Raw genomic sequence first — 57,671 nt, 5'->3', positions numbered from 1 at the left:
GAGGATACCCATCAAGTTGCCTTGATTCAGAATCGGAGAACAGAGAATTGAACGAGGCTGAGTCTGAAGAATGTAAGGATCAACCGTAAACAGCCCTTCATTTGCGGCATCTCGTAACACGACATTCTCACGGGTTCGCTGCACATAGTTGATGATAGAAAGGGGGATCTGGGCTGCGTTTAAAAGTTGAGCCTGCACTACAATGGCAGGATCGCGATCGATTTGTCCTTCTGCTTCAATCCGCAATTCGTTCCCGTCGGTCAGCAGCAAAGCTCCTTTTTGAGCACCTGCATTCTCGATCGCAAGTTGCAGCAACTTTTCCAGCAGTTGATCCAGCACAATCTCGCCAGAAATCGCTTGAGCAGCTTGAATTACTGTATCTAAATCAAGGGCTTGACCGAGCGAGCGACCGCTGGTTTTGCTCGATCGAGAAATACTGGTGGTCGCGTCAGAAATCGTGCGATCGCGCAGCTGAGGATAGTAGGTATCAAGTTGTGCAACTTTTACAGTTGCACCCCAGCGAAGATAAAGATGCCGCGCTTCTAGAAAATAAGGCTGAGCCAGTTTCTCTTTATTCAGACTGAGAAAGAATTTTGCGGCTAACTCATTTGCCAAAGCCGCTTCGTGGGTATAGTCCTGGGCTTTTGCACCAGCAATTGCACGATCGTAGAACTCGACAGCTTCCGCATACTTCCCTTTGATCCGAAACCACTCCGCTTCAACTAAGTCATAGCGATGCTGATAATTTTCTGGGCAGAACTTTGCCCAGCGTTTTGCCTTACGTTGATGCCTTGCCACTTGCCGCAAGTATTTGCGTTGAGCGGCTTTAGAACGTGTCGAGCAGAGTGCCAAACAAGCGAGAGAGCTGTAGAAAAATCGGCTCGCATAAGCCGGGGTAACCGGTGCAGATTCTTGCAGAGGTTCTGCAAGTTTGGCGGATTGAAACGCGCCCATATAGTCCCCAGAATAGTAAAGCCAGATCGATCGCGCGATGTACGTGTAAAACGTCGGAATCCCAAGCCGATTCTCGATAAAAACAGGCAGCATTTCATCTTCATTAAACGCAGCTCCGATCAGTCGATCCGGCGCGGCTGCTCCCCCTTGCAAGTTCAACACAAGTTGATGCCAGGGCTGGGTTTGATAGACGATCGCTTCTTGCTTAAATCGCAAAAATTGCGCGATATATTCTTGAAATCCAGCCGCCACATCTGAGAGCGGTTCCCCGACAAGCAACCGATGAATGCAGTAAACCTGAGCCGCGATCGACGCAAACTCCTGATTGCCCAGTTCTAGTCCTTCTTGGTGAGTACTCAGCAAGACAGGCAGAGATAGACGGAGTGGCTCTTTCCAGTGGCGAATGCAGGATTCATACGCCACAATTGTCATCGTGCGATAAATACGATCATTGAAGCGAGATAATATTCGCAAGCTGACCTGGCTAAAGCGGTAAGCCCCATCGATATCTTCTAACCCTGCCCGTAACATCACCCCGTAGGCAAGCCCCTGCACAGAAGAGGAGCTAGAACTACCGTGACGCACCACCAAATTCACCACGCGCAGTGCCAGAATTGCCACGAGCAGAGGGGCGACATTAATCGACGCTAACGCAGCAGACCCTAACAGTTGTACAGCTGCGAGCTTGTACGGATCAGTCATCGGCGGCAGCGCTTCGAGTTGCGCCAGGGAATGCCTGCCCACAATCCAAAAGCGCGTGTGGAGCAATTCTAACCCCACTCTCAACCGACTGGGATTGCGGGGCAAGGGTTCGCCCAAGCGTTTCATTGCACTGACGATCGTATCCAACGCAGCTTGTAAATTATTTTGAGCCGTGTAGGCAGCGGCTCTGGCTTGATAGGCTTTGACGCAATCTAAAACAGTTTTGGCATGATGGATGATTTGCTCGACGAGTCGCTCTGTTTCGGTAAAATCTCCATTTAAATAAGCAGATTCTGCCGCTTCTTCATGCAGCGCTAACATCAATTCATATTGCCGTTTCCAGCTTGCGGGACCTAACAGATCAATCCCCGTCAGCAAATAGCGAATCGCAGTTTCGTAGGCGGCAGAATCTTTGGCTTTTTTGCCTGCTGTGAGATTCAGCGCGGCGAGTTGATCCCGTTGTATTGGATCAGAGATCAAGTTAATACCAATATTCAGTTGATTGACGATGTCAAAGATTCGATCTTCTCGCTTCTCTGGGTCAGTATGAGCAAGAAGCAATTGCCCAATAGCTCGGTGAATTGCCTGTTTTTCAGCTTCTGGAATCAGAGAATAGGCCGCTTGCTGAACGCGATCGTGCAGGAACTTAAACACGATCACTAGATCGTCTGAAACTTGTTCTAAATTGGCAAATTTATAGTTTTCTCCAAGCGGCAAAATCAATCCCTCTTGCACCCCTTGCCGCAGGTCATGAGCTAACATCGCTGGAGAAGATTCAGAAATGATCGCAAGCGTTCTAGAATCAAATTGATTCCCAATACAAGCAGCCAGTTTGAGAGCACGCTGAGTCCGCTCACTCAGTTTTTGCAGCTTACCCGTCATCAACTGCACAATGTTGTCTGGGACTTGTGCAGCACGAAGCTGCACAAGATCCCATTGCCAGCACCCTTGTTGCTCATCGAAGTTCAGCAATCCATCTTCATACAGTGATTTGAGAAACTCATTGATAAAGAAAGGATTTCCACCCGTCACTTGTAGAACAACTTCTGCGAGAGGAGCCGCCTGTTCAGAAGAACGATTAAACGTATCCGTAACCAGTTGGGTAATCGTCGTCAGATCGAGCGGAGAAAGCTCAATGCGGCTCGCAATCACATTAGCTTTCTGCATCTCGTTGAGCGCTACGGTTAACGGATGAACCGCATTCACTTCATTACTGCGATACGCCCCGACCAGAAACAAGAATTGACTATCAGGAGCCGTCATCAGTAAACTAATCAGCTTGAGAGATGCAGAATCCGCCCACTGCAAATCATCTAAAAAAATTGCAAGCGGATGTTCTGACTGCGTAAAAACTTTGATGAACTTCTGAAAAACTAAATTAAAGCGATTCTGTGCCTCTCTAGGTCCAAGTTCTGGCGGGAGTATCTGTTTGCCGATAATCAGTTCAACATCGGGGATGACATCAATCACAATCTGCCCATTGTTTCCCAAGGCGTTCAGGAGCTGTAATCGCCAGCGATCGATTTGTTCAATGCTTTCGGTCAGCAGTTGGCGAATCAGGTCTTGAAATGCCTGAATCAAAGCTGAATAAGGAACGCTGCGCTGAAACTGATCGTACTTACCTGAAATAAAATACCCTTTCTTCCGAGTAATGGGTTTATGAATTTCGTAGACCAGCGCAGATTTGCCAATGCCAGAATATCCCGAAACGAGCATCAGCTCACTTTTGTGGTGCGCACTGGTGACAACTCGATCGAATCCTGCCAGCAAGATTGAAACTTCTGACTCGCGACCATAGAGCTTTTGAGGAATGTGAAACTTCCCAGATGCATCTTGCTGTCCTAATACAAACGGCGCAATCGGCTGACCTTGCCGCACTTGCTCTAAGCAGTGCTGTAAGTCGGCTTTAATGCCATACGCACTCTGATAGCGATCTTCAGCATTCTTTGCTAGTAGCTTTAAGATGATCTGAGACACCATGACCGGAATCTCAGGTCGAATCAGATGGGGCGGTTCAGGTTGCTTTGCCAGATGACAATGAATTAATTCCATTGCATCGGTCACCGCAAACGGTGGAATACCCGTGAGTAATTCGTACAAAGTCGCGCCCAAAGAGTAGAAATCGGTACGATAGTCCAGCGCTCGATTCATCCGCCCTGTTTGTTCCGGGGACAGATAGGGCAAGGTTCCTTCTAGAACATTGGGGCTGCGAATCGAGGGATTTTCGCGTGAAAGCACTGTGGCATTTCCAAAATCAATCAGCTTCACTTGTTTAGAAGCCAAATTCAGCACAATGTTTGCGGGACTGATATCTTTGTGAATCACATTCGCTGCATGAACCTGGCCGAGAATTTCAGTCAGCGCGATCGCCAATTCCAAAAACTCGACCAGATTAAAGCGCCGCTTCTGCATCACTTGATGCAGCGATTCACCACCAAAATCTTCGAGAACCAGAGCTAACCCATTCTGATGTGGGATCAGATCATAAGCTGCTGCAACACCTGATCCCTTCAGTTGTGTAATGATGTCGTATTCCAGACGATATCGACCCAGTTCTTCTAAACTCGGATATTCCGCCTGCATCACTTTCAAGATCAGGGGTTGCTGATCATCACTTCTCTGCCCTCGGTAGACTAGAGAACGACTGCCTTCGTAGAGTGTTGAAAGCACTTCATAACCCGAGATCATGATCATAGTAGCTTCCGTTAGAACAGAAATTGGGTTCGTAAAACAGTCCCGAAAACAGTCGGATTGTCCTTAAAGTTATTCGCGTTAAAGGTCGCAAAAAACGTCGGCACGATCATAATATTACGATTAATCGGATAAGCATAAGTTGCTTCTACATCGAATTCAGTCCCCCCATCTCCGTTACCTGCGACAAAGAATTGACGACCCGACACAATATCGAACGGCACAACCAACGAAAGCGTACCTAATGCACCTCTGCGTCCTAAATCGGGCAGTGCAACCCCTAACTGAAATGCCTGGACCTTGACCGAGCCACTCTGAACTAGCGGATTCACCGGATCAAGATTCGATCGACTATATGAATAGCGACCAAACAGGGCAAACTTCGGAGAGATTGTCCAATCGAAGTTAAACACAAAGTTGTCGGCATCAATGTCCTCTAACCCTCCGCCAAATCCATCATCAACAACGCCTCGAATCGAATTCGTTAAGAAAAACGGAAAACTGGGCTGGAAAGGCGAGGAGGTAGGAGGAGGCGCTTGACTGTGAGAGCGCGTGTACAAGAAGCGGAACGTTGCTTGAGGAGTCGGAGAATAGGCAAGCTCTGCCAGAACTGAGTAAGAGCCTTTGAAGATGCCGCGTTGCGGGTTCGGCGCACCGTCTCCACCAAAGTACTGGAGAGAAGCATCATTGCGATTGAGATAACCCGCTTGAAAAACCAGCTTCGGATTGATCTTCCAATTCACAATTGCGCCCGCACCCGATAATCCTCCATTTGCGAGCGTACTCTGATAGGAATTAAGACCGCTGGCTGCATTGACGACATTCGTATAAGGATTCATATCAAAATGTCGGAAGGGGAGAATGCGCGGTCCAACGATTGCACTCACTGAGTCGCTGATCGGAAACTGATACTTTAGTTCAAATAACCCGATGCTATTGGGTGCAAGGGGGTTAACAGGATTAGAGTCTGCATATGGCACTCCAAACGTACTCGAAAAGCCCGCTGAGCTATACACACTAGCAGGCGGACTGCCATTTCCGGCTGCTAGTACAGTCGTTAACAAATCGCGCCCTGTAAAGGAGGACGACAAAATCAGATATGTTGATTGGCTTAACGTCGCTGAGGGTGAGCGCGTGGTCGTTGTCACGACTGGTTCGAGCCTTCCGGTTGTAGGATTTGGCGCTCTCAAAGCAAAGCGAGCTGCCGGGAGAGCATTGGGGATCGGAATCCCTTCTGCTTTCACATCGCCACTTGCAAAAGCTTGACTGAGATTGAACGAACTCAGCACATTTAGGCGCGTCGTTGGAGAAAAGAGTTGAGCTTGCAGAGTATTCGTCCGAGCTTCTAAGCTATCGACTCGCCCTCGCAGGGTGGCGAGTTCTGCTGCAAATTGCTCTTGCATCTTTTGCAGTGCAATGAGATCGTCTTTCTTGACGAGATCTGCGGTTCCTGCTGCGATTAGCTCATTGACTCGATCGAGACAGGCATTGATCCCAGCTGCAAATTCGTAGCGAGTTAAAGCACGATTGCCCCGATAAGTACGGTCAGGATAACCTGCAATGCAGCCATAGCGCTCCACTAGCGATTGTAGTGCCTGAAATGCCCAATCGGTCGGTTTGACATCTGAAAGCTGAGAGACCGACGTCACTTGATCAACTTCCTCATCTAACTGCGTAAAGGATGAATTCGAGGAGGGATCGTTTTGTTCAGGACTCAAAGGTGCTGCTAGTCCCCGAGGTTCTGCTAGTCCCCGAGGTGCAGATAGCAACACGCTCACGATGATGACAGATGTAAATTTGCCTGCTTTAAACAGCACGCTACTGATTGCCGTGCTAATTATCATTATGACGGATAGTCCTCACACTAAATACTGTTATGCTGGCAATCTCACTGCCACTTGACTTAGATTACAGCTTTATCCGTGAGGAAAGCAATTGTTTAAATTCTGTATTGCATTACTTCTTTCATCTTCATAGAGGTAGAATTTATCCTAAGTGATTCTGTAGGTCTTGCGAACAGATAAACTACTCTAGATCTGTAATCCAAAATACAAATTACACGTTTAGGAGTAGATCTACTTTGGCTGCGTAGTCGTTGAGAGAAACCCTTTACATATAGAAATAATTATGGATCAGCTATCGACTGAAATAGAAGCTTTATATCAAGAAATTAGTCGGTTAAAACAAGAAAACGCTGACCTAGAGATTTTGCTAGAAAATACAACAGAACACTCGACCCAAATTGAAACCGAGCTGCATGAGAAGAACGAAGAAATGCAGGAATATTTGCGCCACGTTCACGATGTGACAAACGCTTCTGCAGCAGTTGAGAATGGCACTTTTCAGATCGGGATGTTAGACAAAGTAGCACAGCGAGGAGATGAATTGGGACAGCTTGCCCGTGTCTTTCAAAGTATGACCATGCAGATTAAACAGCGGGAGGAAAAGCTGAAACAACAAGTCGAAGAATTGAAGATTGAAATTGATCAATCTAGACTAGCGCAGCAGGTTTCTCAGATTACTCAGACTGAATATTTTCAAGAATTAAAGCAGAAAGTAAAACAACTCAGAAGCTCAAAACAGTCCTGATGCGCCTGATTTTTCTCAAGATAACCCAGCCTATTTCTATTTATTGGATGAGAGAAATGATGTTATGATTTTCCCAACATTAAACGCTAAGGTCAGTAGCAATTGAGGGCTACATAGCATGATTGAAATTCTTGGAGATTTTAATGATCATCTGCCCATGAGTCGGGAATACTTGACGATCGTTTTGTCACCTAGTTCAGCCCCGCTACAACAACGTTGGCATAACAATGGATTATCGGCTGATTTTATGGCAGATTACTTTGCCGCATTTTTTCCGCGCAATCAAGATACGGTTTCAAAAATCAACAGCAAAGTTGAAGTTAAAAGTGCGGTCAGTTTCATTGCAAACGAATTGTTAGAAAACGCAATGAAGTTCAACGATTGCAAAGCCGAATACCCAATTAGTATTACGCTACAATTACATGCCGACAGTCTGATCTTTGTCGCAAAGAACAGCCTTCCTGTCGAATCTGTCGAGGGCTTTCAAGCATTTATCCAAGAAATTCTAGCGGTTGATCCTGCAGAACTTTTAGTCCGCCAGCTAGAAAAAAACGCTGAGGAGGACAATCTAACCAGTTCTGGCTTAGGACTGTTAACAATGTTAAGCGACTATCTAGCAAAAGTAGGCTGGAAATTTGAAACAGTTCAAGAAAACCCGACTATCACTGCAGTCACGACCATGGTTTACTTGATGATGTAATGGACTTCATCCAACAATGTCAGCAGACAGGGAATCCAGAGAGATGGAAATTACGAGTGAGAAATATAGTATCGAGTACGATGAGACGACGAATACAGTTGCCTGTCGCGGAGCATTGCGCCTAGCCGGTATGGAAGATTACGCGCCGATCGTTCAGCTTCTCGATCAAGTCCTGCAATATCAGCCTGCCCAACTGATGCTGAACTTACAAGAACTTGAATTTTTAAATAGTTCTGGGATCAATGTTTTATCAAAATTTGTCTTAAAGGTTCGAGGTCAAGAAAACATGCGGCTCATTGTTCAGGGTTCGACAGCAATTCCCTGGCAAGAACGATCGCTGAAAAATTTGCAGCGCTTAATGCCACAGTTAGAGCTAACTTGGGACTAGCGCGTACATCAGTTTACCTTTTCTTCAGCAATCGACTATCCCGTATGCAAGTCCTCTTCTGCTGGCTTTGCTAGACCATCATTCTACCCACTCCATCTAATGCTCTAATGCTTCTCAATCATGCGAATTGGATCTTACTGACCGTTTTGCTCTCTTCTCTCTTTACACTAGTTCCTTATCTTATCGATGTGGTTAAAGCAGCGAGGCAACTTCCTCGAATTACAGTTCCTCAAGTAGAAATTTTCTCTAAAACTGAATCCTCTAAAATTTCGGTGATTATTCCAGCGTTTAACGAGGAAGCAAATATTGAAGATTGTATTAAATCAGTTGTGTTTAGTACTCAGCTTTCGGCAGCACAATTAGAGATTTGGATTATCGATGATCAATCGACCGATCGCACTCCAGAAATTCTCCACAGCTTACAGACCCAGCTAGCAGATCCAAGATTAAACATTCTCACCGGACGACCTAGACCGACTGAGCAGTTCTGGACAGGGAAAAACTGGGCATGTCAGCAAGGAGCAGAAGTCGCAAGTGGAGATTTTCTGCTCTTTATTGATGCTGATGTTCGCTTGAAGCCTCATGCAATTTTGGCGGCAGTGCAAACCGCGATCGCACAATCACTTGACTTTCTCACCTGTATTCCAACTGTAGTCTGCGGCTCATTAGTGGAGTGGTTAGTTCAACCGCTGATGTTTATTAATTTGATGATCAGCTTCAACTTTGGAGGAGTCAAAGACCCAACAACAAAAACGACTTACGCCTTGGGTCCATTTCTCTTATTTCGTCGGTCTGCTTACGATGCCATTGGAATGCACAAAGCTGTGGCTGAGTGTGCAGCTGAAGATGTTGCCCTAGCTCGTCGGATCAAACACAAAGGATTTAAGCTTCGACACTATTTAGGAGACAACCTTGCTTCCTTACGCATGTATCGTAACTGGAGTGCGCTTTGGGAAGGCTGGACAAAGATTTTATATGTTGGCTCACAACGTAGTGTCCCACTGATGCTGCTTTTGGTCATTGTTATGTTGCTAGTTTACACAATCCCTTGGATAGGATTCGCGATCGCAATCGCTCAAGCCTCCCAGCGCCCGCTTCTTGCCAGCTGGATAGGGGTTGGTATCGCAGGACTAGCTATTCTCGTGCAATATCAGATCAGACAGCAGGGATCATCTGCTCTAGGGACATCAACAAAGTACTGGTGGTTACAAGGTATAGGTGGTTTACTGATCTCAGTCTTTGCGATCGCATCTATCATTAAAGCTGAAACGGGCTGGGGCTGGACTTGGCGAGGACGAAAGTTACAGTTAATCAAAAAATAGACTTCTTAGCACATGAGGATTAGGAATCTCGATTATGGCAAAGATTATTTCTGTTCATTCCTATCGTGGTGGGACTGGAAAATCAAATTTAACCTCGAACATTGCTGCAATCATTGCTCGGCATGGCTATCGAGTAGGCATTGTCGATACAGATATTCAGTCTCCTGGAATTCACGTCCTATTTGGCTTCGATGAAACCAGGATCAATCTCGCATTGAATGACTATATTTGGGGAAATACTGCAATCGAGAATACTGCTTACGATGTGACCTCAGTTCTCAACAACAAAGGCACAGAGAACAGCAAGCTTTATCTTGTTCCGTCCAGCGTCAAAGTGAATGATATCGCTCGTGTTTTACGAGAGGGTTATAACGTTGAGATGCTCAATCAAGGCTTTCAGAATTTAATTGAAAAGCTAGACTTAGACTATCTTCTAATCGATACTCACCCTGGTTTGAATGAAGAAACGTTACTGTCGATCGCGATGTCAGACATTTTTGTACTCATTCTGCGTCCTGACCAGCAAGACTATCAAGGCAGTGCCGTCACACTAGATGTTGCTCAGAGGCTAGAAGTTCCTAAAATGCTTTTGGTGGTTAACAAAGTTCCCCAAACTCTTAATTTGGTTCAACTTCGAGAAAAAGTCAGAGAAGCTTACTCCACAGAAGTTGCAGGTATGCTGCCTCACTCAGAAGAGTTGATGACTCTAGCAAGTAATGGCGTTTTTGCGCTTCAATATCCAGAACATGAATTATCTTTGGTGCTGGAAGAGATTGCGACAAAAGTCATCCGTTAGCGTACTAGTAGGCTTGCGGTGGTGTTGAACCTAATTAATTCGGTAAACCCCCAGCTCGGCTGGGGGACTCCCAAAGTTTGACAGTTCCGGGAATCTAAGAAAGAGTCTCCTTGCACGAACACAGTGATTCGTGCAAGGAGACTCAAAATGAAAGATATCGGAAGTTTAAGTCATACGAAGTGGGAGTGCAAATATCATGGGGTATTCATCCCCAAGTATCGAAAAAAAGCGTTGTACTACGAGCTACGGCAGTATTTAGGCGAGTTGTTCCGAGAGTTGGCAGCGCAGAAGGAATGTCGGATCGAGGAAGGACATGTGATGAGTGATCATGTGCATATGCTGATCTCGATTCCGCCGAAGTACTCGGTGTCGGAAGTGATGGGATACATCACAGGCAAGAGTGCGATTAACATTGCGAGAACGTATCAGGGGCGGCGGAAGAACTTTACGGGACAACATTTTTGGGCAAGGGGGCACTATGTTTCGACAGTGGGATGGGATGAGGCGTTAGTGCGCCAGTACATCCGGGATCAAGAGAAGGAAGATCAGCGGGTGGATCAATTGAATTTCTTCAACGAGTAGCCCGAATGCCTCCTTCAGGAGGGGCTGAACTGCCGCTTTGAGCGTCTGCACATACGTTAAAGCCTTCGGCTCTGCCGGAGGTTTATTACTACCGCAAACGTTCTCAATCCTGGATCTACAACTGTAATATATAGTATTACAGTGATTTGGTTCGGGTGAGTGCGTTGAGAAACTTAGAGTAATCATCGTGGAGATCAAAAGAGTGAAGCCCGAAGTGTTTCGACATTTCTTCACAGACTTTCACTCCCCGAATACTATTCCCGCGCGCATCTAGGCGAGGTGAGAACACTGCAATTCCCAAAAGTTTCGGGACAACTGCGACAATACCACCTCCTACACCGCTCTTTGCAGGAAGCCCTACTCGATATGCCCACTCTCCTGAATAATCGTACATCCCGCAGGTATACATCACACTGAGCACATCTTTAATATATTCAGAGTCTACAGCACGTTCACCGGTGATAGGGTTCACACCATTGTTTGCTAGTGTCGCACCCATGATCGCTAAATCGCGGCAAGTGACCAGAACAGAGCACTGCTTGAAGTACAAATCCAGCATGTCTTCAAGGTTAGCTTCTACCATGCCAAAGTTAAGCATCAGGTGAGCAATCGCTCGGTTGCGATGTCCGGTCGTTCGCTCTGAGGTGTAGACAGACATATCAACCTGAACCTCATGCCCGATATAGCGACGAAACATCTCTAGGACACGGTTGAGTTTATCCGTTGGATTCTCGCCTTTGACTAAACCCGCAGTCGCGATCGCACCAGCATTCACCATGGGATTATAAGGTCGTCCAGACTGTTCATCTAAAATAATCGCATTGAACGAATCGCCTGTAGGTTCAACACCTACTCGACCTAATACAAACTCCCGCCCACAGTCTTCTAGGGTAAGCCCATGCACGAAGGGTTTTGAAGCAGATTGAATGGTAAAAGACTTATGAGTATCACCGACCTCGAAAATTTGCCCATCAACCGTTACAACACAGATGCCAAACAATTCTGGATCCACTTTGGCAAGCTCTGGAATATAGTTAGCAGCCTCGCCCTCTGTGACAGACTTATACTTTGTATGCAGGTCATTCAAGAACCCCTGAAGGGGCGAAGCAACTGCTTTAAAGGGCTGAATCAATGAGTCAAGCTCATCAAAAGCCTTCTGTTTATCGTTATCTTCGGTCACTGCTAAACCACCTTTCTCGTGAGATGTAAGTTGTGTGTTGCCAAAAGCCAATGAACTAATTGTGTCAACACGTAATCCAATCAAAGTGAAATACTAGGAAAAACGAGAGCATTAACTTGTACTGCATGAAAAGAAGAATGATGAGGGTTGTCAGCCAGGGATGAATTGTTTAATCTATCTACGAATTATGTAAGCGATGGAGAGTGAATGCTGAAGTAAGCTAGGTAATAATTTGTGCTGTGGCTTGTCTAAGCTGATCTGTATAAGGATGATGAGGATATTCCAGACAGAAAATACCGCTACTTGCTAATTGAATCATTTCCTCACAAACTGGAAAGACACCTGCAACGGGAACCTGAAATGTAGTTGAAATTTGTTCCTTCACATCTTCGGGATTATAGGACGGTAAGACTTTATTAATCACGAGGACGGTTTTTGGCGCATCGAGTTTACGGGCAACCTGAAGCGTAACAGCGGTGCCCTGAAAGTCTTGGCGATCGGGGCGGAGAATGATCACTAATACGTCAGAAATTGCTACGGAGAGTAAGGTTTCTTTATTTAAACCAGGGTGTGTGTCAATAAAGAGGTAACTTAACTGAAGTTCTTTACACAGAGTGCGTAATCCATCGTTCAGCAGGGTAACGCTGTATCCTTCGTTTAAGATGCGAGCGATTTCACCTGCTTTGATGCTTGATGGAATTAAGTAAACCGAACCATTGGATTGAGCGATCCCAGGAGGGGTGACATCGTAGGAAGCTTCGGCAATGGTGCATCGCTCCCAAAGATAATCATTCAACGATCGCTGAATTGCCTGCTCATCCATGCCAAACAGAACGTGAATCCCAGGCGATTGAATATCGGTGTCCACGATCGCAACTCGATTTCCCTGAGATGCCGCAAGGACTGCAAGATTGGCCGTGAGATTCGATTTTCCTGTGCCTCCCCGAAATGAATGAACAGAAATAACCTTGACCATGCGCATTCTCCTTTGGATGCATCTGCTCACGTTCCCACTTCAATACTTAATCCAACGAGGATTCATTGAAGTTTTTCAATGATTTCTTAGCAAGGGAACCCCTTGAAATTTATTTCTTTAAAGCAAGGATATTCTGTCGTCTGGAATACACTTTGTCCCCACTGTTTATCCTGATGCACGTTAATTTTCTTAGCGATCTTTCAAGCGCTGGCTCTCTTGCTGTAAGTCATTGAAATCATCGAGATCTGCGTCAGTTTCTTCTCCTGAGACAAATAGGTCAGCTAAGGTCCATTTCTGATCAAGCCATAAATTTTGTGGAGGCCATAAATTTTGTGGAGGTTAGATGTTGCATATTCTTTCAAGCGCTTGCTTTCCTGCCTTGAGTTCTTGAATGAAATCGAACGCCTACTCCTCAGCAGTCTGTTTAGAGTTTTGACTTTATTAGTCCAGGATTGAAGCCACTTCCTGAGATCTCTCTTGGTTCTAATCTAGATTTTGCAGGGGGTTGCTGGTTGGAGCTATAGGGACTACTGTTGTCAACGCGATCGACACTAAACCAGAGCGGATGGCGAAGATACAACGCGAGAGTGATGCCCACCAATGACCAAGCCAAAATCCAAATCACTCCGATCGGAAATGACCAGAACCGAATCAAGGGTTCATGATCGAGAACCATGTCCAAGATTGAGCTGATCGATTGAGCATGAACCATCGCCCCCGGAATTTTCTGGAGATCATCCTTACTGGAACTGTGCAGCTTCTCTGCGGTGGATGCAAATCTAAGAAGCATGGCAACAATTTGATAGCAAGCAATCGCTACCAAAACCGGAGTGAGTCGGAATCGGAAGTCGAGCGAAAACATTGCCTAAACTACTTGTTCAGAATCAAATTCTCAGCGATCGCTGAGAATTTTAGAAACTTTTGATTGCCTCTGCCTCTGTTGGGTAAAGATGGAGCAAACTAGCAAATCCAGCGGTTTCTAGCACTTGTTTGACTGACTCATTAGCATCGCATAGCTTGAGGATTCCGCCGGAGCCTTGTAGGAGTTTTGCTGCGACAAGCAATGACCGTAATCCCGCACTGGTCAAAAATTCAAGTTCTGCAAGGTTAACGAGCACCTGCTTATTGTCGCCTTTTGCAATCCGCACTAATTCATCATAACTATAGCCGGATGTTCGAGAATCCAGCCGTCCTTTCATATCAACTACTAATACGCCGTAAGCCAAGCGGGTGCTAATTTCCATTGAAGTCTCCTGATACCAAATCCCTATAGTGCAAATTTCCTATAGTGCAAACCTCGATCGTTGAACAATCTCCTTTGATAAAACATCAGCTAAATTATCGAACCAAGACTTCTCAGAGCGGAAAATGACTGGAAAACTTTCATATTTGTATACACAACATTAATTACACAACATTAATTACACAACGGTATACACAACGGCTTGAGTCGCATTTTGTATAGTACGCCACAGACTTTTAAATAGCGTTTGGTAGCTCTATCGCCACTGCTCTCGTAAAGAAGATAAAGCGTCATTATTAATCGCCAACTCTGCTGCTGCTTCCTTAGAAACTGGTTCTCTGAGAAACTGAAGCGCAAGCATGGTCAGGTCATCTGATTGCTCAACTTCTCCTTGAAAGGCTTCGATCGCGGCTAGGGTCAGTTTAATCACTTCTTCGGCGGAACTATACTGATTCGATTTCAGCAGGTCTAGAAATCGCTGATCCGAAAAAAGGGTTTGGTCTTGATCCATCGCTTCTGTCACCCCATCTGTGTAGGTAATCAAAATATCGCCATTTTCTAAGGTTGTCTTGTCTTCTTTGTAGACCAAACCCTCGAGGACTCCGAGCGCGGTTCCATGACGTTGATTCAGTGGCTCGACTAAACCGTTTTGGCGGCGAATGTAGGGTGGATTGTGTCCTGCATTCGTGTAAACCAATTCGCCATCTGCTAGATTCAAAACGCCAAAGAAGAGAGTGACAAACATGCAGGAAGGATTCTCAGCACTGATCACATCATTCACATGGGTAAGAATTTTTGCAGGCGACAAATCAATATAAGCTTGCGATTTTAGTAAGGTTTTGATAACTGCCATAAATAAGGCGGCAGGAACCCCTTTACCAGACGCATCTCCGATACAAAAGCAAAAGCGATTTTCTTCAAATAAGTAGGATAGATTCTCCCGCCTAAAATAAAAGTCGTAGAAATCTCCGCCCACTTCACGAGCAGGCTTTAACGTTGCGTAGATGCCTAAATCTTTATGTTTAGAAAATGCGGAAGCGCCAAGAATTAGCATATCCATCTGAATCTCTCGACCGATCTGCAACTCGCTCTCCATGCGTTCTTTGATAGCAATGGCTTTTCTTAAATCCTCGATCGATTGTTCCAGTTCAGCCTCCCGTTTTTGCAAAGCACGGGCAAGTTCCCCGATTTCGTCCTGTCGTTGTAGCGTCAGCATTGCCAGAGCCGTAGAGCAGTCTGAATGAGATGATTTTTCATAATTTTGCTGAGAAAGCTCATTCGTCCATTGGATCAAACCTTGTAACGGTTTTGTGATGGTACGTGAGAATAAATGAGCGATCGCAATCGTTAGTATCGCTAAACCTGTTGTACTCCAAACGGTTGTGAATGGATTATATGCACCAATGATGAATGCTATCAGGGCAGTGGCTGAGAGCAAAATGAAAATCTTGGTCTCAATTTTCATAACAACAATTTGACAAAACTATCAAGACTCTAAATGATGTTTAGAATACACAGCAAGATCTTGAATATGCTGGAGATGCAACAATATGCAATTTGAGGTTACTCATCTAGACAACAAGATTAAGCAAGTCAAGCTGATTGGACGGTTAGATCTAAAAGGAACCAACGAAATCGATGATGCTTTCTCGTTTGCAGTCGGCTCTAGCAAAGCGCCGACCTTGATCGATATGTCAGAAGTAGAATTTATCGCCTCGATCGGGATGCAGATGCTCATTTCTAATACGAGATCACTGGCAAGGCGAAGTAGCAAACTTGTTTTATTGAACCCAACGCCGCTCGTCAGAGAAGCCCTTGTGACTGCTGGATTTGAATCACTAATTCCAATGTACGATGATTTTGATACTGCCTGTGCAGACCTGCAAACTGCTCTCGTTGAATAATGGGGAGCCTGTTGATGAATTTGCCTTCTACAAGCGCTCAAGATGTCGAACCGATGTGTCATCACCTTGTTCTAAGCAATCGGTTAGACGATTTGGACATTCTCAGCGCGTGGCTCAACCCACTATTTCAACACCTTCAGATCTCTCCTAGGGGAGCTTTTCGGATAGAACTGGTGCTCATGGAGGCAGTGACGAACGTGATGCAGTACGCCTACGAAGCACACGAAACTGGCGAGATTCAGGTAGCGCTCCATGCTCTCAATCAAACAGTCACCCTTGAACTTAGAGATAATGGACGACCATTTGATCCGCTTCAGCGCCCAGACGTGCAGTTACCCAAAAGTTTAGAGGAAGCTACTGAGGGTGGTTTGGGCATTCATCTCATTCGCAGCTATGTCGATGAGTGCCGTTATTCTAGAGATGGCACTCATAATGTGCTGACGATGAAAATTTGTGATTCGGATGAAGGCTAGTGACTCAGTCGTCGATCGACACACTGTTTCAATCGCTCCAACTCAAGAAGAATCGTGTTGATCCCGACGCTTTTTCATCCGGTCCAGTTTTTGTTTCAAGTTTTGGAAAGATTCGGACTCTACAATTTCAGCCACTTTTTGATCTTTTTCCGCCTTATTGATCTCAATTTGAAGGGTCTTAATTTGCTGTTTGAGCTGTTGCTCTCGGGCTTGCACTTGATCTGCCATGCGTTGAAACATTCGCGCCAGTTGACCGAGTTCATCGGTGCGCTGAGTCACTTCAGATAGATTCGTCTCATCATATCGGCCTTTCTCTAAGGCAGTAGCAGCATCTGTAATTCTGTTAACCTGCTCAATATATTTCATCATTTGTTGATTTCGTTCATAAATATCAAACAAATGTAAGTGATGCTCCTTGGAGATTGCTTCGCAGACTCGCACCGCCCGAACGGAATTGCCCCATTGATCCAAGTAGGGCGAGAAAACCCCTAATCCTAGCTTTTGGGGAACCACTGCCAGGAGTGCGCCGCTTGTACAAGTCTGGGCTGGCATCCCAACCTGGCGCATCCATTCGCCCGATCGCTCGTACATACCACAGGTCATGATCACACTGGTCACATCCTGGACATACTCTGCTGGGATCGCCTGTTCTCCGGTCACAGGATTTATGCCTCCATTGGCAAGGGTTGCCCCAATCATGGCAATATCATGGCTACTCACTAGCAGCGTACTATGTTGGAAATAGAGATCTAGGGTCTCTTCCACTGATCCCCCGATCAGATCAAACTTGAGCAAAAAGTTCGCGATCGCGCGTTCTCGGTGTCCCTGGGCTTTCATCGCTGAGAAAACTAAGGCATCGACAGTCAATTCTCGCCCCGTGTAGCGCTGAAATAGTTTCAAAATCCGCCGCAGTCGTTCCGTCACACTCCCGCCTCGAATCAGATTCGTGGTTACGATCGCACCCGTAGTGATGATGGGATTGTGAGGACAGCGATTAGGTTCATCCAATAAAATCGTGTTTGCCACTTCGCCCACAGGTTTGACACCCACCCGTTGATTGACATAGTCGCGTCCCCAATCTTCCAATGCCAATCCATAAATTAGCGCTCTAGAAAGCGCTTGAATGGGAAACTGTTGCGCCACATCTCCTACTTCAAAAACCTGACCATCCACTGAAATAACACAAATACCAAACCCGTCGGATTTGGTTTGAGTGTGACCCATCTGAACAACTCGTTTCCCCTCTTTTAAGGATCGATATTGCTGATGCAAATCGACCAGGTAGTTTCTCAGCGGGGAAGTTGCTGCTTGAATGGAATTTGTCAGTAAGGCAAGATGGTCGTCTGTCATTGAATCGTGAAATAGATAATTCGATAAGTCGGTAGATCAGGACTACTCCAGATCTTAGATCGACTTAGAAACGGTATCGCTGGCTCGGGGTGGAATCTCAGAAAGCCGGTTAGTTTTTTATCATTCTTAACAAGCTTAGGCGATCTACCTTTACAACCTTGATGCAATGATTATTATCGGAATCAGAGATTTTCAAGACTGTACCAGATCATCGTTACTTGAGCAGTCAAGCTTGGGGAGGTTCAACCATGCTGTCTTCGCTGAAACAGGAATTACAGGAGCAGTCATGGATTCCCATCCTGACGGCAGGATTGGTGATGGGAATTACAGTGATTTTAACAGGGATCATTCCGATGGCGGCTCTGGTCTTCTCTGGAGAGCTAGATCGGTTTCTGGCGACGGGCATTAGTCTTGCCCTTATGAGTGCTGCGGTGATTGGAGTTGTGTTGGCGCTGCGGAGTTCCTTCGTGGGAATGGTGGCGTTTCTCCTTGCCGAAGAAGCAACGATTTTAGGAGCAATGGCAACCACGATCGCGAAAAATATGCCTGCGAATGCCACCGATCAGGACATCCTGATGACGATCGTGGCAGCGATCGCAGGATCATCGGTATTGACAGGGGCATTTCTGTTTGCGTTAGGGCGATTTCGGTTAGGGGAGATCATTCGCTTTTTGCCCTATCCCGTGGTGGGCGGATTTCTTGCAGGGCTAGGATATTTGATTACCGAAGCGGCATTTCGAGTCGTCACCAATGGTAAGTACAGCTTCGTGAATTTTCCTCAACTTTTGCAGCCAGAGACTTTGCTGCAATGGGTTCCTGCTGTAGCGTTTGGTATTCTGCTCTTACTGGTCAGCCGTCGCCCTGTCCATTACCTCGTATTGCCGGGTCTGATCTTGGGCGCGATCGCGCTGTTCTACTTGGTGCTAGCACTAGCTCACCTATCTCCGGCTCAGGCTTTACAAGGAGGATGGTTGCTAGGTCCATTCCCAGAAGGAGGGGGGCGCAATCCCTTCAACCTCACGGCATTACTGCAAGCCAACTGGTCTCTGATTCTGCCTCAATTCAGTAACATGGCAGTGCTCATGCTGATCACAGCGCTCTCGCTCCTACTCGTTTGTAGTGCCCTAGAGTTAATGGTGGAGTGCAACATTGATCTGAATCAAGAGCTACAAGCCACGGGACTCGGTTGCTTGCTCTCAGGACTGTTCGGGGGTATGGTTGGAAGTCCTGCGGTTTTAGCCGCTTTATCGGGCAAGGTGGGGGCGAGAAGTCGGCTCACGGGACTCGTGACTGCACTGGTTTACTTGGGAGTTTTGCTAGCTGGCGTGTCATTTTTCACGTTCTTTCCCAAGCCTGTTTTAGGTGGTTTACTGGTGTATTTAGGGCTAGATCTCCTGGTGCTTCAACTCTATGATGGCTGGTTTAAGCTCCCCAAGATCGATTACGCGATCGTGCTTTTGATCATGGCAACAGTCGTACTCTTTGGTTTTTTGATCGGGGTTGCTGTAGGTTTAGTGGTGATGATTATCCTGTTTGCTTGGAACTACAGCCAAATTAATGTGGCGCGTCATACGCTATCGGGTTCGAGCTTCAGCAGCCATCGCAAACGTCCGATCAACCAAGAACGATTGTTGCAAGAAAAGGGCGATCAAACCTATGTCATGACCTTGCAAGGTTATATTTTCTTTGGAACTGCAAATCGTCTTCTCAACCAAATTCGCCAGCGCCTCAAGGCAACGGATACAGCAACCCTACATTTTGTAATTCTTGATTTTCAGTGGGTGACGGGATTAGATTCTTCAGCGATCGTCAGTTTTGTCAAGTTAAAACAGTTGGCTCACACACAGCAATTCCAGATTGTGTTTACCAATCTGTCTCCCGCCTTAGCCAAATTGCTCCATCAAAGTCGCCTACTCGCGCCAGAAGATCCCATTTGTTTTGAATTTCCCGATCTCGATCGCGGTTTAGAATGGTGCGAAAACCAAGTTTTAAGCGCGAGTAAATACCGTCGTTCCCGATTTTTACCCCTATCGCTGTTGCTCAAAACCATTCTGACCGAGGACAACGAACAGATCTCAACTTTGATGGGATATTTAGAAACCCTTCAAGTTGAGAAGAGTCAGCCTGTATTTTGCCAAGGCGATACACCGGATGCCTTTTACTTTGTGGAATCGGGAGAAATCAGTACCTTCGTGGAACTAGAAACTGGAAAAACTCAACGAGTTCAAACCCTAGGAGCAGGAACGATTCTAGGCGAAGTCGAGTTTTATACCCAAGCTCCCTATGCGCTCTCTGCGATCGCTGAAAAATCCTCCAAGCTTTACGGTTTGCGGACTTCTGCCTTACAGACCATGCAGCAAGCCCATCCTCAGTTAGCTGCGACGTTGAGTAATTTTATGATGCGATCGTTGGCCAATCGATTGGCTTCGGTTCAAAAAGAAATCACCCATCTCACAACCCGCTAACGATCGCTGGATTAGTAATCGGTAATTTTTGAGCAACGATGATGATTCCTCCCAAGATGGTGAATTTACCAGAAGCATTTACAACTTACATAGAAGAAAACTTCTATGGCAGGGTGACCGAGCAATCCAAATTAGAAGCGATTATTAACGACGCTCGATTTCTTGAGAACCCGTTAAAGCATGTTGCGTTGTTTTCGGATCACGGGATTGTACATGGCAAAGACATCTCGCAAAAGATTCAGCAGGTTCTCTGTCACATTAACGGTGTTCTGATTCCTGAGCGAACCGAGAATCAGTTAGCATTCTTGCTCGGGTACGGCGTGATGTTGGCTTACCTGCATGACATTGGGATGCGAGATTTTTCTGCCTTTGGGCGAGCCATGCATCCAGAATTTGCAGCACAACTCGTCTACACCGAGGAGTTTGATCCCCTGATCGATCAACTGTGGCAGGAAAATTCTGGCAATATTGCTTGGCGATTGATGAATCTTGCGCGAGGGGAGGTGTTGCAGCAAAATCCCCAACTGGTGCTGAGAGAAATGCTCGCGTTGTCCATCGGGCATAGCAAGAGCAAAATCTCGATCGCGACGCTCAACGATCCCCAAATCTTGAGAGCGACGATGCAAGAATGTTTGAGTACCAATTTGCACTATCTCTACTACCGACAGCAGATTGCAAAAGCAGAGACAAAACTGGCTCAAGCCAATGATCAGAATCTGGATACAGAAATTGTCGAAATTCTGACGCAACATCTAGACCAGGCAAGAAAAGATCTCATACAGTTTCTCCAGCAGAGTCCTACTCAGACTACGAATCCCAATCTTCAGCGCTACTATCACAACTTTGCCCAAGATTCGTTTCAATGGCTGATCAATCCCAGTGCTCCACTGAACGAATTCGTTGGAGATGTCATCGACACAATCCGGGCATTAAGATGTGCAGATGCACTGCGACAGCGAGGACATACTTTTAGAACCTCTGCTGGCTATGAAGTGCTAGTAAACCAGCACACCGCGAATGGCGTGTATGCCTTGCAATCTTCCGATGGTTCTAAACTCTTTTTACTAGAGGGTAAAGATGCCATCAGCAGTGGAGAAGCCAATATGACAGGCTGTGAATTAGACCAGGATAGAAATTTACGAGTGTCTTTCGATCGTGGTTCTTTTTCCAGTCCCGAAGCTGTTCACTGGGCAGCATACAGTGCAGCCTTGGTGATCAATGATATTCAAGCCGATGTGATTGGCAGTTTTAGCCGTTCCCCTGAGACAGACGCTGCCCAATCGGTGAAAAAACCAGCCAGCGAGATGCAAATTCTCGTGGAAGGGGTCGATGACAATCCCAATTTTTCTGAGGCAGTATGTCGGGAATTAGGACGCATGAATCCCGCGATCGCTTCCCGTTGCCGACCTGTTGCCTCGCTACAAAAAGCTGATCTTGCTGAAGTTGAGCGTTATTTGGCTGGAATTACCCCCGTCTGGAGTCTAGAAGACCAGCGCCAGATCTTAGTTGAAATTGCTAAGTCTGGGCAAAAAATAGATCATTTGGATTTAGACCAAGCTTTTCAAGAAGTCAAAATTATTACGATTAGAGCGGGAGAGGTGTTGATGGAAAATGGTTCACCCGCAAGTTTTGTCTACATCCCAATGAGTCAAGGCTTAAAAGTTTTTCCTGATGGTGGCTATGCGGCTGCCCTAGCTCAGCCCTGGATGTCAATTGGGGATACTGCGGCGATTAAAGGCTCTGTCCGCAATGCCCGGGTGATTGCAGAACGAGACACTAAACTCTTGATGCTACCTAAGCAAGTCTATCTGCAATCCTGGTACAACCCCTATACCTTAAACGAGTTTGTACACCTATTTGAAGGAGATGGCTCCATGTTACGTCGTCGCCATCTCCTAACCCCGATCGCCATTCAGAAAAAACAACTGAATAAGAGCCGTCGGCAACGCTTTTTGCCTTTAGCCTTACAACTCAAGACCCTGTTTCAGGATGCAGAACAGGTGAAACCCTTTATGACCTACTTAGAAAAACTCGATCTTTTCAAAGATGAGCCTTTATTTCAGCAGGGAGATGAGGTCGATGGACTGTACTTTATTGAGATAGGACAGGTCAGGCTATCCGTAAAACTGTATGGCGGACAGTGCAGCCCTGTGCAGATCTGTAGTGCGGGAGAACTGGTTGGAGAAGTTGATTTCTATACGCAAACCGTCTATCAAACGACTGCGATCGCAACTCAAAACAGTCAGGTCTATCGCTTGACTCGGCACGCTCTCCAACAGATGCAACAGGAACACCCCTCTGCTGCGATCGCATTTAGCGAGATGATCCTCACCCGCATTGCAAATCGTGTTGTGGAATTTACAAATCGGCAAGACCCTACCTCAAGTGCAGGTTAGAATCATTCCGACTTGCACAAATTGTCTCTGTTTACCGTCCAAATCAAAGCTCCAACTATACTGATTCATCATCAAAAGGACAACAACAATGACTAAAATCGTATCGATTCATTCCTATCGAGGTGGAACTGGCAAATCTAATATCACTGCCAATTTAGCTGCTAGCATGGCGCTTCAAGGTAAACGGGTCGGTATTGTTGACACAGATATTCAATCTCCAGGAATTAACATTCTCTTTGGTTTGGGAGAAGCTGCGATCAAGTGCACACTGAATGACTATCTCTGGGGACGCTGTGCAATTAAAGATGCGGCTTATGATGTGAGTGATGTGTTTGAAGGAAAAGTAAAAGCTGGTACAGTGTATTTATTACCGTCCAGTATGAAGAGTGAGGACATTGCAAGAGTGTTGAGCCAAGGCTATGATGTCGAGCTGCTACAAACTGGCTTCTATGACATCGCAGAACAGTTGAAGCTCGATTATCTCTTTGTAGACACCCATCCCGGCATCAATGAAGAAACTCTGTTATCCATTGGGATCTCAAACACCTTAGTACTCATCTTGCGCCCTGACCAACAGGACTATTTGGGCACTGCGGTTGTTTTAGAAGTAGCAGATAACTTAGATGTGCCTCAAATCTTATTAGTCATCAACAAGATCCTACCGGAGTTTGATCCAGAACTGCTCAAGCAGAAAGCTGAGAATGCCTATCAACGATCCGTGGCAGGATTATTACCGATTGCAACTGAAATAATGCGCTTGGGTAGCCAGGGAATTTTCTGCTTGCAGTATCCTGATCATCCCGTTTCACAGGAATTTCGGCAGATTGCGAATCAATTCAATCATTCAGCTTGAAACAGGGTGGTGTTCTAGACCTGTGTATATTATGGGAAAATACAGCTGTTCTTAACTAGCACTACTCCGTTAAGTAGTATTCCAAGATAAATCACTGTGGTGACGTTGACAACGAGGGCAGACAACAAGGCTCAGGGCCTTGAGAATGACTTGCCGAACCGATGGAAGTGTACATCGACTTCCTTTTTGTGCGTCGCCAAAGCAGCAAAAAGCAATATGCCATGAAGCACAGCACCAAATGGTGATTCAAGCCTCTCCAAGACTCCCCTTCAAAGTGATCCAGTCCCAGTTCTTCCTTCAGTTGCTGATAAGCTTGCTTAATCGTCCATCGTTGATGTGCCTAAGCTAAGAGTTGCGGCAAAGAGGTTGGAATTCATCCGAGTGATCGCTTAGCTGCAATTGTGCAGGGAGTTAACCCAGAGGGAGCTGAGTTATTATAGCCCTAGCAAGCTACATTAGGACTTGTTGCAACACAACGATTGACACACATCCGATCGCAAATCAATGTTTATTTTGATCGCTAAACATTCCCCCGCTTCCACTCACTAAAGCCTTTTCCTAAAATCACAAACAGTACTAGAGTTCCTTGAATCACTCCCGCAAGAGACGATTCTAAATTCAAATCGAGCGGCAACTGCAAGCTGCCAATGTTCAGCGCACTGAAAAAGAACGCGATCGGCAAAAGTAACCAAGCATTCATTCCCGCCAACATTGCGACTAATAACGCTAAATATCCCAATCCGCTTGAAATGTTGGGAATCAAGCGATGAAAGACAGCCACAACTTGCAACGCTCCCGCAACGCCTGCAAACGCACCACAGATTGCAAATGAACTGAGTAATTGTCGAATCGATGGAATGCCGAGAACATAAGCTGCTCTGAGATTTTGCCCAACGGCTCGAAGCTTTAAACCGAAATGTGTACCGCTAAGAACAACGATCGTTAATGCGATCGCAATCAGCGCAATCAAAACCGAAATTGGACTTGCATCTGTATTACCAAACGTCGGCAACCACAGCGATTCTGGAAATTGTTCTGTGCCGCTCATCGATGCAACACCCGGACGTTTCCAAGGTCCAAACACCAAATACAAAGCAATCCCATCGGCAAGAAAGTTCAAGCCTAAGCCTGCAAAAATTTCATTGATGCGTCCATAGATATTGAGAACGCCTGCGAGTAATCCCCACAACATTCCACCCATTCCGCCAGCCACAATCGCAAGAAAAAGTGTCAGAGCAGGAGGCAAAGAATCTTGCCCTAATCGCAGTATCAAGGTTGCAGCAATCCCACCGAAAGCAATCTGTCCTTCAATGCCTAAGTTGTATAAGCCAGTTGTGAAAGTGAATAGTAATCCACAAGAAGCGATGAGCAATGGACAAAGTGTAGAAATCACACGGGCGAACTGTCCAGGCGTACCAAATGCCCCGGATGCAATTTCAGAAATGACCGCGATCGGGGAAGCCCCTGCTAACACGATAATGATTGCAACAAAGATCAAAGCAAGCGCGATCGCACCAGCTTGATAGTAAAGTGTTTTACTCAAAGCGTCCCCCAATCATCTGTCCAAGCTTTTCGACTGTGAGTTCTGATGCTGCAATCGGCTCTGAAACTTCTCCACCACTGAAGACTAAAACGCGATCGCTATACTGCATGATTTCATCCAAATCTGAAGACATAAATAAAATCGTGGTGCCAGTTTGACATCGAGCAATTAACTGCTGCCAAACCCACAAGGTTGATTCAATATCTAATCCGCGCGTCGGATGCTCCATTAACAATAAATTTAATGGAACGGGTAACAATGCAAGCTGTGTCCGTTGTTGATTTCCCCCAGACAATCTTTCAACATGAGAATGGGGCTTGCCTCGAATGTTGAACATTGCGATCGCTTCGAGTGCTGTCTGATGCGTTGCTTTCCAATCAATGAATGGCGACTGATTCGGCTGACGTAAAATCACATGCTCATGGATCGACAAGCCTCGAATTAAGCCATCTTTCAGCCGATCCGCAGGCGAATAGCCAATTCCATGTTTGAGATACGCTGGATACGGTTTGTGAGTCATATCAAGCGCATCAATCTCGATCCTGCCTGCTGAAGCTCGCATTAATCCAGCACAGAGTAAGAGTAGTAATTGCTGTCCGCTGCCTTCGAGTCCTGCAAGCCCGATCACTTCACCTTTATAGGCGGTCAAAGTATCGACTTTCAAAGTTAAGCGATCGTCTTTGACCACAATGCTGTCGAGTTCCAACATTGGTTCAGATTGCTGAGTACTCGGCTTGATGGGTAAAGCAAGTTCTTTCCCAAAGATCAGATCAATCAGCACTGAATCTGGACAAGGAATTTCGGCATGACCGACGACCTGCCCTGCCCGCATTACAGTAACGCGATCGCATAACTCCTCTACATCCTCAAGCTTGTGCGACACGAAGATCACAGATTTTCCTTCAGCCGCTAATCGTCGTGCTGCTTCAAACAATGCCGTCTTTTGAGACGCAGAAATTCCGGTCGTCGGTTCATCGAGAATTAGGGTCTTCACACCGAGAGACAACAATCGAATGATTTCCAACTGTTGGCGTTCTCCAACGGTTAGATCAGCAACACGAACATCCGGATTGAGTGAGAAATTAAAAGTTTCGCTCAGACGAAGAAATTCTTGCCGAGCACGATCGAGATTCACGAACTTCAAACCCGAGAATAATCCTTTCGCCAGCACTTCGCCTCGACCGACCACAAAGTTATCCAGCACCGAAAGGGGTGGAAAGTCGAGCGGATCTTGATGCAGCATCCCAACGCCGGAGCGAATCGCATCAGCAGGCGTTTTAATGTTAGCTGCTTCACCATCGAAAAGGACTGAGCCGGAATCGCGCGAGATGAAACCACTGAGAACTTTGACGATCGTGCTTTTTCCCGCACCATTCTCTCCGAGCAAGCCATGAATACTTCCTGCTTGAACAGTCATCGAAACCTGATCATTTGCCAGGACTTGCCCAAAGCGCTTTGTAATCTGTTGGAGTTCGATTTGCATAGTTCAACCCACTCTGTAACGCGAGAACTCCAAGTTTCTAAAAAACTCGGAGTTCTGAAGAATTTAGCTATTTACTGGGTCCATCCATTCCAGCCAACAACTGCGGCATATACCAAATTTGTTGTTCTGTTGCAGTCTCTCCAGCTTTTACAAAGTCGGTTCCGTCTTGGAACTTGATCGGCCCTTTGTAGAGGTTAATGCTGCCACTGCTCATGCCTTTGACAAACTCATCCAGGAATTTTTGATTCTCACCTAACGCCTGACCTGGATTAAACCCAATCATTCCAGCAGTGGGATTGGTGAGGTTTTGCCAGTCAGGACCAGACCAGACAAATTCGCTCGTGTACTTGCCATCTTTTGCTTTCTGCAAAGCATCTGCATAAGGAATTGACCAATTGTAAAACGGCACACCCAAACAAATGCTAGGAGCTAGCGAACAGCCCGTTGGTAAGTCATAGTGCACGTATTTTACTTTCTTCCCAGCTTCTGCTGCTTTTTTTCCTTGTACTGCTGCTTCTGGCGTATCAATGCCACTCATCACAACATCAAAGCCCCCATTGTAGTAGTCGTCTGCAACCTTGGTCGGATCAAGCGTTTTACCTGGAATATTGAACCAGAATCCAATCCAAGTCACTTTGAACGTCAACTCTGATGCCGGACGCTTTCGATAGGTCTCCCAGCAGTATTTTGCGCCGAGAAAAGCAGCAGAACTATATCGCCGAGTTTCATCATTGATCAAGGGACCTAAATACCCAATTTTTCCCGTTTCAGTTCCCAAGGCGGCAGTACATCCGGCAATCATCTTCCCGTACTCCATCCGTCCCATGATATTGCCGAGATTGGCTTGGTTTTTGAAATTCTTGCCGTCTTTCCAAGCATAATCCCCAGAGGCATGAATCACAGTCACATTGGTATGTTTCTTGGCAGTCTCCAAGGCATCATCTTTAAAGTCATCCGAGTTAAAGATAATGAATTTTGCGCCTTTGGCAATCAAGTCATCTGCGACTTGAGAACCTTTAACGTTGGGACGATCGCCAGGGTTCACCTTGTCTACGTACTCTAATTTTGTACCCGCGACTTTTTGAATTGCACTTTGAATGCCCTCAAAGTGTACCTGGTTCCAGCCTGCATCGTTTTTTGGACCCACTAAAACCATGCCAACGACGTAATCTCCACTGCCAGCAGCAGGTGAGGAAGCAGAGTTAGGAGTGCTCCCACCTCCGCAGGCTCCCACGATCGAGCCAAGAACAACGGTCAGTCCGATCTGACCGAGAAATTTCGATACCTTCGATATCTTTGTCATATTTTGCAGAACGCCAAGTAGGTGAGGTGTGGGAGCGAATTCAAGATCGAATTATCACGAATCCAGAACGCAGCAAAATGTATTGCAAGCCACATCAAACTATCAAGAATTGTTAGAATTCGTAGAAAATTCTGATTTTTTTAATTCCTCGATTGCGTGCTGACATCTCGAAGGGGAATCAACAGAAAATCTCAGCAGGACTTCTCCGCTCAGAAATCTTCTAATAGCCATTCTGAAGCGCGATCGCCCAAATCGATTGGAATACTGACTGCCTTGCCCTGTCTTGGACGTTCACGAGTTTTTGCAATATAAGACTGCACCTGTTCGATCGCGCCCCATCCCGCCAAATAGGTCGCCACCTGATCCAAATGCTCCAAATATTCCGCCTCAGACAGCGGAAACGATAACTGCTCCAGATATTTCCACATAATCTGAACAAAGAACTTCCCTTGGGTACGGCGCACCTGAATATCGTAGGAACGCCCCCACTTCTGGAGCAGAATTTGTTGAAGATCTCGTCCTGTCATCATGGCGATCGCAAAATTTGTAACATTTCGTAAATCAATTCCACAGTCTCGCATCGATAATCTGAATGTCAAGAAATGTATAATAAATCTTAGAAAAGCTACAGACAGCCGGCTCTAAGGGATTTCTGGACATCCGATTGGACAAACTTGAAGTGCCCTAGATCGTCATTCGCTCGTCATTGTGTAGCCCTCTCCATGTAAATTGATTTAAACACAGAGCTTTCAAATCAGTTCTGCGCGAAATCTTTTGTCATCCATCTCATTTCCGCAATCCCTAGAGAAGAAGTCATGGCTCAATTATCCGAATCTTCTGATGTCCCAAGCATGGGTCGTCGCCAATTTATGAACGCCTTGATGTTTGGCTCTGAAGCGTTGGTCGCGCTCGGTGCTTTATATCCAGTCGTGAAATACTTTATTCCGCCGTCGGCTGGTGGCGCTTCGGGAGGTGTCACGGCAAAAGACGCGCTTGGCAACGATATTCTTGTCAGCGAATATACAAAATCCCATCCCGCCGGCGATCGTTCTCTCGCTCAAGGCTTGAAAGGTGATCCGACTTACGTTGTGGTCACAAATGATGGCATTGAGAGCTATGGCATTAACGCGGTGTGTACTCACCTCGGTTGTGTCGTGCCTTGGAACGCAAATGAAAACAAATTTATGTGTCCGTGCCACGGTTCGCAGTATGACAGCACTGGCAAGGTCGTTCGTGGCCCCGCTCCTCTGTCTTTGGCATTGGTTCATGCCAGCGTTGAGAACGACAAGATCTCCTTTACGCCTTGGACTGAAACCGATTTCCGTACAGGCGACGATCCTTGGTGGGCTTAAGCCGCTGACTTTGAACCATTGCACAACATAGTGAACAGAGATGAGAAGTAGTTTTCTAAGAAAAGCGATCGTGACGATCGCGGCGATCGCAACGTTACTCGCAGGCAGCTTTGCTTTGCCTCAAGCAGCTTCTGCATACCCGATTTTTGCTCAAAGCCAATACGAAAATCCCCGTGAGGCTACGGGTCGGATTGTCTGTGCAAACTGCCATTTAGGTGCAAAGCCGACCGAAGTAGAAGTTCCTCAGTCCGTTTTGCCGGATACCGTGTTTGAAGCAGTGGTGAAAATCCCTTACGACACCAGCGTGCAGCAAGTGCAAGGCGATGGCTCGAAAGGTCCGTTGAATGTCGGTGCAGTCTTGATGTTGCCAGACGGATTCAAGCTTGCTCCAGAAGATCGGATGACTGACGAGCAGAAAGAAAAGGCTGCGGAACTCTACATCCAGCCTTACAGTGATGCTCATCCGAACTGGTTAGTCGTTGGTCCTGTTCCGGGTGAGCAGTATCAAGAAATCGAGTTTCCGATTCTTTCACCTGATCCGAAGACTGATAAGTCTTTGCGCTTTGGTAAGTATCCGGTGCATGTCGGCGGAAACCGCGGTCGTGGACAGGTTTATCCGACTGGACAAAAGAGCAATAACGCGGTCTATAACGCTTCTGCGGCAGGTCAGATTTCTGCGATCGCGAAAACCGAAGAAGGCGGCTATACCGTTACGATTACGGGCGAAAATGGCGCAACTGTAACTGATGAGATTCCAGCAGGACCCGAGTTGATCGTGGCTCAAGGTGACACGGTAAAAGCAGGTGATGCGTTGACCAGCAATCCGAACGTCGGTGGATTTGGTCAAGTCGATAAGGAGATCGTGTTACAGAACCCAGACCGGATTAAAGGTCTGCTCGCTTTCTTTGCGATCGTTTCCTTGACTCAAATCATGTTGGTTCTGAAGAAGAAACAGGTCGAGCGCGTTCAAGCCGCTGAAATGAATTTCTAATTCTAGAATTCAACAGAATTGAATGGAGCAAGCCTAACCGCTCGCTCCATTTTTTTGTGTTAAAACACCCCACTCCCCACTCCCCACTGCTTCCAATATTGATGTCATGATCCGAGCTTTTCAGCGTAGCGCTTCAATTCCCATGCCATCCGCTGAATCCCTTTTCGTTCCTCTTGACGAATAAAAGGCAGCAAAAAACGGGCAAACGTTCCAGAAAAATTTTGCTGATACGAAAATCGCGTTTGATTCACTCCGATGTCTTGTAGCTCAAACACATGCTCATTGTGCAAACCGGGAATCGAAGAAAGCCACTTCAAACAGTAATTGGGTTGAACTAAAGTGACGATCGGGCGAAATTGAATTTCATCTTCTCCGGGCGATCGTAAAACTGACAATGAAACATCTCGTCCTTGGATAAACGGGCGATTTGGGTCGCAGTCAAATAAAAAAGTATTCCAATATTTCCAGCGTTCTTTGGCGATCAGGATTTGCCAGATCTGCGATCGAGCGGCATTAATTTCAACTTCGGTGTACAAACTCGGCATAAATCATGTCCTCAGACGATCGCAATTAACAATTCGTGACCCTTTATTGCGGTAAGATTTGCCGAGTCGCAAATCACGCACACAATCCATGTCAGATCTTCTTACCCCTAATTCCAGTTTTAGCTTGACAATCCGCTTTGAGGTTCCGAATCGTCCGGGAATGCTTGCCAGTGTCACCCAAGCAATCTCCACACTGGGTGGCAGTATGGGACAGATTGATTTGATTGATCAGACTCGCGCCATTTCGATGCGGGATATCACCATCGATGCGGCGAGTGCTGAACATGCAGAAACGATCGTGCAAGCGGTCAAAGATCTCCCTCACATTAAAGTGCTCGATGTGTACGATCGTACGTTCACTCTTCACCGAGGCGGCAAAATTAGTGTTGTCAGTAAGATACCCCTCCGAGGTCAAGCAGATCTCGCGATGGCTTATACTCCTGGGGTCGGACGGATTTGTAATGCGATCGCAGAAGAACCGCAGCGCGTGTACGAATTGACGGTGAAAGGAAACATGGTGGCGATCGTCACCGATGGCAGCGCAGTGTTAGGCTTAGGAAATCTTGGGGCTGAAGCATCGATGCCTGTCATGGAAGGCAAAGCGATGCTATTTAAAGAATTTGGGGGATTGGATGCCTTCCCGATTTGTCTTGCGACTCAAGATACGGATGAAATTGTCGAAACCGTCAAGCGGATTGCGCCTGTATTTGGCGGTGTGAATTTAGAAGATATTGCTGCACCCCGATGTTTTGAGATCGAAGCACGATTGCAGCGAGAGTTGAATATTCCTGTCTTTCATGATGATCAACATGGAACTGCGATCGTCACGCTTGCTGCACTGACAAATGCTCTAAAACTTGTCAACAAGAACATGTCTGACGTGCGGATCGTGATCAATGGCGCAGGCGCAGCGGGAGTTGCGATCGCAACGTTACTTCAGAAAGACGGAGCGAATGAAATCATCATGTGCGACTCGAAAGGAATTTTGTCGAGCGATCGCACGGATTTGAATCCTCAAAAACGCAGCTTTGCAGTTGATCAATCGGGTAACTTAGCCGATGCGATGAAAGGTGCAGATGTCTTTCTGGGCGTGAGTGCGCCTGGAGTCGTGACACCGGAGATGGTGAAATCGATGGCAACTGATCCGATCGTCTTTGCGATGGCAAATCCGATCCCTGAAATTCAGCCGGAACTGGTCAAAAATGATGTTGCAGTCATGGCAACCGGGCGCAGTGATTACCCGAATCAGATCAACAATGTGTTGGCATTTCCGGGGGTGTTTCGTGGGGCATTAGATTGTCGTGCTTCGACCTTTACGACAAATATGTATTTGCAGGCAGCTTTAGCGATCGCGTCTTTGATCAAAACCGATGAACTCGATCGAGAACATATTGTTCCATCTGTCTTTGATGAGCGGGTAGCGAAGGTCGTTGCTGCGGCAGTTCAACGGGCTGCGAGAGAAGATGGAGTCGCACAGGGATAAATGATTTCTTAGGACTTTAGGAGTTAAAACTTTCCGAACATTTTCTATCCTTAGTGGAAGAGTCAGTACAATAACAGCGGATTGCGGGGACTGAGCAACAACTGAATTCATTCAGATTGTCAATGTTCTAGAGATTACATGTCCACTATTCGCAATAAGTTATGAAGATTCTCACTCACAAGTCTGAGTTGAAAGTGCTTGGACTGCCTGCTGACCAGGGAAGATGGCTACTTCTTCCATTAGGGATGAGTGTTCTGCTATGTCTGGGCAGTATTTATGCTTGGAGCGTCTTTAGAAAGCCTTTAGAAAGTGAACTGAACATTAGCGCAACAGAAAGCTTATTACCTTTTACTGTGGCGCTTGTTTTTTATGCTGCGCTGATGCCGATCGCAGGGTTCTACATTTCTAAGCTTGGAACTCGCACCATGACGGTAATTGGAGGAATCATTGTCGGCTGCGGCTATCTTCTTTCGAGCTTTGTCCATCAAATTGAAATGATGGTGCTGACCTATGGAGTGATCGCTGGTACGGGAGTTGGGATCGCTTACGGTGTCCCGATGGTTGTCGTTTCTCGGTGGTTCCCAGATCAGAAAGGGTTAGCCGTTGGACTCACGATCGTTGGATTTGGGCTTTCTCCTCTGATTACGGCTCCCCTAGCAAATCAACTCATTGACATTTACACCGTTCGACCGACTTTACGGATACTTGGGATCATTTTTACGATCTTGATTCTAGCAATCGCTTGCACCTTGAAATTACCGCCTAAAGATTGGCACCCTCAGAGAGATTTAGCTGCTTCAACGACGATCTATGCCCGAACTTATCCAGCGAACTTATTCAAAAGTCGATCGTTCTATGGACTTTGGATTTGCTATGCGATCGCAACGTTGATTGGCCTAAGTGCCATTGGAATTTCTAGTCCAGTCGGTGAAGAGATGATCAACATTGATCCAAAATTCGCAGCGAGTAGCGTTGCGCTGTTTGCCGTGTTTAATGGCATGAGTCGTCCTTTGTTTGGATGGTTAAGCGATCGCCTTCAGCCTCATCGTGTCGCGATCGCATCTTATACCCTCATTCTGATTGCCTGTATTCTCATGGCAAATGCTCAGCCAGGACAAGTTGCACGGTATCTGATTGCTTTTTGTCTCTTTTGGTTTTGTCTAGGCGGATGGTTAGCAATGGCTCCAACGATCACTTTGCGATTTTTCCATCCTGACCAATACGCTCAGAACTATGGGATTGTCTTTACTGCCTATGGAGTCGGTGCTTTAGTCGGAACTTTGGCAACTGGAAGAATTCGAGATTGGTTGGGAACCTATACATATGCGTTTTATCCGATGGCGCTGCTTGCGATCGTGGGCATCATTGTTGCTAGCTCAATGCTGAAGTACGATTCAAGTCGCCCAATCACACAAGAGAGCCTTTAACAGAACTATTCCGCTAATCTTCCTTGAGAATGCAGAACAATTCATAAAAAAATGATGTCGTTTCTTAATCGGTAACGACATCATTTTTTTGTTTTAGAGAGTCTGATAATAGGCGCTATCCAACCTGACGCGGAAGGGTCGCCTCATGTTCCAAGATGCTCGAATTTATCAAATTCTCTTTCTTTCACTGTTTTTACTCGTTGGCATTGTCACGAGAGATTGGTCATTACATCTGAGTATGGTTGGAACTGCGATCGTGACCTGTCTCGGAGCACAATGGCTGATGACTCGAATCTCAGAGCAATCCTTTACTCAATCTTTCCCCAGCGCATTGGTTACAGCCTTGGGGATGAGCGTGCTATTGAGAGCAGATCATTACCTAACGATCGTACTTGCTTGTTCTGCTGCAATTGCTAGTAAATTTATCCTGCGGATTGGAGAGAAGCATCTCTTTAATCCGGGAAATTTTGGCATCATTACAGCCTTATTGCTTACTTCGGATGCTTGGGTTTCGCCAGGGCAGTGGGGTGAAGAGGGCTGGTATGCAGCGCTGTTTTTGGCAACGGGGGGATTAGTCCTCAAGCGAGTTGGCAGATGGGATACGACGATCGCGTTTCTTGCAACATATGGCGGATTAGAAGCAATTCGGAATTATTACTTAGCTTGGACTTGGGATGTCTGGGGACATCGATTGATGAGTGGATCGCTCCTGATGTTTGCATTTTTTATGATTACTGATCCCCGAACTATTCCGAATTCTCAGATTGGGCGAGTCATTTGGGCAAGTGCGATCGCATTGCTGACTTTCATTTTGCGAAATCAGTTTTTTGTCTCGACAGCAGTGTTTTGGGCATTGTTCGCACTGGCTCCGCTTAGCATTGTCATCGATAAAATCTTTCCCGATTCTCGCTTCTCGTGGGAACAGAGTGCAGCTACGACTGAGCCTTTATCAATCTAAGGAACATAGTATGAAATTATTTCGCATCTTATGTGCAGTTCTAATTGTTGGTCTGAGTTGCTTTGTTTTTGTTCCGAAAGCTTGGGCGTTTTGTGGATTCTATGTTGCGAAAGCAGATGCAAAACTCTATAACCAAGCTTCTCAAGTCGCGATCGCTCGAAGTGGCGATCACACTGTTTTGACGATGGCAAATGACTATCAGGGTGAGGTGAAAGATTTTGCGATCGTGGTTCCCGTTCCAACGGTTCTACAGAAAGAACAAGTTAAAGTAAGCGATCCTAAAATCATCGAGAGATTAGATGCTTTTAGCGCGCCTCGATTAGTTGAGTATTTTGATCCAGATCCGTGTGAAACGATCGACGATCGCGTGTTACGGATGCCCATGCCATCTGCACCAATGAGTGAAGCAAATGAAGCTGTTCGGAGTCGTCAAGGCTCGCTAGGAGTCACTGTAGAAGCAAAATTCACCGTTGGAGAATATGACATTCTGATTTTAAGCGCAAAAGAATCGGGGGGATTAGAAACTTGGTTAGTTGAAAATGGCTATAAGATTCCGCGTGGGGCAAAGCAACTCTTAAAGCCTTACATTCGCCAAAAGCTCAAATTCTTTGTTGCAAAAGTCAACCTTGATGAGTTTGATAAAGCTGGATTTCAATCTCTGCGCCCCTTGCAGATTACTTACGATTCGCCCCGGTTTATGCTCCCGATTCGATTAGGGATGATCAATGCTCAGGCGGCTCAAGACTTGATTGTTTATATCCTGTCTCCCAAAGGTCAGGCTGAGGTAACTAATTACAGAACGGTCAAGGTTCCTTCTGATTCTGAAGTTCCGTTGTTTGTCAAAGATGAGTTTAGTCACTTCTACAAATCAATGTTTGAGAAAAGCTACGATCGCGAAGATCGCAAAGTTGCTTTTCTAGAATATGCCTGGAATATGGGCAATTGTGATCCCTGTTCGGCTGAGCCTCTCAATCCTGAAGAATTGAAGCAAGCCGGGGTGTTCTGGCTAGAAGGTTCTGAACCTGTTGTGATGCCTCGTGGTCGTCGTCGCCCAGTTGTAAGCTCTGATGTGTTTATCACACGGCTGCATGTTCGCTACACGCGCGATAAGTTCCCCGAAGATCTAATGTTCCAAGAAACGAATCAGCAAGAAACATTCCAAGGACGCTATGTTTTGCGGCATCCTTTCAACGGTAAAACAGAGTGCCCTGCCGGAAGACGCTATCAGCGATCGCTGCGCCAACGGTTTGAAGAACAAGCCCAAACGCTAGCGCGTCTCACAGGCTGGAACATTGATGAGATTCGCAAAAAACAACCGCGAGTTCAGAGCCAACTCCCTTGGTGGCAAGATGCATTGATGTCGATCGCGGGGATGTAGGAACGTTATATGGAGAGATAGGGGAGTGGGGGAATAGGAAGATAGGAAGCCGTCTAGGTCTTAGTTCTCCCTATCTCTCCATTCCCCATTCTGCGAGATTAATATGGTCAACTACTAGCCCTCCTGCAATGAATGATTGGAACTACTACTAAGGAGTTAGCTTCCGGATTGTAGGACAACTAATGAGCGACCCATCACTGGAACATTTTTCGTTCCTGTAAACAGAATCTTCTCAGTGGTAAAGCTTGGCTCTTTTGTATTAATCAGCGCAGACCATTTCCGCTGGCGTAATCGAGTCGGTAGGACAAAATTTAGCATTTCCCAATGCGCATTAAACAGTAATAGGAAACTACTATCTCGAATCCGTCCACCTTTGGGACCGCGATCGGGCAATTCACTTCCATTCAAAAACACAGCGATCGCTTTTGCATATCCATTGCACCATTGTTCCTCGGTCATGTCATGCCCATCGGGATTAAACCAAGCAATATCATTCACACTCGATCCATGAATCGCCTGCCCTTGAAACCACCGCTGCCGCCGGAAAATGGGATGTGCTTGACGGAAATGAATCAACTCTCGCGTGAAATTGAGCAGATCAGACTGAGAAGTGCATAACTCCCAATCTAGCCAAGACAGTTCATTATCTTGACAGTAAGCATTATTATTTCCAGACTGAGATCGACCCATCTCGTCGCCCATCACAATCATCGGAATGCCTTGAGATAACATCAGCGTTGTGAGCATATTGCGCTGTTGTCGCTCTCTTAGACGCATTACTTCCACATCATCTGTCTCACCTTCTACACCACAATTCCAAGAGCGATTGTGGCTTTCACCGTCTCGATTGTCTTCGCCATTGGCTTCATTGTGTTTCTCGTTGTAGCTCACAAGATCGCGGAGCGTGAAACCATCATGAGCCGTCATGAAATTAATGCTGGCATGAGGTCGTCTGCCATTCGATTGATAAAGGTCAGGACTGCCCGTAAATCGATAACCAAACTCACCAAGCTTACCATCCTGCCCCCGCCAGAAATCGCGCATCTCATCTCGATAGCGCCCGTTCCACTCTGACCAAAGTACCGGAAAATTGCCAACTTGATATCCGCCATCGCCTAGATCCCAAGGTTCTGCAATCAGTTTGACTCCAGCTAGAATCGGATCTTGGTGAATAATGTCAAAGAACGATGCCAAATTATCCACTGCATAAAGCTCTCGGGCAAGCGCAGATGCTAAATCAAAGCGAAAGCCATCTACATGCATTTCTGTAACCCAGTAACGCAAGCTATCCATAATCAGCTTCAGCACTTGTGGACTTTGAACATTCAGCGAGTTTCCGCATCCTGTAAAATCCATGTAGTACCGCTCGTTGCCTTCAACTAAACGGTAGTAGTTTTTATTATCGATCCCCCGTAGAGATAGCGTTGGACCACAATGATTGCCTTCGCCTGTGTGATTGTAAACAACATCTAGAATGACTTCGATCCCAGCTTGGTGCAGAGCTTGCACCATCTGTTTAAATTCCCGCACTTGTCCACCGAGAGTTTGATCGGCACTATACCCGGAGTAAGGTGCAAAGAAATTAATCGAATCATATCCCCAATAGTTACTTAATCCTGTGCCAGAAAGATGCCCAGGCTGGGATAGAAAATGATGCACAGGCATGAGTTCAACCGCAGTCACACCCAGAGATTTGAGATGTGCGATTGCTGCTGGATGTGCAAGTCCTGCATAAGTTCCTCTTAATGTCTCTGGCACTTCAGGATGCTGCTTTGTAAATCCCTTAACGTGCATTTCGTAGATAACAGTTTGGTTCCAAGGCGTTTGTAATAACTGATCTCCTTGCCAATCAAAAGCTTGATCAACAACAATACACTTCGGAACGAGATGGGCATCATCCAAATCAGAAAAACCTAAATCCGCATCTGGATCGTCCCAGCGATAGCTAAAAATTGCTTCACCATGTTGAACATCGCCCTCGATCGCTTTTGCATAAGGGTCGATGAGCAGTTTATTGGGGTTAAATCGATGCCCAGCTTGAGGATTCCAAGCCCCATAAACGCGGAAGCCGTATCGCTGCCCAGGCGCAACTCCAGGGACATATCCATGCCAGATAAAATTTTCACCTGCATAGAGAGGTAAACGCTGTTCTAAACCCTGTTGATCAAATAAACAAAGATCCACAGATGTCGCATGTTCAGAAAATAGTGAAAAGTTAGTTCCTTTACCATCCCAGGTCGCGCCAAGCGGATAGACTTTTCCTGTCCAAATGGGTGCATTCATAGTCGTTCAACTATCATGATTAAAAGCAGTTTAGGATATTCACACAATGATGTAGTCATCCAAGAATTGATATCTAATATCTTGCAAGCGTCCTTAACACTCGCTTCAGTGTAAGAGGTAGACTGCTGACTTCTCATCTACCAGGAGGACAAGCTAATTTCTATCTCAAGGAGTGGCTCATTTTATAGCATTCAAAAATATTTGATTTTTTCTTACATGTAAGATTTTGCCTCGTAGAGCGCGTCTGAGTAGGACATCTAAAATAGTGCCCAAATTGTGAACAGCACCCAAACAAGTCACGTTACATTGGTGAAGTCAGGTCAAGCTTTGCTCAATCGAGAAGCACTTCACACACTTGAGACAATGCATGTTCAATTTTGATGTCAAGCAATTTCTCCAAGCTTTTCTAGAATTTCTCAAGCACTTGCTAGCTGCTCGCCGTGGCGCGTTACTCATGCTACTCATTGGCGTGTTACTGCCCCTATTGATTTTTGGAGAGCTAGCAGAGGATGTGTGGGAAAATCAGGGTGGCTTTCCGTGGGACGTGCCGATTCTGCTGGCAGTCCATTCAGTAAACAATCCCTGGCTTGATGCGATCGCAACTTTTCTGACAAAGCTAGGAGTCTTTTGGGGAGTGTTTCCGGTTGCGACCGGAGTCGGGGTGTTTTTGCTGTTTCGACGATGGTGGTATGCACTTGCATATCTGATCACAACTTTAACAGGCAGTATTGTGATCAACCGAACTGCAAAATTGCTTTTACATCGTGTCCGTCCGCATTTGTGGCAGTCGCCTGCACCAGAATTTGACTACGGATTTCCCAGTGGACACGCTATGTCAAGTATGACGTTTGTGACAGTACTGATCATTCTAACTTGGCAAACAAAATGGCGCTGGTGGGTATTGCTGCTAGGAGGCTTATTTGTCCTGATGATCGCGTGGACTCGTCTCTATCTTGGTGTTCATTATCCGAGCGATATCCTAGCAGGTTGGCTTATCTCGATCGCTTGGGCAATCGGCGTGAGCTTACTGATTAATCCACAACGGCGGAATGTTCCTCTACATTCTCGCTGAACCACCCTTCCTTAAAATTCGCCTTTTAAGAATGCGTTCCCTTGAAAGCTGATATCAATGCTGGGGGAATCACTGCTGAACCGATACGATCAAGCTACAAATCCAAGGTGCGGTGCTGAATGAAAGTAGGAACTAGCTTGGTATGCGAACCTACAGTACAACAACAGAAAGCCGATGATGGGATTTGAACCCATGACCTTTCGATTACGAATCGAGTGCGATTGATTTCTAAAACCTAACGATGGAAAGGATTGTAGCTTATCTCAATCAACATTGCACTCAGTTTTATCTCAATCTTTATCTCAATCGCTGTAAGGCCTTAAGGATAAGGATTTAAGCCATAATTGACGGCTTGGTTTACTCGTCCCCAATTGAACCCTAAAGCAAGGATATTTGAGGTTTATTCGGTCGAGGGGCTTAATTGCCAATTCTGAATTTCGGCGATCGCAGTTTCTGCTTGTTCTAAAGTTACTTTCGGTAATCGATTTATGAAATAGTCATCAAGTCCAAGGGGTTTGCTCAACTCTTCTTCCATACCATCCAGAACTTCTGGGTGATTTAAGGTTAACGCCCAATCGCGATCCCAGAAGATACGATCGACGAGTTCATCCACAACCATATGCCAAATACTCAAATTATCTGAGTGTGGATGGAAGGTATCTAATTCTTCATCAAACCCAAATTCTTCTTGCCCCGCTTGCCAATTGCTCAAAAGATATTCTTCAAATCCTCGCCAGACTAAATTTCGATAAAAATATTTCAGGCTTTCTTCGTCAGTGAGTCCTTCTTTCTCCAAGTAAATCTCATCTCCGAGCGCATTTTGAGAAACGCGAAAGGAAAATTAAGCGGCAGCTTCAATCACATTTGTGAGCATTAATGGCTCGATCGTTGGATCAAGAAATGCGGAGAGACATCGGTAGAGCAGGACAACTTTTTGCTCAAAAGTGGCGATATCAAATATGCGGTCGCCTGTTAGTACTTCTGATTCTTCTAGATCACGGGTGTCTTCAAGATTCTCGATCGCGTCCTGCATGGCAGTGAGATATACTTCTGCTTCAACGCCTTACTTGGCAGATTGCACAGGGCGGCATCCGACAAGTTTCAATCGGTGCGACCCGCGCCGAATTCGACTTTGCCAATCACATCGCACATACGATTGAGACTGACCCAGAAGCGAGTTGGATCTTTGTGCTGGATCAACTCAACACTCATCAATCTGCTTCCTTAGTTCGACTCGTGGCAACCTGTTGTCAGTTAGACCTGGATTTGGGTATCAAGGGTAAGTCGGGCATCCTACACTCGATGGCTTCACGTTCTGCTTTCCTGAGTGATCCAACCCATCGCATTCGCTTCGTCTACGTGCCCAAACATACCTCTTGGCTCAATCAAATTGAATGTTGGTTTAGTATTCTGACCAGACGACTGATTCGGCGCGGCAACTTCACTTCCACTGAGGATCTCAAGCAGCAGATTCAAGCCTTCATCCGGTACTTCAATTGCACGATGGCAAAGCCGTTCAACTGGAAGTTTCAGGGCTTTGATCCGAAGCCCCACTAAGCTGCTGCTTTATTTTCGCCCAGATGCACTAGTCAACAACCCGTAATTCAAATCACGATTTAGCCCATAATTTAAATCACAACTGCATCGTATTTCTCAAACATTGCAGATTTCTTTCAAGCTGAAGATTCGATCGGCGATCGAGTATCCTAACAGTAGACGAATCAAGGTTTTCAATCATGCAAGCACTTGAAAAACCGATTAGCTTTGATGAGTTCATCGCTTGGTATCCAGAGAATACCGGAATTCGCTACGAACTACACAATGGAGTGATTGTCGAGATGCCAAAGCCAAGAGGAAGGCATTCACGAGTCTCTGGTGATTTGGCGTTTGACTTGGGATCTGCAATTCGACAAGCAAAACTCCCCTACTTCATTCCCAAAGAGTGCATCGTCAAAGTTCTCGATCAATCTGGATATGAGCCAGACATTATCGTACTAGACGAAATCGCGATCGCAGATGAACCCCGATGGGAACGAGAATCTGTCATCGAAAGAGCCGCCTCAATTCGTTTAATCGTCGAAGTAGTCAGCACCAATTGGCGAGATGATTATTTAACCAAACTTGCAGGGTATGAAGCGTTCGGAATTCCTGAGTATTGGATTGTAGACTATGCTGCACTCGGCGGAAAACGGTTCATTGGCGATCCGAAAACTCCAACACTTAGCATTTATACCTTGGATGAAAGCGGAGAATATCAATTCAAGCAATTTCGCGGCAATGATTTGATCGAATCTCCAACGTTTCCAAATTTGCGATTAACGGCTGGCGAAGTTCTCGATCGCTAAAACTCCACCTTCTTATAGATTGCCGATAGCGACATCTGAAACGGAATCGAAGTAAATGCTAACGTATCATTTTCATCTTCGTATTCTTCCAAACTCCATTTTCGCGTTCCGGTTTTTGAGAATTGCTCAACATGGATTTTGTACTGATCGATCAGAATGTACTCCTGAAAACTTTCTACCGTTCTGTAAAACTCAAACTTCTCACCTCGATCGTAGTTTTTTGTCGAGTCTGACAGCACTTCCACAATCACCAAAGGATTTGTAATCGTATCCTTACGTTTTTCCAAATACTCTAACGATCCTTTCACAACCATCACATCTGGATACGTGAAAATTCGCTGCTTGGGAATCCAGAGCCGCAAATCGGTCATAAACGACTCATAATCTTGATCTCCAATTGCCGAGTCCACAGCTTGACTCACATTTTTTGCAATTCGATTATGATTTGGGGTTCCGCCTGTCATCGGGATAATCTCACCGTCAAGATATTCACTTCTCGCCTCAGCTTCAGTTTCTAGCTCTAAATACTCTTCCGGCGAGTATCGTCGCTCTTGTGCTTGCACCATAAAACCTCCGGATTCTGACTTTAGTTTAATCAAACGCGAAAAAAATTCTGCGGAACGAGGCGATTTTCTCCTGAAGTTTTTAGACTAGAAGAGGCTGTGTAATTTGCATACTCGGCAGGTTTCGATCCTACAAGAAATTAAGTTGGGTCACTCCGCAGTGCAAACCATACGGAAGTGCTGCAAAATCAATGGTGTGGGCTACCGTATAAATAACGGCAATTGAACTCTAAGAAACGCCAGAAGGAAAGAACTATGGGATTATTTGACCGCATTAGCCGAGTTGTCCGCTCCAATGTCAACGACATGGTGAGCAAGGCAGAAGATCCAGAAAAAATTCTGGAGCAAGCCGTCATCGACATGCAGGAAGATTTGATTCAGCTTCGTCAAGCCGTGGCGCAAGCGATCGCTTCTCAAAAACGGACACAACAGCAATACAACCAAGCCCAAACTGAATCCAATAATTGGCAACAGCGGGCACAATTAGCGCTACAAAAAGGGGATGAAGGCTTAGCCCGTGAAGCCTTGACCCGCAAGAAAACCCACACCGAAACCGCAACTGCGCTCAAAACCCAACTCGATACCCAGTCGAGTCAAGTCGATACGCTTAAGCGGAGTCTGATCGCACTCGAAGGCAAAATTTCCGAGGCGAAGACGAAAAAAGACATGCTCAAAGCGCGTGCGAGTGCTGCCAAAGCGCAAGAGCAACTGCAAGGCATGGTTAACAACATGGGCACCAACACAGCGATGGCTGCGTTCGAGCGCATGGAAGACAAAGTATTACAGCTAGAAGCGCGATCACAAGCCGCCGCAGAATTGGCTGGAGCCGACTTAGAATCGCAATTCCGAGCACTCGAATCCGGCGATGTCGATCTCGAACTCGAAGCAATGAAACAACAAATGCTCGCAGGTTCAGCCCAACCCCAGCAATCGCTTCCCGGAACCGCTGCACCTCAGTCTCAGACAACTCAAGCACCCAATGATGCAGCCGTTGATGCAGAATTGGAAGACTTGAAAAAACAGTTAGATAACCTTTAGTCGAAGCGTAAGGCGGTGGGGAGTGGGGAGTCTACTCCCCACTCCCTACTTTTTAGCCTTCATCATTCGTTACAATTGGAGAGACAAACGGATGTAACGAAAAGGATTTTCATGGCTGACCAGTTAATACGGGCAACTGCCGCAGACGGTGGAATTCGAGCAGTCGGAGTCATTTCAAACCGTCTCTGTGAAGAAGCGAGGCAGCGTCACAAATTATCTTATGTTGCAACCGCAGCACTAGGTCGAACCATGTCAGCAGGGCTATTGCTGGCATCGAGTATGAAACGAGCAGAATCGCGCGTCAACATTCGCATTCGAGGCAATGGCCCGATGGGTGGGCTGATGGTCGATGCGGGATTAGATGGAACCGTGCGCGGTTATGTCGATAATCCAGGGGTCGAACTGCCAACCAATGCTCAAGGCAAATTAGATGTCGGGGGCGCGATCGGGCAAGATGGCTACGTCTACGTGATTCGAGATGTAGGCTATGGATATCCCTACTCGAGTACTGTTGAACTTGTTTCCGGTGAAATTGGAGATGATCTCACTCACTATCTCGCAACGTCTGAACAAACGCCTTCCGCTCTCTTCTTAGGAGTATTTGTAGACGGAAATGGCGTGCAAGCTGCTGGCGGATTATTGATTCAGATCTTGCCCAAAGCAGCAAGCGATCCCGAATTAGTTGCCCTGCTCGAATCTCGACTGTCTTCCCTGCAAGGATTTACACCACTCCTACAAGCGGGTAAAACCCTACCCATGATCTTTGAAGAACTGCTTGGAGATATGGGCTTAGAAATTTTCCCGGAAACGCAGCTTGTAAGATTTCACTGTGGATGCTCTTTCGATCGCGTTTTAGGCGCACTCAAACTGTTAGGAGAAGCCGAACTTCGCGACATGATCGAAAAAGACAACGGTGCAGAAGCCACCTGTCATTTCTGTGGCGAAGTCTACAAAGCAAACATCGACCAACTAGAACAGTTGATCGATGAACTGAAAACAGCAAATTAATTTTGTAGAGGGTGCGAGCGATCTCAATCTAAACGCAATTAACCTCTGCCTTGCTCGGCATACATAGCTCGCAGCACCAGTGCTGGATCAACCCATTGGCTTGAGTATTTCAACCCCCAGTGTAAATGGGGTCCTGTTGTGCGTCCGGTCATACCGACCCGACCAATTCGTTCACCTGCTGGCAACATCTGACCTTCATAGATACGGACATCACCGGACTGAATATACTTGCCTTGCCCGTCCCGACCGGCTGAGCCTTGCATATGACAGTAAATATGCTCCCAGGAACCCGATTCAATGACTACTGAAGTTCCACAGGCGCTATTGTCTGAAACTTCAACAACCTTGCCCGTCCACCAACTGCGAATATAGCTGCCTTCTGGTGCTGCCATATCTAAACCCCGATGGAATTCACGGCTGTAAGAACCATCGGGAGACATTCGATAGCCAAATGGAGAAGTATACCCTTGAAAATTTTCAAGTGGGAATGACGCACCTTGCCAGCTATTGCCAGTCGCTTGTAAATTCGCCTCGATCGCGAGTAAGCCATGTTGACCCCAGGACAATGCGATCGCACCTAAAAATCCCAAGACCAGAACGACCCAGAATCGTTTCAATGCGAACCGTGATTGAACAAGTAAAGACCTCCATCCTTGCGCCATTCTTTTCTCCTTGTGTGTGAAGAGTTATCGGCAGATGCGAACTGCACTGATTTTGTTGCGCAACGAAACATAGCGTTAGACAAAAATCAGTCAAGGTCATTTAATCACAAAAAATCTTCACAGCCTTCGTATTTTCCTGCAAAATTGCGCGAATTTTTTCCGTTATATTGCGGTTGCCTCATCAATTCTTTATATTTCTCCAAAAATAATGAGTAGTTAGTCAATGCTGTATGAATTCAGTCGTACCCTCATCATTCGTTAAAGTCACCAAGTGATTTTTGAATCGATAAAGTAGATGGCTGAAGATTTGATCAATCTATCAATCTACGGCGAATTGCAAGACAAGCGAATCTTTACGGGGGCTAGGAAGAGTCAGCGTAAAAAAACCGTGATTTCACTACTGCTTAATGTGATTTCATATACACTTCACACCCGAACTATTAGGTTCAACCCTATGATCAGCCTAGAACTATCGCTAGTTCTGTTCTAATTACGGTAGAAACAATTGCTATGACAACATCTCTTGAAGTGAAGTCTCCACTCAGCGAGGCAGTATCTTTAAGTACGAGTCAATACGGATGTGGGCACAGTGCACCTGATTTTGAAGATCCAGTTGCATCAGGTTCTAAATCTTCATTACTTCAAAGTCGAGCTACCGCTTTCATCTGGCGGAATGATGCACTTGATGAGACTGGGGCGTGGGGCATTCAAGGCACAACCTTTCAAATTGGTGCAGCATTTAGAAACATGCCACCGCTCGGCAGTAACTCTGACTGGAAACTGGTTGATGCAGGTGGGTTTACAGGCGGTGAGAACACGTTACTGTGGCGCAATGCTGTTACTGATCAAACCGCCATCTGGACGGTAGATGGAATAGACTTTGAAGACGGATTTTTGCTCACAGGTGCCCCATCTTTGGGCAGCAATTCTCCTTGGAGACTCGTAGGCGGTGTAACGATCTCCGATAGCCCAACTCTCGTTTGGCGTAACCAGGTTACGGATCAAACGGCTATCTGGAAGTTCAATGAAACAGGCGTATTTCAGTCTGGAGCTTTCTTGGAAAATGCTCCTGGACTTGGCGCAAATTCTGCTTGGCAGCTCATTGATGCACTCGGGAATGGCAATCAATTAGAATTGCTCTGGCGCAACCAGACGACCGATGAAACTGCGATTTGGAAGTTTGATGGCTCAAACTTTAGTAGTAGCGCTTTTGTGGCAAATCTTCCCAAACTGGGCAGTAATTCGCCCTGGGAACTCGCAAAATTTGTCGATGTAGATGGCAACAAGAGCGCGGACTTGATCTGGCAAAATCGCACGAGCGGCGAGCAAGCTGTTTGGTTTTTGAATGGGTCAGACTTCACGTCGAGTGAATTCATCAAAAATGCACCTCGTCCAGATGCAAATTGGCAAATTGTAGGGGTTGTTTCGATCGATTTAGAAGAACTTCCAACAGTCATCCCGCAGTCTGCTGCAAGCACTCAAGCGCCCTCGACCAATACTCTAGTTTGGGCAAATGACAGTGATGATACTAGTGGCACTTGGGACATTGAGAGCAATCCGCTCGGTGCAACCTTTATTAATGGTCGTGGCATCGAGGGCGCACCCGCAATTCCGCCGAATTCTCCTTGGACGCTGATTGATGCGATCGCCAAACCGGGTGGTGGTATTCAATATCTCTGGCGCAATCAAGTGACTGACGAAACTGGAGTCTGGACGATACAAAACAATCAGTTTGTGTCCAGTGCGTTCTTAGGAGGTGCACCGAAACTGGGCAGTAATTCTAGCTGGGAGCTAATCTCGCACGTTTTCTTAGGGGATTGTGATCAAACAACTTTAGTTTGGCGAAATCAAGCAACGGATGAAACTGCTCTTTGGACATTCGACGCGAACTATCAGTTTGTTGGGAGTGAATTTGTGTCAGGTGCACCTGTGTTAGGCAGCAATTCACAATGGAAGCTGATTGATGCGGTGGATAGCTATGGCTATTTGGATTTGCTATGGCGGAACGAGGTGATAGATGAAACCGGATTCTGGATTTTAGATGGCAAGGATTTTAGCTATAGTGGCATGGTTGAGAATGCGCCAAAGCTCGGCAGTAATTCACCTTGGAAGCTCGTCAAGACTGAGAATCTCAATGATGATGGTCATGCTGATTTGATTTGGCAAAACTTTGAGACGGGTGAGCAAGGAATTTGGTATCTCGATGATCTAGATTTTGCATCGGGAGTCGTCGTGAACAATGCTCCTCGCCCCGCTCAAAATTGGCGAGTAGTCGGGGCAGTGTAAGCACGATCGTTTCAGGGTGCTTGTGTGCAGAAGATCTGATTTCTATCAATTGTGAATTCATAAAGAGTGCCTGCAAAGGGTCTAGGTCGATCGCAGTCACTCTTTTTACAACCAAGCGATTGTTTGCATTAAAACTATTCCTATGTTATCTTGGACTAACAAAGTACGAATTCAAACAGTTCTGACTTAGACATTAGGAGGGTTTATGCTGACACTTCGTAAAGCCAACGATCGCGGACATGCAAATCACGGTTGGTTAGATTCGTATCACACTTTTTCGTTTGCGAGCTATTACGATCCGGCTCATATGGGGTTTCGGAATCTGCGCGTCATTAATGAAGATCGAGTCGCGGGTGGGGGTGGATTTGCGCCGCATTCGCACCGGGATATGGAGATCATTACTTATGTGTTGGAGGGCGCATTAGAGCACAAAGACAGCATGGGGAATCAGTCTGTGATTCGTCCCGGCGAAGTGCAGCGGATGAGCGCTGGAACAGGTGTGACGCATAGTGAGTACAACGCCTCGAAGACTGAGACGGTTCATCTTTTGCAAATTTGGGTACTGCCAGAGCGAGCAGGTTTAGAGCCGGGATACGAGCAAAAGTTTTTCCCGTTGGAAGAGAGACGAGGACAATTGCGGTTAATTGCGTCTCAAGATGGGCGAGATGGTTCTGTGACCGCTCATCAAGATCTCAATCTCTATGCCACGATTTTAGGTGCAGGTGAAGCGGTGAAGCATGAGGTCGATCGCGATCGTCATCTGTGGGTACAAGTCGCACGGGGTTCTGCGATCGTCAATGGTGTTTCTCTAACAGCGGGGGATGCAGTTGCGATCGAGGACGTATCGCACGTGGAATTTGTTGGGCAAGATCTCGCTGAAATTTTAGTGTTTGATTTGGCTTAATCGCTTGGAGAGTAAAGATCTTGTGCGCTCTCCCAAAGATCTAAATCTGAGCATCAAGACGGTGCGTTTATTGATCCCATCCTGGGGTTCAATAAAGCGCACCGTTTTGAATTTGTATTGGCAGAACTGTGATCGCGCATCAATCCATGTTGTTTTCGATAATCCATCGCGACAGTTCTGTGCGATTGCTCAAGAGCGTCTTCTTCAACATATGGCTAATATGACTCTCGATCGTCCGCTTACTTGCACTCAATCGCTGAGCAATCTCTAGATTCGACATGCCTTGCGCTACCAATCGCGCCACCGTTAACTCTGTATTCGTCAACTTCACTCCAGGCGGGACAGAAATTTTCGCTTCTGTCCGCTTCGCGCGATTTTCCCGCATCAACTGCGACGATCGTAAAGCCGACTCAATCTGAGCAATCAACTCCTCCAACTCAAACGGCTTCACCATATAAACCGTCGCTCCTGCACTCAATCCTCGTACCCGATCCTGGCTCTGATCACGTGCCGACAAAAAAATAATCGGAATCCAATTGATCTCCGGCGATTGCCGCACCGCCTCTGCAAAGACATAGCCATTCATTTCAGGCATCACAATATCCGAGATAATCAAATCCGGTTTGACATCGCCCAAAAGCGCGATCGCTTCTGTTCCTGTCTCGGCAGTGGTTACCTGATATCCCTGGAACGCCAGATATCCAGTCATCAGCGTTACAAAATTTACATCATCATCAACGAGCAGGATCGAACCTTTTGTCTCTATCTCCAAAGCCATATTCGTCGGTTCTTCTTAGAAGTGAATCAGATTTCAAGCCAGTATTTCTACTTAAATTTATAGTCAGAGAAATGCGCTGTGTTGTCATCAGCACAAACGTCTTTCCTCGCTTTCTCCGTATTCCACAATTGTACGGAGGCTCTCTTGCGAGAGTTACGTAATTTTGCTGAAATAAATTAATCTTCGGTTCCTGATTGATCTGCCTGAATTGCTGTCGCTTTTCGGCTAAATTTGCCTTCATCAAGTTTTTACGATCGCGATTTCTCTCCTGATAAATACGGAGACAACAGATTAGCCGATTCTCTAAAGCTCCGTGAAGACCGAAGCAGCACTATCTCCGTGCAGATGAGGGTTACGGCGATCAGTATTTTCTCTCACCAGCATACTTAGGCACGTAGAGGCTGGAATAGCAGTAATTCGATGTTTGTAGCTATCAATGGCAGTATTTTTACATAAAAAAATCAAAGATTAAGTTTATACTCTCTGTTCTAGATTCTTCCTGATTTCCGCATTTTCTCGCGAAATGCTATCTAGCTTGGATAAAAAACTTAACTATTGCTTCATGGAGTGGGCTTCGATGGTCAGTTGATCTCAGTCTCTCCAACCGTAACCTTCACCAGTCTTGTCTATGACAGAGGAGGTCGAATTGCAGAGAAGGTGTGCTCGAAATCGGAAACGTTCTAAACGGCGAAGTATCTATTGCCCTAAACACGACTGCTATTTGCACAGTGTTAGTCAAAAGCACCCAATTTACGCCGATCGAGCAGAACAATTACAAGAGCGGGGGCTATCTCGTCGATATGCACTACTTGCCGTTTCCACCCGAACGACGGTAATGCTCAGTGGTGAATGGTTAGAAGCCTTTTGGTGCGATGAATGTCAAAGTCGCGAGTGGTATCATGTCCGCCGATTCGAGAACAATCAGTATGAAGTCTCGATCGCGCCGACTGAACTCTGGCAGCAAGCAACGGGTGTGATTCATCCTCATGGCAATCCTTCCGTTGGGGAATTCACGCGGAAGTTTGCTCAGAAAACCACCTATCCTGCTATTCGAGAGTTTCACTTTATGAGGTAGTCATGGGAATCGATATCAATACTGCCAAGTTTCTGATTTCAGCGTATGAAGATGGAGTGCGGTTCGATCGCACGATTACGCTAGGTCGGCTCACGTTGTTTGTTGATGAGCAAAACTGTGAAGTGTTGCAAAAGCAACTTGATCGCACTGTTGCTCAATCGAAAAAACTCACAGCGAAAGGACTTGCAGAGCCATTATTTGAAGCATTAGGCGCGACTCAGTTAGACTCGATGGATCGGTCTGACTTTGAAGGCGCAACCGTCTTACATGACTTGAATTTTCCGATCAACGCCCAGCAGCATCAGCAATTCGATGTTGTCTGTGATGGTGGTACGTTAGAGCATATTTTTAACTTTCCAACCGCGATTCAAAATGCGATGGAAATGGTCAAGGTTGGTGGACATCTTTTAATTCACACTCCCACAAATAACTGGTCTGGGCATGGCTTTTACCAATTCAGTCCAGAGCTTTACTACCGAGTGCTCTCTGAAGAGAATGGATTTCGGGTCAAGCGGATGGTGGTGTACGAGGTGGGAACGAATCAATGGTACGAAGTTGCTGATCCAGCTAATGTGCGATCGCGGGTTTATGTTGTAAATGGTTGCCGTACCTCTTTGTTAATCTTGGCAGAGCGCATCAAAGCGGTTCCGATTAATCAAACTCCACCCCAGCAAAGCGACTATGCTTTGATCAAGTGGAACTATGCGAACACAGAAGCTGCAAAACCTTCAGCAGCGATCAGCCTGAAACAGCGCATCAAAGCGATTGTTCTCCCGATCCTTCAGCAAGTCAAGGCGATTCGGCAGTCGCTATCGGGTCGAAAGCCGAGCTATTTCAGTCAGAATCAGCAATTTTTTACCCCAGTCGATCGCTAAAGCTACATGAGAAAAATTCCTCGTTCTTCGCGGATTGTTGTGCATCGCCCAGAGAGCCAGATGCGCCGACCGCTTCAACTGTTGCGTGAAATGTGGCACGATTTGCTAGCATCGCGTGAACTCGCTCGACAGCTTATGGTGCGCGATATTCGTGCAAAATATCGTCAGTCTATTTTAGGATTAGGATGGGCAGTGATTCCACCAGTCATTACCGCGATCGGGTTTTCGTTTGCTAAAAGTGGTGGGGTGATTAACATAGGCGAGACTCCGTTGCCTTATCCCGCCTATGTCATGTTTAGTATGACGCTTTGGCAAACCTTTATCGAAGCATTAACGGGACCTGTTCAAGCTGTCTCAACTGCTTCTACAATGATGTCGCGAGTGAACTTTCCAAGAGAAGCTCTAATTCTGGCAAAGCTGGGAGAAGTTACTTTTAACTTTGGAATTAAACTGGTGTTGATTATCGGATTGTTTCTTTGGTTTCAAATTCCGGTAGGGTTAAGCGTGCTGATTGCACCCGTCGCCCTGATTCATCTCGTCGTACTAGGAACTTTTCTGGGATTGTTGCTGGCTCCAATGAGTGTCCTGTATCGCGATATCACAATGGCACTGACATTAGTCACGGGATTGTGGTTGTTTATCACGCCTGTGGTGTATCCGGTTCCGACAGGCGGCATCTTCGGGCTGATTGTCAAGCTCAATCCCGTGACCCCTCTCTTGGTCACGACTAGAGAATTAGCCACGACGGGAATCATTTCTGATCCACAAGGGTTTTGGATTGCGAGTGTGATTGGGTTTGTGGGTTTATTCATTGCTTGGATTGTGTATCGCCTAGGAATGCCTTTTGTAGTTGAGCGGATTAGTTCGTAATGGTTAATGTTGTCAGTCCAGAGACGCCGATAGAACCAGCTTTAGATAAAGATGAAGTGGTGTTATCGGTGAATGGAGTTTCTAAACGATTCTGTCGGGACTTGAAGCGATCGCTGCTCTATGGTGTCCAAGACATCGCATTAGAACTCAGCGGATTACGTCAGCAAGCGAGTACACTCCGTCCTAGAGAATTCTGGGCGCTTGATCGCGTGAGCTTTCAAGTTCGACGCGGCGAATCGATTGGACTCATCGGTAAGAATGGGAGCGGCAAATCGACCTTGCTGCGCATCATTGCCGGGTTGATTAAACCGGATATGGGCGAAGTTGAGGTGCGCGGGCGGGTTGCGCCGCTGATTGCATTAGGAGCAGGCTTTAATCCAGTGCTCACTGGGCGTGAGAATATCTTTGCGAACATGTCGATTTTAGGTCTGACGCGGCGGGAAATTCTCGATCGCTTAGATGAAGTTATCGATTTCGCGGAGATTGGGGATGCGCTCGATTCTCCGGTTCAGACTTATAGTTCTGGGATGGCGGCTCGTTTGGGGTTTGCTTGTGCCATTTATACAAAACCCGACATTTTGCTCATTGATGAAGTATTAGCAGTTGGAGATGTTCGATTTCGCTGTAAGTGCTATCGAATGTTGAATGAACTTCAGCGCCAGGGTACTTCTTTTGTCTTAGTGTCTCACAATGCCAATTCGATTTTGGGCGTTTGTGAGTCTGGTGTGTATATCAATCAAGGCAAGTTAATTGCAACGGGTGCAGTCGAGAGAGTGATCACTCAGTATGAGTCGGATTTGTTTCTGGGTGAAGTTGAGAAAACAGTTGGCGCGATCGCGCTTCCTAAACGGTCTCCGGACGAAAGTTTAGGACTGGATATCACGGCACTCTCGTTTCAAGATGCTGAAGGTCATCCGCTTACCGTGGTGCGAACCGGGGAGCTTACACGTTTTTGTATTGACTGTGTAGCGCATGATGCGATCAACGATCTCACAATTGATGTGTTGCTGAAAGAGCAATTCGGTGAGGGGGAATGGGTACAACTCCTGAGTAACTTAAAGACCCAACAAACGATTAATGTTTTGCCAGGTCACAATCAAATTCAGATGGTGCTTCCTTACTGCGGCTTAAAGCCCGGGGTATACATCATGAAGCTGAGTATTCGACGCGATCGGCTATATATGTTGGATGCGGTGGAGTCATTCCGATTCATGGTTGAAACCGAGCAAAACATGAGCAATTGTGCGTTTTATCAGCCTGTGGAATGGAAAGTCAGCCAAGAGGGATAAAAGAGTGATTACTTTCTTAACGTTTCATCTTGATCCCACGAAAGAAGCTTCTGAGCTGATTGCGAATCAGAACATTCTTTTAGATCGCAAGCGCGATTATATGCGAATGATTGAACTGCTTGCACGATCAGCAAAAATCTTTCATCCAAGCTGTGAATTTGTCTTGCTGACCGATCAAAAAACGAACTTACTGGATCTCGATCCGAATATTCGAGTTTGTCGATATGAGCTTGAATCGGATAAGGTCACCCTGAGTAAAGTTCGAGCTTTACGCGAATTCATTGCTCAAGAGAGTAAGCCAAATTCTCATTGTATTTTGGCAGATTCAGATGTGCTCATTAATGCAAATCTTGATCCGTTATTCGAGCAAGCCTTTGATGTTGGCTTGACCTATCGCGACAATTTAGAGATGCCGTTTAACTCTGGATTGATTTATGTGAAAAATAACGGCGATCAACAAAAGCTAGTTCAATTCTTTGACCAACTGATCGATCTCTATTGCCGCGAGTATCTAAGCGAATTGTGGTACGGGGATCAATATATTCTGATCGATACGGTTGGGCGAGATCGGTTTTGGCAGAGAGCTTCAGATCTGATTTCAGTTGGAGAATATGATTTTTTGATGCTGCCTTGCGAGCGATATAACTTCTCGCCAGAAAACATGTTTAAGTCAATTTTATTGCCGCTTTCACATGTGAAAGCTCTCCACTTTAAAGGCGCGCGCAAACGATTGATCCTACCGTTCTGGACAGCGCATTTAGCATATCGTGAGCAATCAGGATTAACCGCATTTCTCCTCTTGATTCAAGGCAAATTAAAAATTCTGCTGCAATCGCTGAAAGAATTCGTACAAGAGCAACCTGCCTTAAGACAACGATTCAAGCAGAAGTTATTTTCGCAACCTGAGTAATACCGATGAAGACATTATCTCAAACATTCATTGACCGAGCACGACTGGAATCGTTTGATCGACAAGCGTTTCTCGATCGCAAACCTTATCCATGGCAAAATGTTGAGGACCTTCTCACACCCGAAGGATTTGCAGCCCTTGATCGAGATTTTCCATCGCTTGAACTCTTCGAGAAGCATTCGGGTATCGAACGAGCGTATGGGCAACGTCCCCACAATCGCTACTATCTGGCGTATGAAAGCTCAATCTATCACGGCAAATACATTGAAAAGAGTGATAAGGGAATTGTTAGACACAACGAGCTTCCGCTAGTGTGGCAGCAGTTCATTACCGACTTAGAAACGAACGAAGACTATCATACTTTGATCAAATCTTTGTTCGGAGTGTCTCAATACACTGTTCGATATGCGTGGCACGTCGGCTTTAATGGCTGTGAAGTGTCACCTCATATGGACTCTCCCGATAAAATCGGGACACACATTCTCTACTTCAATACGAGCGAAACCTGGAAGCCTGAATGGGGTGGAGCAACGTTAGTGCTCAGCGATAAACGGACAGAGAGCTTGAATCCAGATGTGTCTGATTTTGGAAAGGTAGAAGCATCGAGCATCCTGGATAATCGCAGTTTCTTATTTAAGAATGATCCGAATGGCTGGCATGGAGTTGAGCCTCTGAACTGTCCTGAAGGAGTCTACCGACGATTGTTCAACATTATTTTCGAATTTCCCGAAGTCAAACCCTCCCCGAGTGCAAAACTGCGATCGCTGGTGAAAAAAATTGTTCATCGATAACTAAAGCTATGCAAACGAATTCTGTCGAACCTATTCGGATTTTCATCGGATCTAGCCTGAAAAATTCGGTTGAAGAAGCGGTCATGCGTTACACACTGCAAAAGTACACGCGTGCTCCACTTGATATTCATGTGATCAATGGCATCACAGGCAGCGTGAAGAATCTGAAAACGGGTGAAGTTAGAGCACTTCCTGATGGTCTTGCCGATCGCATTCCAGAAGCGACCGCATTTTCGTATGCCCGCTGGGCGATTCCAGAGTGGTGTGATCACAAAGGGCGTGCTTTGTACTTTGATTCGGATCAGCTTGCTATCTCTGATGTTTCTGAACTCTGGAACTATGATTTAGCAGGTAAAGCACTTGCAGCGGTTAAGATTAAAGACGTCAAATGTCATCAGTACTATATTGACTATTTCTTGAAGCCGTTGATCGAGACTCCTGAGATTCTCTATCTATCAAGCGTGATGGTCATCGATTGTGAAAAGACCCCTTGGAAGCTCCATCAACTTGTCGATCTGATGGATCAAAATGCGTTCTCATCCGTCAGCTTAATGAACTTAGGTGAGGATTTTCGACGCTACTTTAACTGTGAAGTTGTTGCTCTTCCCTGCGAATGGAATCATCTCAATCGTATTGATCGAGATTCTAAGCTGGTGCATTTCACTGATTTGACCGACCAGCCTTGGCGCTTTGATCACAATGATATTAGCGATTTGTGGGAGCGATTTTACTTAGAAGCGTTGGATGCGGGATTTGTGCCGAAAGAAACGCTTGAAATTGCCTTGGAGCGCAAAGGAATTTTACCCAGAATCAAAGCGTTAGGAGAAATGCCAAAACTGATTCGCCGTCCGGTTAACTGGGTTTGGCGAACTTGGGATGGCACAAAATTCGATTTCCTGCGGTGGTTAACTCATCAGATCGATCGCGTGAAATTCTATCGTTCTCGGCTTGTTCAGAAAACCAGCATGCATACCTGATGAACTTCTCTCTACTCGATTCAACCGTTGCAGATCGCGATCGCTTTTTCTGGGAGGCAGTCTGCAACTGGTCGAACGATACTTCGGTCAATCCAGTGATCGCTGGCATCGATTACAGTGAATTAACGCGCTGTTTTCTGTGGGATAAAGTAGCTCGATCGATTCGCGCTCAGCATCCCGAACGGTTTGCATTCGAGCAAGTCCGATTAAAACCCGTTGCTGATCCAATCCAGCCCCATCCGAATCGACTCAAGTTTGGTTGCAAACAAGCACTGAGTCGATTTGCAGCGTGGCAAGATATTCGATCGCTGCCGACAAAAAACAGTCTGTATGTACCTTGTTGGCATCCGACCTTACACACAGTTGTGCGATCGCTGGCTGAGTCTTTCACAGTCGTTACGCCTCAAGCGAGTCACTTTAGTCAGCTTCCAACCATTCATCCCATTCGGTTGCCACTCAGTGCAGACTCACCGAATCTGTCGCAAGTGGAATCGCTGCATCACGGCATCATCACCGGATTAAAACAACAAGGCATCGAATTGATCCAGCATGATGTGATCGAACTGCGATCGCAAATTGCTCAACTCTTGCTCCGAACCGAACAGATTGAAGCTGAACTCTCACTGCTTCGCCCCAAAGCGATTCTCCTGTTTGCCGACAATCATTTTCCAGTCCAGAGCTATGTTCTGGTTGGGCGCAAACTCGGTATTCCCACAATCATGACGCAGCATGGATTGGACTGTGAGCAGTACTGTTTGGAAGAGGCTTACGCGGACTATGTCAGCGTTTGGGGAGTATCCCGATTACACCGTTATCAAACGCGATCAGCTTGGCAGCCAATTCAACTTCAGGTGAATGGCAATCCAGACTATGATGAGCTGACACCACCCACTCAGATGGATCGATCTGGATCCTATTGGCTCTGGGCAACTCGTCCCCATGCGCCCGAAAAATGCTATCTTCCTTCACGCCATCCTCAAGAAGGCATTGAGATTCTCAATGCTTTACTGATGGCGCTCTCACGATTGCCGAATGCACGCTTAGTAATTAAGCCGCATCCCTTGGATGATGTGACACTCTATCAATCTACAATCGACCAACATTCCGCTCGTCATCGAGTTTTGATGTCCAGTGATAGTGTGCGCTCGCTGATTCCTGAGGCAAGTGTTGTGATTTCAGAAGATTCAACTGTGGGACTAGAAGCAATGTTCTTTGGCAAGATTGTGGTTCACGCCCATTTTGCAGCTTCAGAACCTGTGATGCCCTTTGTGAAATATCAGGCTGCACTACCCGGTTATACCGCTGAAATGCTGCGCACGACTTTGGAAAACCTGGAGCAAGTGACGGAGGCACAAGCAAAACAGCTGTTTGCAGGACAATGCCGATTGATTCAAGATTTTGCGGGTGATTGTGACGGGCAAGCACTGAAACGAGTTACTGCAATGATCCAGAGAATTTTGGAGCAATGACATGGTTCCAAAATATTGTTCAAAATCAGGAACTTATTCAACGGACTTTCTTCAGAGCGAGAAACAGTAGCACACATTAGACGATGAGCCTTCAAGCTGGCTGGGTGCATACAGACATTGCACAATTCACTGAAGGACAATCATCACATGAAAGGAAATCGTTCAGCCGTTCTAAGCTACATGCCCCAACTCGACAGCTTACGATCGTTTGCAATGTTTGGGGTGATGATCACGCACTTTTTAAGCCCTGAAGATCCGATTCGGTTGCAAATTCCTTGGGGATGGTTAGGCGTTCGACTGTTCTTTGTTCTGAGTGGATTCCTAGTAACAGGTGTCCTGATCTCCTCTCGACAGAAAATCGAACAACAACAGGCTTCTCCCTGGAAGATTCTACAAAACTTCTTTATCCGGCGATGCTTCCGATTGTTCCCGCTCTACTATCTATATCT

Annotated in this window: 52 protein-coding genes and 1 pseudogene (1 of these 53 running past the window's edge); 33 read left to right on the top strand and 20 right to left on the bottom strand. The window is 46.2% G+C overall.

Going from position 1 to position 57,671, the window contains the following annotated elements:
- Positions 1-4,350 carry the 5' portion of an AAA family ATPase gene (locus OU814_RS09320; protein ID WP_268182185.1) on the bottom strand. The gene continues 951 nt to the left of window position 1, outside the view, so 4,350 of the gene's 5,301 nt are visible here — the first part of the coding sequence; its start codon is at positions 4,348-4,350; the stop codon falls past the left edge of the window.
- Between the two features lie 11 nt (positions 4,351-4,361).
- On the bottom strand, positions 4,362-6,191 hold the full coding sequence (locus OU814_RS09315; protein ID WP_268182183.1) for an iron uptake porin: 1,830 nt from the start codon (positions 6,189-6,191) through the stop codon (positions 4,362-4,364).
- Between the two features lie 283 nt (positions 6,192-6,474).
- Here OU814_RS09315 and OU814_RS09310 point away from each other — a divergent pair, with 283 nt between their 5' ends.
- The 6 genes from OU814_RS09310 (at position 6,475) to tnpA (ending at position 10,724) form a co-directional block, all read left to right on the top strand.
- The gene (locus tag OU814_RS09310; RefSeq protein WP_268182181.1) at positions 6,475-6,936 is read left to right on the top strand and encodes a hypothetical protein; all 462 of its coding nucleotides are present in this window, start codon (positions 6,475-6,477) and stop codon (positions 6,934-6,936) included.
- Positions 6,937-7,054: 118 nt separating this feature from the next.
- Positions 7,055-7,636 (top strand): slr1658 superfamily regulator, encoded by a 582-nt coding sequence (locus OU814_RS09305; protein ID WP_190650262.1) that lies wholly within the window; start codon positions 7,055-7,057, stop codon positions 7,634-7,636.
- Between the two features lie 43 nt (positions 7,637-7,679).
- Complete coding sequence (locus OU814_RS09300; protein ID WP_190650358.1) at positions 7,680-8,024, top strand: slr1659 superfamily regulator; 345 nt, start codon at positions 7,680-7,682, stop codon at positions 8,022-8,024.
- Between the two features lie 107 nt (positions 8,025-8,131).
- Entirely contained in the window at positions 8,132-9,346 is a 1,215-nt protein-coding gene (locus OU814_RS09295) for a glycosyltransferase (protein ID WP_190650260.1), read from the top strand.
- Between the two features lie 34 nt (positions 9,347-9,380).
- Positions 9,381-10,142, top strand: coding sequence for a MinD/ParA family ATP-binding protein (locus OU814_RS09290; RefSeq protein ID WP_190650258.1), 762 nt, complete (start codon positions 9,381-9,383; stop codon positions 10,140-10,142).
- 147 nt (positions 10,143-10,289) lie between these two features.
- Positions 10,290-10,724, top strand: a complete 435-nt coding sequence (gene tnpA / locus OU814_RS09285; RefSeq protein ID WP_268182176.1) for an IS200/IS605 family transposase — start codon at positions 10,290-10,292, stop codon at positions 10,722-10,724.
- A 136-nt stretch (positions 10,725-10,860) separates the two neighbouring features.
- On the opposite strand, the gene glsA is transcribed toward tnpA, so the two are convergent.
- From glsA to OU814_RS09260, 5 genes are all read right to left on the bottom strand, one after another.
- The gene (gene glsA / locus OU814_RS09280) at positions 10,861-11,904 is read right to left on the bottom strand and encodes a glutaminase A (RefSeq protein WP_326498294.1); all 1,044 of its coding nucleotides are present in this window, start codon (positions 11,902-11,904) and stop codon (positions 10,861-10,863) included.
- Between the two features lie 220 nt (positions 11,905-12,124).
- Positions 12,125-12,880: a MinD/ParA family ATP-binding protein gene (locus tag OU814_RS09275; protein ID WP_268182174.1), complete on the bottom strand. Its 756-nt coding sequence runs from the start codon at positions 12,878-12,880 to the stop codon at positions 12,125-12,127.
- A 424-nt stretch (positions 12,881-13,304) separates the two neighbouring features.
- Complete coding sequence (locus OU814_RS09270; protein WP_268182172.1) at positions 13,305-13,670, bottom strand: CHASE2 domain-containing protein; 366 nt, start codon at positions 13,668-13,670, stop codon at positions 13,305-13,307.
- A gap of 121 nt (positions 13,671-13,791) precedes the next feature.
- Positions 13,792-14,124: an STAS domain-containing protein gene (locus OU814_RS09265; protein WP_190650252.1), complete on the bottom strand. Its 333-nt coding sequence runs from the start codon at positions 14,122-14,124 to the stop codon at positions 13,792-13,794.
- Positions 14,125-14,379: 255 nt separating this feature from the next.
- The gene (locus OU814_RS09260; protein WP_268182170.1) at positions 14,380-15,588 is read right to left on the bottom strand and encodes a SpoIIE family protein phosphatase; all 1,209 of its coding nucleotides are present in this window, start codon (positions 15,586-15,588) and stop codon (positions 14,380-14,382) included.
- 85 nt (positions 15,589-15,673) lie between these two features.
- On the opposite strand from OU814_RS09260, the gene OU814_RS09255 reads away from it, so the two are divergent.
- Positions 15,674-16,027, top strand: a complete 354-nt coding sequence (locus OU814_RS09255; RefSeq protein WP_268182168.1) for an STAS domain-containing protein — start codon at positions 15,674-15,676, stop codon at positions 16,025-16,027.
- A gap of 14 nt (positions 16,028-16,041) precedes the next feature.
- A complete protein-coding gene (locus tag OU814_RS09250) occupies positions 16,042-16,500 on the top strand; it encodes an ATP-binding protein (RefSeq protein ID WP_268182166.1) in 459 nt (152 codons plus the stop codon).
- Between the two features lie 42 nt (positions 16,501-16,542).
- On the opposite strand, the gene OU814_RS09245 is transcribed toward OU814_RS09250, so the two are convergent.
- Positions 16,543-17,850 (bottom strand): glutaminase, encoded by a 1,308-nt coding sequence (locus tag OU814_RS09245; protein WP_268182164.1) that lies wholly within the window; start codon positions 17,848-17,850, stop codon positions 16,543-16,545.
- A gap of 248 nt (positions 17,851-18,098) precedes the next feature.
- On the opposite strand from OU814_RS09245, the gene OU814_RS09240 reads away from it, so the two are divergent.
- The 3 genes from OU814_RS09240 (at position 18,099) to OU814_RS09230 (ending at position 23,564) form a co-directional block, all read left to right on the top strand.
- A complete protein-coding gene (locus tag OU814_RS09240) occupies positions 18,099-20,315 on the top strand; it encodes a SulP family inorganic anion transporter (protein ID WP_268182162.1) in 2,217 nt (738 codons plus the stop codon).
- 38 nt (positions 20,316-20,353) lie between these two features.
- On the top strand, positions 20,354-22,711 hold the full coding sequence (locus OU814_RS09235) for a cyclic nucleotide-binding domain-containing protein (RefSeq protein WP_268182160.1): 2,358 nt from the start codon (positions 20,354-20,356) through the stop codon (positions 22,709-22,711).
- A gap of 88 nt (positions 22,712-22,799) precedes the next feature.
- Complete coding sequence (locus OU814_RS09230; protein ID WP_268182159.1) at positions 22,800-23,564, top strand: MinD/ParA family ATP-binding protein; 765 nt, start codon at positions 22,800-22,802, stop codon at positions 23,562-23,564.
- 205 nt (positions 23,565-23,769) lie between these two features.
- On the opposite strand, the pseudogene OU814_RS09225 reads toward OU814_RS09230, so the two are convergent.
- From OU814_RS09225 to OU814_RS09205, 5 genes and pseudogenes are all read right to left on the bottom strand, one after another.
- Positions 23,770-23,895, bottom strand: a pseudogene (locus tag OU814_RS09225) (IS701 family transposase); the annotation flags it as partial.
- A 189-nt stretch (positions 23,896-24,084) separates the two neighbouring features.
- On the bottom strand, positions 24,085-25,107 hold the full coding sequence (locus OU814_RS09220; RefSeq protein ID WP_268182158.1) for an ABC transporter permease: 1,023 nt from the start codon (positions 25,105-25,107) through the stop codon (positions 24,085-24,087).
- Positions 25,100-26,590, bottom strand: a complete 1,491-nt coding sequence (locus OU814_RS09215; protein WP_268182156.1) for an ABC transporter ATP-binding protein — start codon at positions 26,588-26,590, stop codon at positions 25,100-25,102. The genes OU814_RS09220 and OU814_RS09215 overlap by 8 nt, the downstream gene beginning before the upstream one ends.
- Positions 26,591-26,657: 67 nt before the next feature.
- Complete coding sequence (locus OU814_RS09210; RefSeq protein ID WP_017285671.1) at positions 26,658-27,893, bottom strand: BMP family lipoprotein; 1,236 nt, start codon at positions 27,891-27,893, stop codon at positions 26,658-26,660.
- A 209-nt stretch (positions 27,894-28,102) separates the two neighbouring features.
- Positions 28,103-28,492, bottom strand: a complete 390-nt coding sequence (locus OU814_RS09205; RefSeq protein ID WP_316426136.1) for a DUF3067 family protein — start codon at positions 28,490-28,492, stop codon at positions 28,103-28,105.
- A gap of 216 nt (positions 28,493-28,708) precedes the next feature.
- Here OU814_RS09205 and petC point away from each other — a divergent pair, with 216 nt between their 5' ends.
- Complete coding sequence (petC, locus tag OU814_RS09200) at positions 28,709-29,245, top strand: cytochrome b6-f complex iron-sulfur subunit (RefSeq protein WP_017285669.1); 537 nt, start codon at positions 28,709-28,711, stop codon at positions 29,243-29,245.
- A gap of 40 nt (positions 29,246-29,285) precedes the next feature.
- Entirely contained in the window at positions 29,286-30,236 is a 951-nt protein-coding gene (gene petA / locus OU814_RS09195; protein ID WP_268182153.1) for a cytochrome f, read from the top strand.
- 104 nt (positions 30,237-30,340) lie between these two features.
- Here the strand turns inward: petA and OU814_RS09190 are convergent, their stop codons facing one another.
- The gene (locus OU814_RS09190) at positions 30,341-30,781 is read right to left on the bottom strand and encodes an SRPBCC domain-containing protein (protein WP_017285667.1); all 441 of its coding nucleotides are present in this window, start codon (positions 30,779-30,781) and stop codon (positions 30,341-30,343) included.
- An 88-nt stretch (positions 30,782-30,869) separates the two neighbouring features.
- Between OU814_RS09190 and OU814_RS09185 the strand changes: the two genes are divergently transcribed.
- From OU814_RS09185 to OU814_RS09170, 4 genes are all read left to right on the top strand, one after another.
- On the top strand, positions 30,870-32,264 hold the full coding sequence (locus OU814_RS09185; protein WP_268182150.1) for a malic enzyme-like NAD(P)-binding protein: 1,395 nt from the start codon (positions 30,870-30,872) through the stop codon (positions 32,262-32,264).
- 161 nt (positions 32,265-32,425) lie between these two features.
- Positions 32,426-33,691 (top strand): L-lactate MFS transporter, encoded by a 1,266-nt coding sequence (locus OU814_RS09180; protein WP_268182148.1) that lies wholly within the window; start codon positions 32,426-32,428, stop codon positions 33,689-33,691.
- Positions 33,692-33,836: 145 nt separating this feature from the next.
- Positions 33,837-34,649, top strand: a complete 813-nt coding sequence (locus OU814_RS09175; protein WP_268182146.1) for an RnfABCDGE type electron transport complex subunit D — start codon at positions 33,837-33,839, stop codon at positions 34,647-34,649.
- Between the two features lie 10 nt (positions 34,650-34,659).
- Positions 34,660-36,027, top strand: a complete 1,368-nt coding sequence (locus OU814_RS09170; protein ID WP_268182144.1) for a DUF2330 domain-containing protein — start codon at positions 34,660-34,662, stop codon at positions 36,025-36,027.
- Between the two features lie 156 nt (positions 36,028-36,183).
- Here the strand turns inward: OU814_RS09170 and glgX are convergent, their stop codons facing one another.
- Entirely contained in the window at positions 36,184-38,310 is a 2,127-nt protein-coding gene (glgX, locus tag OU814_RS09165) for a glycogen debranching protein GlgX (RefSeq protein ID WP_268182142.1), read from the bottom strand.
- 367 nt (positions 38,311-38,677) lie between these two features.
- Here glgX and OU814_RS09160 point away from each other — a divergent pair, with 367 nt between their 5' ends.
- Complete coding sequence (locus OU814_RS09160) at positions 38,678-39,382, top strand: phosphatase PAP2 family protein (protein WP_268182140.1); 705 nt, start codon at positions 38,678-38,680, stop codon at positions 39,380-39,382.
- A gap of 400 nt (positions 39,383-39,782) precedes the next feature.
- On the opposite strand, the gene OU814_RS09155 is transcribed toward OU814_RS09160, so the two are convergent.
- Complete coding sequence (locus tag OU814_RS09155) at positions 39,783-40,178, bottom strand: hypothetical protein (RefSeq protein WP_268182138.1); 396 nt, start codon at positions 40,176-40,178, stop codon at positions 39,783-39,785.
- A 45-nt stretch (positions 40,179-40,223) separates the two neighbouring features.
- Positions 40,224-40,415 (bottom strand): hypothetical protein, encoded by a 192-nt coding sequence (locus tag OU814_RS09150; protein WP_268182136.1) that lies wholly within the window; start codon positions 40,413-40,415, stop codon positions 40,224-40,226.
- A gap of 11 nt (positions 40,416-40,426) precedes the next feature.
- Between OU814_RS09150 and OU814_RS09145 the strand changes: the two genes are divergently transcribed.
- Entirely contained in the window at positions 40,427-40,939 is a 513-nt protein-coding gene (locus OU814_RS09145) for a transposase (protein WP_326498305.1), read from the top strand.
- A 179-nt stretch (positions 40,940-41,118) separates the two neighbouring features.
- Positions 41,119-41,727 carry a Uma2 family endonuclease gene (locus tag OU814_RS09140; RefSeq protein WP_268182134.1) on the top strand — a complete coding sequence of 203 codons (609 nt, stop codon included), beginning with the start codon at positions 41,119-41,121 and terminating at the stop codon, positions 41,725-41,727.
- Here OU814_RS09140 and OU814_RS09135 read toward each other — a convergent pair.
- Positions 41,724-42,293 carry a Uma2 family endonuclease gene (locus OU814_RS09135; RefSeq protein WP_017285652.1) on the bottom strand — a complete coding sequence of 190 codons (570 nt, stop codon included), beginning with the start codon at positions 42,291-42,293 and terminating at the stop codon, positions 41,724-41,726. The genes OU814_RS09140 and OU814_RS09135 overlap by 4 nt on opposite strands.
- A 252-nt stretch (positions 42,294-42,545) precedes the next feature.
- Between OU814_RS09135 and OU814_RS09130 the strand changes: the two genes are divergently transcribed.
- Together OU814_RS09130 and hslO are read left to right on the top strand one after the other, a co-directional pair.
- Positions 42,546-43,328: a PspA/IM30 family protein gene (locus OU814_RS09130; protein ID WP_190650208.1), complete on the top strand. Its 783-nt coding sequence runs from the start codon at positions 42,546-42,548 to the stop codon at positions 43,326-43,328.
- A gap of 111 nt (positions 43,329-43,439) precedes the next feature.
- The gene (gene hslO / locus OU814_RS09125; protein WP_268182133.1) at positions 43,440-44,336 is read left to right on the top strand and encodes an Hsp33 family molecular chaperone HslO; all 897 of its coding nucleotides are present in this window, start codon (positions 43,440-43,442) and stop codon (positions 44,334-44,336) included.
- A gap of 38 nt (positions 44,337-44,374) precedes the next feature.
- Here hslO and OU814_RS09120 read toward each other — a convergent pair whose 3' ends face one another.
- Positions 44,375-44,998, bottom strand: coding sequence for a M23 family metallopeptidase (locus OU814_RS09120; protein ID WP_017285649.1), 624 nt, complete (start codon positions 44,996-44,998; stop codon positions 44,375-44,377).
- A gap of 510 nt (positions 44,999-45,508) precedes the next feature.
- Here OU814_RS09120 and OU814_RS09115 point away from each other — a divergent pair.
- Positions 45,509-47,284, top strand: coding sequence for a hypothetical protein (locus tag OU814_RS09115; protein WP_268182131.1), 1,776 nt, complete (start codon positions 45,509-45,511; stop codon positions 47,282-47,284).
- 205 nt (positions 47,285-47,489) lie between these two features.
- Entirely contained in the window at positions 47,490-48,188 is a 699-nt protein-coding gene (locus tag OU814_RS09110) for a pirin family protein (protein ID WP_190650203.1), read from the top strand.
- 139 nt (positions 48,189-48,327) lie between these two features.
- Here the strand turns inward: OU814_RS09110 and OU814_RS09105 are convergent, their stop codons facing one another.
- Positions 48,328-48,966 (bottom strand): response regulator transcription factor, encoded by a 639-nt coding sequence (locus tag OU814_RS09105; RefSeq protein ID WP_017285645.1) that lies wholly within the window; start codon positions 48,964-48,966, stop codon positions 48,328-48,330.
- A gap of 721 nt (positions 48,967-49,687) precedes the next feature.
- On the opposite strand from OU814_RS09105, the gene OU814_RS09100 reads away from it, so the two are divergent.
- From OU814_RS09100 to OU814_RS09060, 9 genes are all read left to right on the top strand, one after another.
- Positions 49,688-50,041 (top strand): hypothetical protein, encoded by a 354-nt coding sequence (locus OU814_RS09100; RefSeq protein WP_242044331.1) that lies wholly within the window; start codon positions 49,688-49,690, stop codon positions 50,039-50,041.
- Positions 50,042-50,043: 2 nt separating this feature from the next.
- Entirely contained in the window at positions 50,044-50,916 is an 873-nt protein-coding gene (locus OU814_RS09095) for a hypothetical protein (protein ID WP_190650199.1), read from the top strand.
- A gap of 6 nt (positions 50,917-50,922) precedes the next feature.
- The gene (locus tag OU814_RS09090) at positions 50,923-51,786 is read left to right on the top strand and encodes an ABC transporter permease (protein WP_199329417.1); all 864 of its coding nucleotides are present in this window, start codon (positions 50,923-50,925) and stop codon (positions 51,784-51,786) included.
- Complete coding sequence (locus tag OU814_RS09085) at positions 51,786-53,075, top strand: ABC transporter ATP-binding protein (protein WP_190650197.1); 1,290 nt, start codon at positions 51,786-51,788, stop codon at positions 53,073-53,075. The genes OU814_RS09090 and OU814_RS09085 overlap by 1 nt, the downstream gene beginning before the upstream one ends.
- A 4-nt stretch (positions 53,076-53,079) precedes the next feature.
- Positions 53,080-53,985 carry a hypothetical protein gene (locus OU814_RS09080; protein ID WP_268182121.1) on the top strand — a complete coding sequence of 302 codons (906 nt, stop codon included), beginning with the start codon at positions 53,080-53,082 and terminating at the stop codon, positions 53,983-53,985.
- 5 nt (positions 53,986-53,990) lie between these two features.
- The gene (locus OU814_RS09075; RefSeq protein ID WP_190650192.1) at positions 53,991-54,776 is read left to right on the top strand and encodes a 2OG-Fe(II) oxygenase family protein; all 786 of its coding nucleotides are present in this window, start codon (positions 53,991-53,993) and stop codon (positions 54,774-54,776) included.
- 8 nt (positions 54,777-54,784) lie between these two features.
- Complete coding sequence (locus tag OU814_RS09070) at positions 54,785-55,753, top strand: glycosyltransferase (RefSeq protein ID WP_190650190.1); 969 nt, start codon at positions 54,785-54,787, stop codon at positions 55,751-55,753.
- A complete protein-coding gene (locus tag OU814_RS09065; protein ID WP_268182119.1) occupies positions 55,753-57,222 on the top strand; it encodes a capsular polysaccharide export protein, LipB/KpsS family in 1,470 nt (489 codons plus the stop codon). Before OU814_RS09070 ends, OU814_RS09065 begins: the two co-directional genes overlap by 1 nt.
- 147 nt (positions 57,223-57,369) lie before the next feature.
- Positions 57,370-57,671 (top strand): acyltransferase family protein (locus OU814_RS09060; protein WP_268182118.1); only part of this gene is annotated, 302 nt, incomplete at its 3' end.

It is taken from the genome of Leptolyngbya sp. GGD (assembly GCF_026735145.1).
Taxonomy (GTDB): Bacteria; Cyanobacteriota; Cyanobacteriia; order Leptolyngbyales; family Leptolyngbyaceae; genus Leptolyngbya; species Leptolyngbya boryana.
This window is presented reverse-complemented; position numbering and strand designations above follow the sequence as displayed.

Excerpts from the sequence above, each read along its gene's own strand:
- petA (WP_268182153.1), top strand. The coding sequence starts at position 29,286 with ATGAGAAGTAGTTTTCTAAGAAAAGCGATCGTGACGATCGCGGCGATC.
- OU814_RS09260 (WP_268182170.1), bottom strand. The coding sequence starts at position 15,588 with ATGAAAATTGAGACCAAGATTTTCATTTTGCTCTCAGCCACTGCCCTG.
- OU814_RS09275 (WP_268182174.1), bottom strand. The coding sequence starts at position 12,880 with ATGGTCAAGGTTATTTCTGTTCATTCATTTCGGGGAGGCACAGGAAAA.
- OU814_RS09240 (WP_268182162.1), top strand. The coding sequence starts at position 18,099 with ATGCTGTCTTCGCTGAAACAGGAATTACAGGAGCAGTCATGGATTCCC.
- OU814_RS09115 (WP_268182131.1), top strand. The coding sequence starts at position 45,509 with ATGACAACATCTCTTGAAGTGAAGTCTCCACTCAGCGAGGCAGTATCT.
- OU814_RS09255 (WP_268182168.1), top strand. The coding sequence starts at position 15,674 with ATGCAATTTGAGGTTACTCATCTAGACAACAAGATTAAGCAAGTCAAG.
- OU814_RS09180 (WP_268182148.1), top strand. The coding sequence starts at position 32,426 with ATGAAGATTCTCACTCACAAGTCTGAGTTGAAAGTGCTTGGACTGCCT.
- OU814_RS09230 (WP_268182159.1), top strand. The coding sequence starts at position 22,800 with ATGACTAAAATCGTATCGATTCATTCCTATCGAGGTGGAACTGGCAAA.
- petC (WP_017285669.1), top strand. The coding sequence starts at position 28,709 with ATGGCTCAATTATCCGAATCTTCTGATGTCCCAAGCATGGGTCGTCGC.
- OU814_RS09315 (WP_268182183.1), bottom strand. The coding sequence starts at position 6,191 with ATGATAATTAGCACGGCAATCAGTAGCGTGCTGTTTAAAGCAGGCAAA.
- OU814_RS09190 (WP_017285667.1), bottom strand. The coding sequence starts at position 30,781 with ATGCCGAGTTTGTACACCGAAGTTGAAATTAATGCCGCTCGATCGCAG.
- OU814_RS09105 (WP_017285645.1), bottom strand. The coding sequence starts at position 48,966 with ATGGCTTTGGAGATAGAGACAAAAGGTTCGATCCTGCTCGTTGATGAT.
- OU814_RS09130 (WP_190650208.1), top strand. The coding sequence starts at position 42,546 with ATGGGATTATTTGACCGCATTAGCCGAGTTGTCCGCTCCAATGTCAAC.
- OU814_RS09110 (WP_190650203.1), top strand. The coding sequence starts at position 47,490 with ATGCTGACACTTCGTAAAGCCAACGATCGCGGACATGCAAATCACGGT.
- OU814_RS09235 (WP_268182160.1), top strand. The coding sequence starts at position 20,354 with ATGATGATTCCTCCCAAGATGGTGAATTTACCAGAAGCATTTACAACT.
- OU814_RS09120 (WP_017285649.1), bottom strand. The coding sequence starts at position 44,998 with ATGGCGCAAGGATGGAGGTCTTTACTTGTTCAATCACGGTTCGCATTG.
- OU814_RS09270 (WP_268182172.1), bottom strand. The coding sequence starts at position 13,670 with ATGCTTCTTAGATTTGCATCCACCGCAGAGAAGCTGCACAGTTCCAGT.
- OU814_RS09185 (WP_268182150.1), top strand. The coding sequence starts at position 30,870 with ATGTCAGATCTTCTTACCCCTAATTCCAGTTTTAGCTTGACAATCCGC.
- OU814_RS09140 (WP_268182134.1), top strand. The coding sequence starts at position 41,119 with ATGCAAGCACTTGAAAAACCGATTAGCTTTGATGAGTTCATCGCTTGG.
- OU814_RS09070 (WP_190650190.1), top strand. The coding sequence starts at position 54,785 with ATGCAAACGAATTCTGTCGAACCTATTCGGATTTTCATCGGATCTAGC.
- OU814_RS09175 (WP_268182146.1), top strand. The coding sequence starts at position 33,837 with ATGTTCCAAGATGCTCGAATTTATCAAATTCTCTTTCTTTCACTGTTT.
- OU814_RS09160 (WP_268182140.1), top strand. The coding sequence starts at position 38,678 with ATGTTCAATTTTGATGTCAAGCAATTTCTCCAAGCTTTTCTAGAATTT.
- OU814_RS09300 (WP_190650358.1), top strand. The coding sequence starts at position 7,680 with ATGGAAATTACGAGTGAGAAATATAGTATCGAGTACGATGAGACGACG.
- OU814_RS09215 (WP_268182156.1), bottom strand. The coding sequence starts at position 26,590 with ATGCAAATCGAACTCCAACAGATTACAAAGCGCTTTGGGCAAGTCCTG.
- OU814_RS09135 (WP_017285652.1), bottom strand. The coding sequence starts at position 42,293 with ATGGTGCAAGCACAAGAGCGACGATACTCGCCGGAAGAGTATTTAGAG.
- OU814_RS09310 (WP_268182181.1), top strand. The coding sequence starts at position 6,475 with ATGGATCAGCTATCGACTGAAATAGAAGCTTTATATCAAGAAATTAGT.
- OU814_RS09075 (WP_190650192.1), top strand. The coding sequence starts at position 53,991 with ATGAAGACATTATCTCAAACATTCATTGACCGAGCACGACTGGAATCG.
- OU814_RS09210 (WP_017285671.1), bottom strand. The coding sequence starts at position 27,893 with ATGACAAAGATATCGAAGGTATCGAAATTTCTCGGTCAGATCGGACTG.
- OU814_RS09090 (WP_199329417.1), top strand. The coding sequence starts at position 50,923 with ATGAGAAAAATTCCTCGTTCTTCGCGGATTGTTGTGCATCGCCCAGAG.
- OU814_RS09250 (WP_268182166.1), top strand. The coding sequence starts at position 16,042 with ATGAATTTGCCTTCTACAAGCGCTCAAGATGTCGAACCGATGTGTCAT.
- OU814_RS09065 (WP_268182119.1), top strand. The coding sequence starts at position 55,753 with ATGAACTTCTCTCTACTCGATTCAACCGTTGCAGATCGCGATCGCTTT.
- OU814_RS09085 (WP_190650197.1), top strand. The coding sequence starts at position 51,786 with ATGGTTAATGTTGTCAGTCCAGAGACGCCGATAGAACCAGCTTTAGAT.
- OU814_RS09245 (WP_268182164.1), bottom strand. The coding sequence starts at position 17,850 with ATGACAGACGACCATCTTGCCTTACTGACAAATTCCATTCAAGCAGCA.
- OU814_RS09170 (WP_268182144.1), top strand. The coding sequence starts at position 34,660 with ATGAAATTATTTCGCATCTTATGTGCAGTTCTAATTGTTGGTCTGAGT.
- OU814_RS09095 (WP_190650199.1), top strand. The coding sequence starts at position 50,044 with ATGGGAATCGATATCAATACTGCCAAGTTTCTGATTTCAGCGTATGAA.
- tnpA (WP_268182176.1), top strand. The coding sequence starts at position 10,290 with ATGAAAGATATCGGAAGTTTAAGTCATACGAAGTGGGAGTGCAAATAT.
- hslO (WP_268182133.1), top strand. The coding sequence starts at position 43,440 with ATGGCTGACCAGTTAATACGGGCAACTGCCGCAGACGGTGGAATTCGA.
- OU814_RS09265 (WP_190650252.1), bottom strand. The coding sequence starts at position 14,124 with ATGGAAATTAGCACCCGCTTGGCTTACGGCGTATTAGTAGTTGATATG.
- OU814_RS09150 (WP_268182136.1), bottom strand. The coding sequence starts at position 40,415 with ATGCAGGACGCGATCGAGAATCTTGAAGACACCCGTGATCTAGAAGAA.
- OU814_RS09305 (WP_190650262.1), top strand. The coding sequence starts at position 7,055 with ATGATTGAAATTCTTGGAGATTTTAATGATCATCTGCCCATGAGTCGG.
- glgX (WP_268182142.1), bottom strand. The coding sequence starts at position 38,310 with ATGAATGCACCCATTTGGACAGGAAAAGTCTATCCGCTTGGCGCGACC.
- OU814_RS09295 (WP_190650260.1), top strand. The coding sequence starts at position 8,132 with ATGCTTCTCAATCATGCGAATTGGATCTTACTGACCGTTTTGCTCTCT.
- OU814_RS09290 (WP_190650258.1), top strand. The coding sequence starts at position 9,381 with ATGGCAAAGATTATTTCTGTTCATTCCTATCGTGGTGGGACTGGAAAA.